53 protein-coding genes, 1 tRNA gene and 3 pseudogenes (1 of these 57 running past the window's edge) are annotated in these 57,671 nt (G+C 45.0%); 41 read left to right on the plus strand and 16 right to left on the minus strand.

Translation table 11 applies throughout. The features are described from left to right. The 15 genes from Q0438_RS06620 to Q0438_RS06690 all read left to right on the plus strand — a co-directional run. On the plus strand, positions 1–678 hold a 678-nt coding region (locus Q0438_RS06620; protein ID WP_299189111.1), incomplete at its 5' end, for a hypothetical protein. Continuing rightward, positions 679–1,659, plus strand: coding sequence for a peptidoglycan bridge formation glycyltransferase FemA/FemB family protein (locus Q0438_RS06625; RefSeq protein ID WP_297950371.1), 981 nt, complete (start codon positions 679–681; stop codon positions 1,657–1,659). Between the two features lie 1,509 nt (positions 1,660–3,168). Further along, positions 3,169–5,151 carry an alginate lyase family protein gene (locus tag Q0438_RS06630; protein ID WP_299189118.1) on the plus strand — a complete coding sequence of 661 codons (1,983 nt, stop codon included), beginning with the start codon at positions 3,169–3,171 and terminating at the stop codon, positions 5,149–5,151. Continuing rightward, the gene (locus Q0438_RS06635; RefSeq protein WP_299189121.1) at positions 5,144–6,181 is read left to right on the plus strand and encodes an acyltransferase; all 1,038 of its coding nucleotides are present in this window, start codon (positions 5,144–5,146) and stop codon (positions 6,179–6,181) included. The genes Q0438_RS06630 and Q0438_RS06635 overlap by 8 nt, the downstream gene beginning before the upstream one ends. After that, positions 6,174–7,298, plus strand: coding sequence for a glycosyltransferase (locus Q0438_RS06640; protein WP_299189123.1), 1,125 nt, complete (start codon positions 6,174–6,176; stop codon positions 7,296–7,298). The genes Q0438_RS06635 and Q0438_RS06640 overlap by 8 nt, the downstream gene beginning before the upstream one ends. Before the next feature lie 65 nt (positions 7,299–7,363). Further along, positions 7,364–8,455, plus strand: coding sequence for a glycosyltransferase family 1 protein (locus Q0438_RS06645; RefSeq protein WP_299189137.1), 1,092 nt, complete (start codon positions 7,364–7,366; stop codon positions 8,453–8,455). Continuing rightward, on the plus strand, positions 8,452–9,576 hold the full coding sequence (locus Q0438_RS06650; protein ID WP_299189146.1) for a glycosyltransferase family 4 protein: 1,125 nt from the start codon (positions 8,452–8,454) through the stop codon (positions 9,574–9,576). The genes Q0438_RS06645 and Q0438_RS06650 overlap by 4 nt, the downstream gene beginning before the upstream one ends. Beyond that, positions 9,569–10,933 carry a mannose-1-phosphate guanylyltransferase/mannose-6-phosphate isomerase gene (locus tag Q0438_RS06655; RefSeq protein ID WP_299189148.1) on the plus strand — a complete coding sequence of 455 codons (1,365 nt, stop codon included), beginning with the start codon at positions 9,569–9,571 and terminating at the stop codon, positions 10,931–10,933. Before Q0438_RS06650 ends, Q0438_RS06655 begins: the two co-directional genes overlap by 8 nt. Before the next feature lies 1 nt (position 10,934). Next, positions 10,935–12,245, plus strand: coding sequence for a sugar transferase (locus Q0438_RS06660; protein ID WP_299189151.1), 1,311 nt, complete (start codon positions 10,935–10,937; stop codon positions 12,243–12,245). A gap of 230 nt (positions 12,246–12,475) precedes the next feature. Then, entirely contained in the window at positions 12,476–12,871 is a 396-nt protein-coding gene (locus tag Q0438_RS06665) for a hypothetical protein (protein WP_299189154.1), read from the plus strand. Between the two features lie 200 nt (positions 12,872–13,071). Continuing rightward, entirely contained in the window at positions 13,072–13,434 is a 363-nt protein-coding gene (locus tag Q0438_RS06670) for a hypothetical protein (RefSeq protein WP_299189167.1), read from the plus strand. Positions 13,435–13,472: 38 nt separating this feature from the next. Further along, entirely contained in the window at positions 13,473–13,907 is a 435-nt protein-coding gene (locus Q0438_RS06675) for a hypothetical protein (protein ID WP_299189174.1), read from the plus strand. Positions 13,908–14,010: 103 nt separating this feature from the next. Further along, a complete protein-coding gene (locus Q0438_RS06680) occupies positions 14,011–14,745 on the plus strand; it encodes a hypothetical protein (RefSeq protein WP_299189176.1) in 735 nt (244 codons plus the stop codon). An 18-nt stretch (positions 14,746–14,763) separates the two neighbouring features. Further along, positions 14,764–14,904 carry a hypothetical protein gene (locus Q0438_RS06685; RefSeq protein WP_299189178.1) on the plus strand — a complete coding sequence of 47 codons (141 nt, stop codon included), beginning with the start codon at positions 14,764–14,766 and terminating at the stop codon, positions 14,902–14,904. 88 nt (positions 14,905–14,992) lie between these two features. Then, on the plus strand, positions 14,993–15,490 hold the full coding sequence (locus Q0438_RS06690; protein ID WP_299189180.1) for a hypothetical protein: 498 nt from the start codon (positions 14,993–14,995) through the stop codon (positions 15,488–15,490). A 172-nt stretch (positions 15,491–15,662) separates the two neighbouring features. On the opposite strand, the gene Q0438_RS06695 is transcribed toward Q0438_RS06690, so the two are convergent. Together Q0438_RS06695 and Q0438_RS06700 are read right to left on the minus strand one after the other, a co-directional pair. Further along, positions 15,663–15,738 (minus strand) — tRNA-Lys (locus Q0438_RS06695). Between the two features lie 107 nt (positions 15,739–15,845). Next, positions 15,846–16,658, minus strand: a complete 813-nt coding sequence (locus tag Q0438_RS06700) for a lipid-binding SYLF domain-containing protein (RefSeq protein ID WP_299189181.1) — start codon at positions 16,656–16,658, stop codon at positions 15,846–15,848. Between the two features lie 108 nt (positions 16,659–16,766). On the opposite strand from Q0438_RS06700, the gene Q0438_RS06705 reads away from it, so the two are divergent. Further along, positions 16,767–17,579 (plus strand): M23 family metallopeptidase, encoded by an 813-nt coding sequence (locus Q0438_RS06705; protein ID WP_299189193.1) that lies wholly within the window; start codon positions 16,767–16,769, stop codon positions 17,577–17,579. Beyond that, positions 17,566–19,512 carry a hypothetical protein gene (locus Q0438_RS06710; protein ID WP_299189201.1) on the plus strand — a complete coding sequence of 649 codons (1,947 nt, stop codon included), beginning with the start codon at positions 17,566–17,568 and terminating at the stop codon, positions 19,510–19,512. Before Q0438_RS06705 ends, Q0438_RS06710 begins: the two co-directional genes overlap by 14 nt. A gap of 473 nt (positions 19,513–19,985) precedes the next feature. Here Q0438_RS06710 and dapE read toward each other — a convergent pair whose 3' ends face one another. The 6 genes from dapE to mobB all read right to left on the minus strand — a co-directional run bounded on the left by dapE (position 19,986) and on the right by mobB (position 24,453). Beyond that, positions 19,986–21,188 (minus strand): succinyl-diaminopimelate desuccinylase, encoded by a 1,203-nt coding sequence (gene dapE, locus Q0438_RS06715; protein WP_299189204.1) that lies wholly within the window; start codon positions 21,186–21,188, stop codon positions 19,986–19,988. A 10-nt stretch (positions 21,189–21,198) separates the two neighbouring features. Next, positions 21,199–21,801: a LysE family translocator gene (locus Q0438_RS06720; protein ID WP_299189207.1), complete on the minus strand. Its 603-nt coding sequence runs from the start codon at positions 21,799–21,801 to the stop codon at positions 21,199–21,201. Between the two features lie 834 nt (positions 21,802–22,635). Further along, complete coding sequence (locus Q0438_RS06725) at positions 22,636–22,941, minus strand: hypothetical protein (RefSeq protein ID WP_299189210.1); 306 nt, start codon at positions 22,939–22,941, stop codon at positions 22,636–22,638. After that, positions 22,898–23,107, minus strand: a complete 210-nt coding sequence (locus Q0438_RS06730) for a hypothetical protein (RefSeq protein ID WP_005872202.1) — start codon at positions 23,105–23,107, stop codon at positions 22,898–22,900. Before Q0438_RS06730 ends, Q0438_RS06725 begins: the two co-directional genes overlap by 44 nt. Then, positions 23,107–23,955: a class 1 fructose-bisphosphatase gene (locus Q0438_RS06735; RefSeq protein WP_299189213.1), complete on the minus strand. Its 849-nt coding sequence runs from the start codon at positions 23,953–23,955 to the stop codon at positions 23,107–23,109. Before Q0438_RS06735 ends, Q0438_RS06730 begins: the two co-directional genes overlap by 1 nt. A 9-nt stretch (positions 23,956–23,964) precedes the next feature. Continuing rightward, a complete protein-coding gene (mobB, locus tag Q0438_RS06740) occupies positions 23,965–24,453 on the minus strand; it encodes a molybdopterin-guanine dinucleotide biosynthesis protein B (RefSeq protein WP_299189216.1) in 489 nt (162 codons plus the stop codon). 101 nt (positions 24,454–24,554) lie between these two features. Between mobB and Q0438_RS06745 the strand changes: the two genes are divergently transcribed. Further along, entirely contained in the window at positions 24,555–25,076 is a 522-nt protein-coding gene (locus tag Q0438_RS06745) for a hypothetical protein (protein ID WP_299189217.1), read from the plus strand. An 11-nt stretch (positions 25,077–25,087) separates the two neighbouring features. Next, positions 25,088–26,044 carry a hypothetical protein gene (locus tag Q0438_RS06750; protein WP_299189219.1) on the plus strand — a complete coding sequence of 319 codons (957 nt, stop codon included), beginning with the start codon at positions 25,088–25,090 and terminating at the stop codon, positions 26,042–26,044. Between the two features lie 280 nt (positions 26,045–26,324). Here the strand turns inward: Q0438_RS06750 and Q0438_RS06755 are convergent, their stop codons facing one another. The 4 genes from Q0438_RS06755 to gltX form a co-directional block, all read right to left on the minus strand. Beyond that, positions 26,325–28,373 (minus strand): hypothetical protein, encoded by a 2,049-nt coding sequence (locus Q0438_RS06755; RefSeq protein ID WP_299189221.1) that lies wholly within the window; start codon positions 28,371–28,373, stop codon positions 26,325–26,327. A gap of 302 nt (positions 28,374–28,675) precedes the next feature. Further along, the gene (locus tag Q0438_RS06760; RefSeq protein WP_299189223.1) at positions 28,676–30,340 is read right to left on the minus strand and encodes a lytic transglycosylase domain-containing protein; all 1,665 of its coding nucleotides are present in this window, start codon (positions 30,338–30,340) and stop codon (positions 28,676–28,678) included. Beyond that, the gene (locus tag Q0438_RS06765) at positions 30,337–30,633 is read right to left on the minus strand and encodes a YggT family protein (protein ID WP_177387724.1); all 297 of its coding nucleotides are present in this window, start codon (positions 30,631–30,633) and stop codon (positions 30,337–30,339) included. The genes Q0438_RS06760 and Q0438_RS06765 overlap by 4 nt, the downstream gene beginning before the upstream one ends. Further along, positions 30,627–31,934 (minus strand): glutamate--tRNA ligase, encoded by a 1,308-nt coding sequence (gltX, locus tag Q0438_RS06770; protein ID WP_299189233.1) that lies wholly within the window; start codon positions 31,932–31,934, stop codon positions 30,627–30,629. Before gltX ends, Q0438_RS06765 begins: the two co-directional genes overlap by 7 nt. A gap of 114 nt (positions 31,935–32,048) precedes the next feature. Here gltX and mscL point away from each other — a divergent pair, with 114 nt between their 5' ends. The 9 genes and pseudogenes from mscL to Q0438_RS06815 all read left to right on the plus strand — a co-directional run bounded on the left by mscL (position 32,049) and on the right by Q0438_RS06815 (position 40,846). Next, entirely contained in the window at positions 32,049–32,453 is a 405-nt protein-coding gene (gene mscL / locus Q0438_RS06775; protein WP_299189239.1) for a large-conductance mechanosensitive channel protein MscL, read from the plus strand. 9 nt (positions 32,454–32,462) lie between these two features. Then, on the plus strand, positions 32,463–33,101 hold the full coding sequence (locus Q0438_RS06780; RefSeq protein WP_299189241.1) for a Crp/Fnr family transcriptional regulator: 639 nt from the start codon (positions 32,463–32,465) through the stop codon (positions 33,099–33,101). Positions 33,102–33,104: 3 nt separating this feature from the next. Further along, complete coding sequence (locus Q0438_RS06785; protein ID WP_299189243.1) at positions 33,105–34,232, plus strand: metallophosphoesterase; 1,128 nt, start codon at positions 33,105–33,107, stop codon at positions 34,230–34,232. Then, complete coding sequence (asd, locus tag Q0438_RS06790; RefSeq protein WP_299189245.1) at positions 34,233–35,198, plus strand: archaetidylserine decarboxylase; 966 nt, start codon at positions 34,233–34,235, stop codon at positions 35,196–35,198. A gap of 98 nt (positions 35,199–35,296) precedes the next feature. Further along, on the plus strand, positions 35,297–35,779 hold the full coding sequence (locus Q0438_RS06795) for a type II secretion system protein (RefSeq protein WP_299189253.1): 483 nt from the start codon (positions 35,297–35,299) through the stop codon (positions 35,777–35,779). Between the two features lie 727 nt (positions 35,780–36,506). Next, positions 36,507–37,844: pseudogene (gene priA / locus Q0438_RS11140) on the plus strand (primosomal protein N'); the annotation flags it as partial. Positions 37,845–38,491: 647 nt separating this feature from the next. Beyond that, entirely contained in the window at positions 38,492–39,040 is a 549-nt protein-coding gene (locus Q0438_RS06805) for a hypothetical protein (protein WP_299189260.1), read from the plus strand. 186 nt (positions 39,041–39,226) lie between these two features. Continuing rightward, complete coding sequence (locus tag Q0438_RS06810; protein WP_299189263.1) at positions 39,227–40,027, plus strand: hypothetical protein; 801 nt, start codon at positions 39,227–39,229, stop codon at positions 40,025–40,027. A gap of 159 nt (positions 40,028–40,186) precedes the next feature. Next, positions 40,187–40,846 carry a hypothetical protein gene (locus Q0438_RS06815; protein ID WP_299189266.1) on the plus strand — a complete coding sequence of 220 codons (660 nt, stop codon included), beginning with the start codon at positions 40,187–40,189 and terminating at the stop codon, positions 40,844–40,846. 212 nt (positions 40,847–41,058) lie between these two features. Here Q0438_RS06815 and ybeY read toward each other — a convergent pair whose 3' ends face one another. Then, positions 41,059–41,679, minus strand: coding sequence for an rRNA maturation RNase YbeY (ybeY, locus tag Q0438_RS06820; RefSeq protein WP_299189277.1), 621 nt, complete (start codon positions 41,677–41,679; stop codon positions 41,059–41,061). Between the two features lie 54 nt (positions 41,680–41,733). On the opposite strand from ybeY, the pseudogene Q0438_RS06825 reads away from it, so the two are divergent. The 3 genes and pseudogenes from Q0438_RS06825 to Q0438_RS06835 form a co-directional block, all read left to right on the plus strand. Next, positions 41,734–42,000, plus strand: a pseudogene (locus tag Q0438_RS06825) (7-cyano-7-deazaguanine synthase); the annotation flags it as partial. A 534-nt stretch (positions 42,001–42,534) separates the two neighbouring features. Continuing rightward, positions 42,535–42,927 (plus strand): annotated as a pseudogene (locus Q0438_RS06830) (7-cyano-7-deazaguanine synthase); the annotation flags it as partial. A 324-nt stretch (positions 42,928–43,251) separates the two neighbouring features. Beyond that, a complete protein-coding gene (locus Q0438_RS06835; RefSeq protein ID WP_299189284.1) occupies positions 43,252–43,467 on the plus strand; it encodes a hypothetical protein in 216 nt (71 codons plus the stop codon). Between the two features lie 539 nt (positions 43,468–44,006). Here Q0438_RS06835 and tsaD read toward each other — a convergent pair. The 3 genes from tsaD to Q0438_RS06850 all read right to left on the minus strand — a co-directional run bounded on the left by tsaD (position 44,007) and on the right by Q0438_RS06850 (position 49,099). Continuing rightward, the gene (tsaD, locus tag Q0438_RS06840; RefSeq protein ID WP_299189286.1) at positions 44,007–45,014 is read right to left on the minus strand and encodes a tRNA (adenosine(37)-N6)-threonylcarbamoyltransferase complex transferase subunit TsaD; all 1,008 of its coding nucleotides are present in this window, start codon (positions 45,012–45,014) and stop codon (positions 44,007–44,009) included. A gap of 287 nt (positions 45,015–45,301) precedes the next feature. Continuing rightward, positions 45,302–46,696, minus strand: a complete 1,395-nt coding sequence (gene creD / locus Q0438_RS06845) for a cell envelope integrity protein CreD (protein WP_299189288.1) — start codon at positions 46,694–46,696, stop codon at positions 45,302–45,304. 213 nt (positions 46,697–46,909) lie between these two features. Continuing rightward, positions 46,910–49,099 carry a TonB-dependent receptor gene (locus Q0438_RS06850; RefSeq protein WP_299189291.1) on the minus strand — a complete coding sequence of 730 codons (2,190 nt, stop codon included), beginning with the start codon at positions 49,097–49,099 and terminating at the stop codon, positions 46,910–46,912. 311 nt (positions 49,100–49,410) lie between these two features. Here Q0438_RS06850 and exbB point away from each other — a divergent pair, with 311 nt between their 5' ends. The 10 genes from exbB to Q0438_RS06900 all read left to right on the plus strand — a co-directional run. Beyond that, entirely contained in the window at positions 49,411–49,830 is a 420-nt protein-coding gene (gene exbB / locus Q0438_RS06855; protein ID WP_299189379.1) for a TonB-system energizer ExbB, read from the plus strand. Continuing rightward, positions 49,831–50,214, plus strand: coding sequence for a TonB system transport protein ExbD (exbD, locus tag Q0438_RS06860; RefSeq protein ID WP_177389020.1), 384 nt, complete (start codon positions 49,831–49,833; stop codon positions 50,212–50,214). It begins immediately after the preceding gene. After that, positions 50,211–51,059 (plus strand): energy transducer TonB, encoded by an 849-nt coding sequence (locus Q0438_RS06865; RefSeq protein WP_299189310.1) that lies wholly within the window; start codon positions 50,211–50,213, stop codon positions 51,057–51,059. The genes exbD and Q0438_RS06865 overlap by 4 nt, the downstream gene beginning before the upstream one ends. A gap of 330 nt (positions 51,060–51,389) precedes the next feature. Further along, positions 51,390–52,337 carry an NAD(P)-binding domain-containing protein gene (locus Q0438_RS06870; RefSeq protein ID WP_299189313.1) on the plus strand — a complete coding sequence of 316 codons (948 nt, stop codon included), beginning with the start codon at positions 51,390–51,392 and terminating at the stop codon, positions 52,335–52,337. Continuing rightward, the gene (locus Q0438_RS06875; protein WP_299189315.1) at positions 52,334–53,134 is read left to right on the plus strand and encodes a methyltransferase; all 801 of its coding nucleotides are present in this window, start codon (positions 52,334–52,336) and stop codon (positions 53,132–53,134) included. Before Q0438_RS06870 ends, Q0438_RS06875 begins: the two co-directional genes overlap by 4 nt. Beyond that, positions 53,127–53,486, plus strand: coding sequence for a YkgJ family cysteine cluster protein (locus Q0438_RS06880; RefSeq protein ID WP_299189329.1), 360 nt, complete (start codon positions 53,127–53,129; stop codon positions 53,484–53,486). Before Q0438_RS06875 ends, Q0438_RS06880 begins: the two co-directional genes overlap by 8 nt. Beyond that, positions 53,465–55,210: a hypothetical protein gene (locus Q0438_RS06885; RefSeq protein ID WP_299189337.1), complete on the plus strand. Its 1,746-nt coding sequence runs from the start codon at positions 53,465–53,467 to the stop codon at positions 55,208–55,210. The genes Q0438_RS06880 and Q0438_RS06885 overlap by 22 nt, the downstream gene beginning before the upstream one ends. After that, positions 55,207–56,007, plus strand: coding sequence for an indole-3-glycerol phosphate synthase TrpC (trpC, locus tag Q0438_RS06890; protein ID WP_299189339.1), 801 nt, complete (start codon positions 55,207–55,209; stop codon positions 56,005–56,007). The genes Q0438_RS06885 and trpC overlap by 4 nt, the downstream gene beginning before the upstream one ends. A gap of 978 nt (positions 56,008–56,985) precedes the next feature. After that, a complete protein-coding gene (locus tag Q0438_RS06895) occupies positions 56,986–57,474 on the plus strand; it encodes an HIT domain-containing protein (RefSeq protein ID WP_299189341.1) in 489 nt (162 codons plus the stop codon). 14 nt (positions 57,475–57,488) lie between these two features. Beyond that, positions 57,489–57,671: the start of a WG repeat-containing protein gene (locus tag Q0438_RS06900; RefSeq protein WP_299189343.1), read on the plus strand. The gene runs 654 nt beyond the window's last position; 183 of the gene's 837 nt are visible here — the first part of the coding sequence; the start codon lies at positions 57,489–57,491; its stop codon lies off the right edge, out of view.

Below are 57,671 nucleotides of genomic sequence, written 5' to 3' on the forward strand. Positions count from 1 at the left end.
AAAAATGATTTAAATCTTTTCAAAAAAAGATTTGGCTACCAAATTTTAGGAGGAAGAACTCCGTGCTATAGTTTTAGAGAGGATTTGGTTGGAGGACTAATTGACTTAAAATTTCGTTGGTGGTCCTTTGACTTTAAGCCTTTTGCTAATAATATTTCTTTGAAGTATGGCGATGATAAAATTATAGCAATGCCGTCAAATATAAGTGGCGATGCTTTTATATATGGAGGAAATGCAATAAAAAGTAAAATTAAACACTTGCTAAATATCGTAAAGATAGAAAAAATGATGAAAAGTAGATATGTGATTAGTATAGCGGAGCATTTTATGAATGCTAGACCAGATGGAAAGAGGCAAACACCAAATGTTTATAATGATATAAATTCTTTAGATTTTCTCTTCGGCTATTTAAGGAATAAAGATGTTTGGTATGCTACTTTTAGTGAATGTGCTAATTATTACGAGAGCTATAATAATACCTATATTTTAGATATGGGCGATGGAGCGTTCGAAATAAAATATAAAGGTGACTGGAAAATGTTTCTAACATTTATCTCGGATAATAGATATTTACAAAACATACAAACTAAAGAAATTTATGAAGGCTTTATGAAAAATAATAGATGGCTTTTTAATGATTTAAAAATAGGAAAGTATAAAGTATATAAGGAAAGTTAAATGATAAGAATTTTGAAGGAATATAATAATAAAGATTTAAATTTGTTTTCTAGTAAAGAGTACTTGTCTGCTCAGTCAAATGACTATGGATGGTTTGTGGACGATAATTTTATTTTACCGTATTTTATTTGTAAAAAGTTATTTTTTAGATATATGATCTTTCCCTCTGAAACAATATATCTAAAAAATAATATAGCATTGGATGATGAAAAATTTTTTTTAAATAAAGTTATAGAAAAAATAGCGAAAGAATTAAAATATGTTGATTTTATATTAAGAGCGCCTAGTAATGTTGTTTTTAATACGGTTCCTGATGATGCTATATATTGTAAATTCGGTTCTTTGCCAGTAAATCTACTTCAGGATAAAGATGTTCTCTTTAAAAATATGCATCAAAAACATAGAAATGCCATAAACAAAGCCCAAAGAGATGGTGTGCAAATCAATAAAGGCATTCAATACAAAAACGATACTTTAAATATGATAGATTGTACTATGCTAAGGCGTGGTTTTGAGTCTGCATCAGAAAGTATAGATAATGAACTAAGAGGAGTGGGTGCTAATTTAGAATTTTATGTATCAGAATATGACGGAATAGCTCAAGGCGGCGCTATTATTGGATTGGATAATAAAAAAGCGTATTATTTGTATGGCGGTAGTATTGAAAAACCCCATCAGGGAGCCTTAACATTAATGCATTGGCAAATTATCAATGATATGAAAGCAAAAGGTCTTGATGAATATGTTTTTGTGGGAGCTAGAATTAATGTAAAAAAAGATAGCTCAATATTTGGAGTGCAAAGATTTAAAGAGAGATTTGGTTCGGTTATGAAAGTGGGTTATATGTGGAAATTCCCAATTAAGCCATTTAAATATAAACTATATATTTTGCTTAAATATATTAATAGCATAATGAAATTTAAAAGATATACAAAAGATTTAATTGAAGAAGATAAAAAATACAATACAGAGTCTGCATAGAGAAATGTTAAATAGATCTTTTAGAACAGTGTCGATATATATATTTTTTTTAATCCTCGAAAAAGGGACGAATGTAATATTCTTCTCATATTTGGCACATTATTTTAGTGTGAGCGAAATGGGAAGATATAATATGTATATAATAGTTTATACCTTTGCATCCTTTTTTTGCTCATTAGAGATAAAATCCGGATACACAAAGTATTATTATGAATATAATGATAATATAAAACAGGACGAGCTTTTCTTTAGCATTATAAATTTTACTTTTATATTGCATATCACGTTTGGCTTTATTTTTATCGCCATCTTAAAATATTTCTTAAATTTAGATTTTTTACTATTTTTCGCTTTTATATTGTTATCATTTTTTGATGTTATATTATATCTAATGCAATGTAAAAAAAGATTCTTAGAACAAGATTTCCATTATGGCATAATTGTTGCATTAAAAGTTATTTTTACTGTTTTTTACTTTTTCTTATTAAAAAGTATTTTTAATAATTCAATAGATTCAAAATATATTATATATTCTATGCTTTTTTCATATATTACAGTATGCATCTTAATTGTTAGGCGATGGAGGTTTTGTATAGATTTTAATATAATTCGAGAGATATCCACTTTTTCATTAAAAATATTGCCTGGAAATCTTTGTGTATATTTAACCTCTTTTGCGCCACAAATTGTCATGAATATTTTTTCATTTAATCAAAATTTGATTGGAACATTTTTTGTCTATCAAAAAATGGCGTCAATGTTATTTTTATTATTTGAGCCCTTTTATTTGTTTTTTTCACAAAAGTTTTTTAAGCATTATACCGATAATAATTTTTTCATATCTTACCAAAGAATGTTTTTTATAATAATATTATTATTTGGTTTTTTAATGTCCATTTTTATTATATTTTCTGAACAGATTATATCAATATTCGCCGGTGAAAAGTATATAGAATTTAAAAATTCTCTGTTAGCTTTTTTGATTAGTGGGTATTTTTATATTATTTCTAGAATATTGGCTTTAAATATAAATATTTCTAGCAAAAATCAGTATTGCTCTTATATAGAAATTTCTGTATGTGCTCTTTCTATAGCTACATTAACCATAAGCTCTTATTTTTCTAATTTTTTAATACTTATTTATTCTGTTGCATTTATTTCGTTCGTAAATTTTTTATCTTTTTTAATTGTTGCAAAAAAGATAAAGCCAAAATTTTTTATAGGCTACTTGCCTTTTTGCGTTCAACTAATTATCCCATGTATAATCTTTTTTTTAAAGAGTTTTTATGATTTTAGAATGTTGGATAAAATTTTTATATGTTTGTTGTTGTTTATATTATATGCGCTGAGGCTATCTTTCGTGCTTAAAAAGTCATTTATAGGTATAGCAAAATGATGTTATCATACTATTTTAAAAAGATAAAAGTTATTGGTTTTGGAGAGGTGATTAAAAAAATATTTTTTAAGGTATTTAAAAAGATTAATGATCGCATTCAAAAGTGGACATATATGAAAAAGGGTGCCCGCACAAATTTTAACATTCCGATCATAAAAGCTAGCTACATAAATATAAAAGAGCTCGACCTGTCAAATATCGATCCGGATGTCGCAAAATATCTATCTAAAATGTACACCGAGCATAAATTTGATCTACTCGGTAGCGGCTGGGTAAAAAATAGCTATGATAGCGCGGCGCTCGGGCTAGAGGGCTACAAATACGATATGAATGTCGCGGCGCCTGCGAGTGTGCCCGAAGGCTACGAACCGATCGATTGGCAGAAGGATTTCAAAAGTGGTTTTCGATGGAGCGAGAAAAAATGGTACAAAGATCAGCGCATAGCCCATAAGCTCGGCAGTGATATAAAGGTGCCGTGGGAGCTTGCGAGGTTTCAGCACTTGCCGCAGCTTGCTATTTTTGCGATGGCGGATCCAAATTTGCAAGAGCGAAATTTAAAGGAATTTAAAAACCAAATTTTAGATTTTATCAGCAATAATCCGCCTAGAATGGGCGTAAATTGGACCTGCACGATGGATGTTGGCATCAGGATTGCCAACATGCTGGTGGCTTACGATATGTTTTGCCAGATGGATGAGGGCGGAATTTTAGATCAAAATTTCAAGCAAACCTTTTCAAATAGCGTCTACGAGCATGCGCTTCATATCGTAAATAATCTGGAATATTCGCCGCATCTTACGTCAAATCACTATCTAAGCGACATCGCGGGCCTGCTGCAAGCTTGCGCGTATTTGGATGGCGGCCGCGAGACGGACGCGTGGCTAGCATTTGCCGCGCAAGAGATAATCTGCGAAATGAAAAAGGAATTTTACGAAGACGGCGGAAATTTTGAGAGCTCTACGAGTTACCACCGCCTAAGCGGCGAGCTAATGGCGTATTCCACAGCTCTGATACTGGGTCTAAAAAGCGAGAAAATTTCATCGTTAAAAAATTACGACGCAAAGCTTTGGCGCAAAAAACCGAAGCTCTTGCCGCCCGAGGAGCAGGAATTTAAAATTCTAAACGATCAAATAGCGCTGCCGCAGTGGTTTGTGGATAGACTGTATAAAATCGGCAGGTTTACTGCCGACATTACAAAGCCAAACGGCGAAGTACCGCAATTCGGCGATAACGACAGCGGTAGGTTTTTTAAATTTAGCCCAAACGGCGAGTTTTTGAGCAACGAACAGGCCGTACGAAAATATCTAAATTTGAGCGGCTTTGCGGACGATAACGAGCCGTTTTGGGATGAAAATATCTTAAATCACTCGGCGCTAATTAGCTGCATGGGCGGGATTTTTGACGACGAGATATTTAAAAACGATATGCGCTTTGAGAGGAGTTTTACGAGAGCTCTTGCGGGATGCACGCTGCAAGCGGGCGATAGAACATACAAAAGCCAGGTCGTCTCGGGCGTGAAATTCGGCGAACTGCCGCACCGAAAAAGCATGAAATTTAAAATTTCAAACTCGCAAGAGATCAAAAATCTATTTTATCCGGACAGCGGAATTTTTATCTTTAAGTCCAATAAATTTTACCTCGCCATATGCGCTACGCCGCTTGGGCAAAGGGGTCACGGTGGGCATACGCACAATGATAAGCTGGGCTACGAGCTGTGGATAGACGGGCTGGATATAGCAAGAGATCCAGGTTCATATCTTTATACGCCGCTCCCCGGCAGAAGAAATGAATTTAGAAGTGTCAAGGCACACAACGTGCCGATTATAGGCGATTTGGAGCAAAATAGTTGGGGCGAGGGAGCGATAGGATTATTTGGGATGTTTGCAGAGTGTAGATGCGAAGTGGCAGATTTTGGAGAAAAATTTATAAGCCTCGCCGCAGAATACAAGGGCGTAAAAATTATTAGAAAATTTGAGGTAAAAGAGGGCAGCCTAGAGATTATCGATATAGCAAATAGGGAATTTTATTATAGTAAATTTGAGTTTTATTCAAATGGATATGGAAAGTTGGTTAAAATCGGTGTAGCCAATGGATAGTAGTATTATAGTAAATAATAATTTTAATTTATTAAGATTGATAGCCGCGCTCCAAGTTATGTTTGTTCATGCAAATGGTTATTTAGCAGATAAAAGCGATTTGTCTCAGAATATAACTAGTATACTAAATTTTAGCGGCGTAACTGTATTTTTTCTGATTAGCGGTTTTTTAATAAGTATGTCTTATGCAAAAAATCAAGATTTAAAAACTTATATTAAAAATAGAATTTTAAGAATTTATCCAGGGCTTTATATTAATATTTTTATCGGTATAGTAATTTTATCTATTTTTATAGATTTAAATTTTGACTTTAATTTTTTTAAATGGCTTCTTACTCAAATCAGCTTTTTACAATTTTATAATTTTGAAGCCAGTAAGGCTTTTGGTACGGGTGAGATAAATGCGCCGCTTTGGACGATCTCGATTGAGCTAGTATTTTATGCTATCTTGCCCATCGTTTTTCTTATAAATAAAAAGACTAAGAAAATACTACCTTGCATTTTTCTGATCTCAATACTATTTTTTATATATAATTCTAGTAGCGATAGAAATTTATTTATCAATAAACTTATTAATGTATCTCTGGCGCCATATTTATTTGTATTTTTAATTGGCTTTTATTTTTATATCTATTTTGATTTATTTCATAAATATATAAAGAATAAATTCTTTATATATTTTGCTACTTATGTTATCGGTAGAATTTGCATCCATTATTTTAATAATATTTTTTTAGATATATTTGTAAATTATTTTATATTCTCATTTCTGGTTTTTTCTTTTGCTTTCAGTTTCGAAGGTCTCGATAAATTTTTGCGAGGAAATGATTTTACATATGGTATTTACATATACCATATGTTTTTTGTAAATATTTTTGTCCAAATAGGTAGTGGGGCGGGCAGCATTTATGTAGTATATGTCGCTATTTTGTCTATATGTTGCGCTATAATCAGCTGGTTTTTTGTAGAGAAACCGTGTTTAAACTTAAAAAGTAAAAGCTTATATCGCAGTAGGATGAAAAATGTCTAAAAAAATACTATGGTGCGGAAATTCTTATTATGGATCTCCATTTAAGGTAGGTTGTAATTATTATAGTGAATTATTGGCAAAGCATGGAAATAAAGTTTTATTTGTCGCGCCGCCCATTTCCCCCTTTCATAATAAGATCAACGAAGCCACTAGGTTGGCTCAGTCAAAAAAAGGTGTGCATGAAATTTGTAAAAACTATTTTATATATACCCCATTTGCACTTATTCCGCCGTTTAAAAAGCTGCCGTCCCAATTTTATTGGATTATAAAAATATGGCATATTTTTACCTTACCGAATTTTAAAATTATGCTTAAAAATTATGATTTCTTAAATGTAGATATTTTAGTGATAGATAATTTCGTATTTCTGCCTTTAATAAACATTATAAAATATAAGAAGTTGATCGTTAGGGTTACTGATAGGCTTGAAGGTTTTGGCGTAGGAGCGGCAGCTATCAAGGCAGAGGAGCATCTAATAAAAAAAGCAGATAAAGTAATATATACATCATCTAATCTCAAAAACTATATAGAAAAATTTAATAAAAATTGTCTCTATCTGCCAAACGGAGTTGATTTTAATAAATTTCAAAAAGAATACGATAAACCGGATTTTTTTTACACAATTACAAAACCAGTTGCTGTTTATGTGGGCGCTATAGAAAGCTGGTTTGACTTCGGTCTATTAGATTATATCGCCGAAGAGCTAAAAGATGTGCATTTTTTAGTAATTGGAGCTATAAAATTTAAACCCGACAATTTTGATCAAATACGATCTAGAGAAAATATTACGTTTTACGGCAAGGTCGATAATGATTTGATTGCCTCTTTTTTGCAATTTTCAGATGTCGGTATAATCCCGTTTAGACTGGATATGGATTTGGTTCATTCTATAAGCCCTCTAAAACTATATGAGTATTCTGCGGCTGGACTTCATACGGTAGCAACTAAATGGCAAGAGTTAGAGCAGCTTAACAGTCCTACTTTATTGGCAAGTTCAAAAGAGGACTTTGTAAGATATATAAAAAAATCTCTAGATTTAAGTAAAAGCGACAAGACTGAAATTTTAAATTTTGCCAAGGATAATGATTGGAGAGAAAAGATACGACATATCATTTAAAATTAGATATAATTTCATTTATAATATTTTTAAATTTAAACGATGAGGCAAAACGAAAGTAATAAATGCAGTATAAAAAGTTAGTAATTGATTTTCGTATGCATAAAGCATCCGGTATAGGTACATATATCAAATCACTACTGCCTTTTTTGGTGGAAAAATTTGAAGTTATTCTGCTTGGTAGTAGAGCCGAGATGCAGGACTATGCGTGGAGTAAAAGTGTTCAAATTTTAGAATGCGAATGCAAAATTTATTCTGTAAAAGAGCAGCTTGAACTGCCTTTAACAATTCCTGAATGTGATATTTTTTGGTCTCCACATTTTAATATCCCAATCCTGCCGATAAGAGCAAAATTTAGAGTGGTTACTATCCACGACGTATTCCATTTAGCCTTCTACGATACGCTAAATTTTATGCAGAAAATATATGCAAAAACGCTTTTTAATCAAGCACTAAGTCGAAGCGATATAGTTCTTAGCGTTTCAAATTTTTCGCGGAGTGAAATATTAAAATACACTAAAACCAGCAAAAATATTTTGGTTGTGCCAAATGCAATAGATGAGAAGCATTTTAATCGCTATTACGATTCAAATGCCTTAGAAGAAGTGGCAAAGGACTATGGTCTTCCTGATGATTTCGTTCTATTTGTGGGAAATGTTAAACCGCATAAGAATTTAAAGAATTTATTATTTGCATTAGAAAAGACGAATCTAAATTTGGTTATAGTAGGTAAAAAGGATGGCTTCATAACGGGCGATAGCACTATTTCTGAGATTATTCGGACAAAAAATCTAAGTGATCGCATATTTTTTACGGGCTATGTTAAAGACGCGGATATCGCCGCTATTTATAATTTGGCGAAATTATTCGTATTTCCATCGCTATACGAGGGTTTTGGTATTCCGCCGCTTGAGGCACAAGCGTGCAGTTGTCCGGTCGTTTGCTCAAATGCTGCGAGTTTGCCTGAAGTGTGCGACGATAGCGTTGTTTATTTTGATCCGCATGACGTAGAAGATATGAGAAATAATATTCAAACCGTTTTAAACGATAAAAATTTACAAAACGAGCTTCGTATTAAAGGCCTTGAGAATATAAAAAGATTCGGCTGGGAACGCTCTGCAAAACAGATTATCGAAATAATGGAGAGTTTGGGATGAAAAAAGCCCTTATCCACGACTGGTTTAGCGCCTATGCGGGTGCGGAGAAATGCGTTGAGAGTTTTACTAATATATGGGATGATTTTGAAATTTACAGCCTCATTGACTTTTTAAGCAATGCCGACCGAGATAAAATTTTAAAAGGCAAGCGCGCCCATACGAGCTTTATCCAAAAGCTACCATTCGCAAAGGACAAATACCGCAACTACCTGCCGCTATTTCCGCTTGCGATCGAGCAGTTTGATCTGAGCGGATACGACGTCGTGCTATCTAGCTCGCATGCCGTCGCAAAGGGGGTGCTGACGCACTCAAATCAACTTCATATCGCATATGTGCACACGCCGATCCGCTACGCGTGGGATCTGTATCATCAGTACTTGCGCGAAAGCGGGCTAGATCGCGGTCTAAAGGGCATGCTGGCGAAGTATTTTTTACATAAAATTAGGCTTTGGGACGCAAGCACCGCAAACCGCGTGGATCACTACGTCGCAAACAGCCGCTACATCGCGCGCCGTATCAAAAAAACCTACGGCAAGCCCAGCGATGTCATCTATCCGCCTGTGGACGTGGATAAATTTACTCTGTGCGAAGCCAAAGAGGAGTTTTACCTCACCGCCTCGCGCATGGTTCCGTATAAAAAGATCGATCTCATCGTAGAGGCGTTTTCGCAGACGGATAAGAAGCTGCTCGTCATCGGCGGCGGCCCCGATATGGCGAAAATCAAGTCAAAGGCGGGCAAAAATGTCGAGCTTTTGGGCTTTGCGAGCGATGAAATAATGGCGGATCTCATGGGGCGGGCTAAGGCGTTTGTTTTTGCCGCCGAGGAGGACTTCGGCATTACGCCGGTGGAGGCGCAGGCATGCGGTACGCCGGTGATCTGCTTCGGGCGCGGCGGCGCCCGCGAGACGGTGCGCGATGGCGAGAGCGGGCTGTATTTTATGGAGCAAAATACAAAGGAGCTACTCGCCGCCGTAGCTAAATTTGAGCAAAATTATGATAAATTTGAGCCTACAAAAATCAGAGAAAATTCTTTAAAATTTTCGCGCGCGCGCTTTGAGGCCGAGATCAAAAGCTACGTCGAGAAAAAATATGAGGAATTTAAGGACGGCCTAAATGACTAATATAATCCTGAGCGGCGGCAGCGGCACGAGGCTGTGGCCCATCAGCCGCACGCTTATGCCAAAGCAGTTTGTGCGCCTCTTCAGCGACCGCTCGCTTTTTATGATGAGCTACGAGCGAAACTCCCCTCTATGCGAGCGCACGCTCGTCGTCTCGAACGAGCAGCAGTATTTTTTGGCGCTCGATCAGCTTGAGGCCCTGGGCGCGCGCGGCGTGAAATTTCTACTCGAGCCCGTCGGCAGAAATACGGCTCCTGCGATCGCACTTGCATGTTTGAGCCTAAAAGCCGAGGAGATCGTTTTCGTAACGCCGAGCGATCATCTAATTAGAAATGAGGTGGCGTATAAAAACAGCGTTTTGCGCGCGCATGAGCTTGCAAAACAGGGGTTTTTGGTAACGTTTGGTATCAAGCCCACGGAGGCAAATACGGGCTACGGCTATATCGAAGCAAGCGGCGAGGACGTGTTAAAATTTCACGAAAAGCCAGAGCTTGCGGCAGCGCAAAGCTACATAGCGGCGGGTAATTTTTACTGGAACAGCGGCATGTTTATGTTCAAAGCGGACGTATTTTTAAGCGAACTAAAGGCGCACAGCCCTGAAATTTACGAAGCCTGCGTCCGTGCGCACGAAAATTCTAACGCTGAAAATCCGATTAGAATTAAACTAGGCGATATGCAAGAGATCCCTGCAGATAGCATCGACTACGCGGTTATGGAGCACACGAGCCTCGCTAAGGTCGTGCCCGCAGACATCGGCTGGAGCGATCTGGGAAGCTTCGATAGTTTAGACGCCGAACTGCCTAAAGACGCGAACGGCAACACCGCTGGCGAGCAAAATATCACTCTAAATTCCAAAAACAATCTCATCATCGGCTCGGGCCGTACGATAGCCGCCGTAGATGTCGAGGATCTCGCTATAGTAGATACCAAGGACGCTCTGCTCGTATGCAAAAAAGGCTCTACCCAAAAGGTAAAGCAGGTGGTGGAGCGGCTGAAGGATAGCGATTTGGCGCGCGTGCATGTAACGACGCACCGCCCGTGGGGCAGCTACACGGTGCTCGAAGATGAGCGCGGCTACAAGATCAAGCGCATCGTCGTTAAGCCCGGCAAGCGGCTATCGCTGCAGAAGCACTACCATCGCAACGAGCACTGGATCGTCGTTAGCGGCACTGCGACTGTGACCGTGGGCGAGCGAAATTTCTTGCTGCGCGAGAATGAATCTACGTTCATTAGAATGGGCGAGGTTCACCGCCTCGCAAACGAAGGCAAAATCCCCGTCGTGCTAATCGAAGCTCAAGTCGGCAGCTATACCGGCGAGGACGATATAGTGCGCCTGCAAGATGATTTTAATAGGAGTTAGGATGAAAAAGCAACTCTGCGTTTTGATAATCTTGGCGGTCGATATTTTCGGCATCTGGCTTTGCTTCGGGCTTGCCGTGGTGCTTAAAAATTTGCTTTACGGCGATAATGTGCTGCTGGACGTCGGCAGGTATCAAGGCTTTGCGCCGTCCTACGTCATAATGATATTTCTATTTTTCTATCAGGGGATCTATTCGAGGCGGTATGATTTTTGGCACGAGAGTAGAATTTTAGTAAAAAGCTGTTTTTTGGGGCTTTTGCTAAGCCTCGCGCTGCTTGCTTTAATCAAAGTCAATTATGAATTTTCGCGCGCCAGTTTTATTTTGAGCTTTGCCTTTATGGCGGTGGTTTTGCCGATTTTTAAGCTCGTAACGAAAAAGAGGCTTTTTAAATTTGGCCTATGGCAGAAGAGGGCGAAAATTTTAGGTGAGGGCGAGGAGTTTGAAAGCGCTGTTTTAGGAAGCACATATCTTGGGTATGTAAGAGCGCTAGGCAGGGATTACGACGTACTATTTATCGGCGGAAGCAGGCTCGAAGCGAGCGCTTTAAACGAGCTCATCGAGAGCAACATCAGGGAAAATAAAGAAATTTTATTTACCCCGGTGCTGCGTTCGTACGACTTCACGCAGACCTATATTTACAGCGTCTTTGCCTCGCGCACAAGCCTCTTTGCGATACGAAATTCTTTGAAAAGCCCTTTAAATTTAGCTCTTAAACGCGGGCTTGATTTGGCGCTTATCATTTTGGCGCTTCCTTTACTGGTGCCGATTTTCGGCGTAATCGCGCTGATGATGAAGCTAAAAGAACCGGAGGGACGCATATTTTTTTCGCATCAAAGAATGGGATTTGGCGGCAAGCCGTTTGGATGCCTGAAATTTCGCTCGATGAAAGAGAACGGGGACGAAATTTTAGCTCAGTATCTAAAGCAAAATCCGCAAGAGGTGGAGTATTTTGAAAAATATCACAAATACGAGCACGATCCGCGTATCACAAAGCTGGGCGATTTTTTGCGCAGAAGCTCGCTAGATGAGCTTCCGCAGCTGATCAACGTCCTAAAGGGCGAAATGAGCATCGTAGGTCCTCGCCCGTGCGCGCAATACGAGCGCAAAGATATGGGCGAATATGCCGATCTCATACTCGCCGTCAAGCCCGGCATTACGGGGCTTTGGCAGGTGAGCGGGCGCAGCGACGTGGATTTTGCGACCAGGGCGGACATGGATACGTGGTATATGAAAAACTGGTCGATCTGGAACGACATCGTTATTATCTTAAAAACCTTCAAAGTCGTTTTGGCGCGCGAAGGGGCGAGTTGATCGTTATGTAGCCTTGAATATATGGGCTCTTTATTTTTAGATAAATTTTACTTGATTTCTGCTTTCGTACGAATACTGCAATGTAAAATTTAAGCAAGACAGATAAATTTTACTCTTGCTTTCTTTGCGCCGACGTATTTTAAAATTTTAAAATTCCTATCTCACAAAAGCCGCAGCTATTTTAAAATTTAGAGACTCTACGGATAAAATTTTGATCTGTTTGAGGGATGGTGCCCGGTAAAATAGATAATGGAAATGAACTATTCGGAAATCACACTATTTCAAATACCATCTACGGATACACAGACAAAAAAGCGACCAACGGCTATGAGGCCCTAAAAGCCTATGATCTAAATGGCGACAACGCAATAGACGAAAAGGACGAGATATTCGATAAGCTTAAAATTTGGAAGGATAAGAATTCTAACGGCATTACCGACAAAGGAGAGTTAGGCTCGCTTTCGGATAATAATATCAAAAGTATCGATCTAAACTATAAAGAGATAACGATAGACGAGAATTCTAATACCATAAAGCAAAGCTCTAAGGTTGCTCTTATCGATGAGCTGATCTATAAATGGGCGGAAGTGAGCAAAGCGGCTAAAGACTCACGGGGGAATATATAGATGCTAGAAATTTTAGTGTCGCATAAGAGGCTAAGGAATTTATAACTGCTTAAGTAAGGTGGATATAGAATTCGCAAAAGCAACCAAATCAAGGTGAGAAAAGGATTGAGATTTTTATAACATTCACTGCCCACAGATTGCTTCGCTTGCAAAGTTCGCCTGCAATGACGAGAAAAGCAAAGAAAACGGAAGGATAAAATTTGGAAAATTTTGAAAACTGGAATAAAAATGTTAAAAAACGGGATTTAAACTCAAACGAAAACGCAAATTTAAACGATTTCAATCAAAGAGACTACGATAAAGAACCGATCGTTATTAAAAATCCTTATGAATTTTTTCTAGCGAATTTGTTCTTTTTTTCGCATACTGGAACATTTTTTATTTTAGGAACTTATGCAGGTTATGCAGGTTATGTGCAATTTTCTGAAATTAAAAATGTTAATATAGGGTTTTTTGGTTTTTTAGGGTTTTTTTGGTTTTTTGGGGTTTGCATATTGTTGCTACATTTTATTATTATATTATCAAAAACAAATGTGAGACAAAATTTACAAATAAAACGATAGAATTTATCATAAATGGGGAAGTTAAAAGGGTTAAAAATTTGAGTGATTTAATTCCATTTGAAAGAACATTTAATCTTAGAGTTTATATACCAATTGCTACAATTTTTATGCATTTAATAATTATTTTTGCAGTTATAATGGGCGAAATTATGGGTGCAAAAATATTTTGGTTTTTTATAGCATATCATATTATTTGCTTTTGTTTAAATTTTTTATTTAAACTTATTTTTCATTTGATTTTAGGCGGTAATTTAAAAGAATTTTCATTATTTCCTGCTTTTACTATTTATCATTATGAAGTTTTGGCTTCTGCATTTAGCAGAGCTGGTTCCTCCAAATGGAACGATATGCGAGGTAAATTTCACATGATTTATATTATTAAACACCAAGACTATTTAGAATTACAAAAATATTTTTCTAATAAGAAACATATTAATTTGAATTCGGTTAAAAAGAGCTTTTTAGCTATTTAACCAAACAAAGGAGACACAACGAGCAGAGAAAGTGTTGCTAAAATCGAGCTAGATACAGCTTATGATACTACAGTTACTAATCTCAAATTTACAAAGGATTATCGTGCAAGAATATAATACCAATACAACAAGCAATCAAAACAAGCAACAAAGAGATTATGATAAATATCCAATTGTTATAAAAAACCCCTATGAGTTTTTTCTTTCAAATTTATTCTTTTTTTCTCATTGCGGAACAGTGCTTGTTTTATTGGTTTATGCCGATTATATGGGGATTGCAAATATTAGCAATATTTTTCTATGGGCTTTTTTTGGAGTTGGCGTTTTGCATATCGTCGCTACATTTTATTATTACATTATTAAAAACAAATGCGAAACTAAATTTACAAATAAAACGATAGAATTTATCATAAATGGCGAAACAAAAAGGGTTAAGAATTTGGTTGATTTAGAACCTGTAGTAAGGACATTTAGATTGCTTACGCCATCATCGCTAATTGGAATTATTGTTTTTAATCTACTTATATTTTTTATGGTTGCATTAGTAAAAATGGTTCATTATCTTATCGCCTATTATGTCATTTATTTACTTTTAAATTGTTTGTTTAAACTTATTTTTCATTTGATTTTAGGCGGAAATTTGAAAGATTTTACATTATTTCCTGCTTTTATATTTGATTATGGAGAACTCATATGCAAAGGAAGGTCTAGTTTAGATATTCTTAAAGATAAATTTCATATGGTTTATATAATTCATAAACAAGATTATTCAGATTTACAAAAATATTTTTCTGATAAGAAACATATAAATTTAAACTTGGTTGAAAAGAAATTTTAACCTAAAAAGGAGAAAAATATGAGTAGAGAATTAGTTGCTAAACAAGAATTAGACAAAGCAGAAGTAAGACTTAGAAAAAATAGTGATTTGGTTAGACAATTAACTGAATTCCTTAAAGATGCACTTTCTGGTGCTGATATGTCGCTAAATGGCTTATAAAGATATACAGAAATAAATGGCAAAAATATACAAAAGAACAATTAGACGAATTGAGTAAAAACCAGGATATGCAGGAATTGGTAAGGCTTTGGCTGGTATAGCCGACGATTATGCTGACGGTCAAAGTTTTGGTCATACCGTCGTGGGTGCAGCTGTGGATTTCGGACTTATTGCAATTACAAAATTTATCCCTGTTGTAGGTTGGATAACACTATGGTATGACATAGGAAATTTATTAGATAAGTTGGACGGAAAAGATAGCGGCATATTTGATTTACGTAAACAAGCACAAAATTTATGGGACAAAATAACGGGCGACGGGCTATCAGATATAGATAAAAACGCTCTAAATAAAGGAATTTTACGCATAACAATGCCCGACAAAACAGTCTATGCAAGACCTTTATCGTCGTCATTTTTCCCTTATGGCGTAACCCCAAGCGGACTTTTAACGGGCGACTACAAAGACGATGTTTTATTTGGCGGATATGGCGATGATACGCTAATGGGTAAAGGCAGCGGCGATTTACTAATAGGTGGATATGGAAATGATAGGACAAATTATAAAAGTTTCCAAAGAGTTTAACAAGCTTAAGAGCTACTATACATTTTTTAATATATAGTAGTTTCCCTTAAATTACCTGTATAATCTAGCGTTTTTAGTATTTGAAATTTTTTTGAAAAAATTTGAAAAACCCGTAATGTAGGGCTTCCAAAAAAAATCAAAAAAACTAAAAATAGGGGTAAAATTTGATAGATGGTGTCCCGTGTAGGATTCGAACCTACGGCCGCCTGATTAAGAGTCAGATGCTCTACCAACTGAGCTAACGAGACAAGAAACATAATTGTAGTGATAAAAATATAAAAAACTCATTAAATTCAGCGAAATTTCATAAAATTTCAACGAAAAAGCCCCAAAGCGGGGCTTTAAATTCATTGGATTATTTTGATGCTTTAGCTCTTCTGGCTTTCGCTTTGCCATTCGTCCTAGGAGAGCGGTTTGAGATGATCGGCTTGCCGTCCGGATATTTTTTCTGCACTTGATTAACAGGCATTGCGGCGTTGCTGCTAGCGTTGTACTTCTCGCCGTTGGTGAAGTATTTACGCATAGTCTCTTTCCATCTTTTTGCGTATTTGTTGGCGCGAGGAGAGTCGTTTAGGATGTCCTCGTAGTCATAAATTCTCTCGTAAAAGTCGTTAGTTAGCTGATCGTCGATAGTGATTCTGCCGTTATCGATCGAGAGGCCGATGTAAAGACCTGTCTGCTCGCCCGGGCTTACCATCCACGCAGAGATATCAGGCAGATCGGTCGCGCGACCGGTTCTTGTACCTACGCCGCCTGCTGCAGCGCCTACGTTGATCTCAAGGGTGTCTGTCCCGGTAAAAATGTCTTGATAGGACTTCGTAGTATGGAAAATCATAACGATATCGCTAGTCTCGTAGCCTGCCTGCAAGCCTACGCCGAAGCCTTTGTATTTGATAAAAATCGGTGAGCTCCACTCGCCGTCTTCGCCTTTGACACTGAAAATTCCATCGCCGTACTGCAGCGATGCGCCCGCAGCAAGGCGTTTTACGTCGGTTAGGATGGCGACCGCTTTAGCGCTGGTTAGGTATCTTGGATCGATACCGAAATTATTATCGGCCACGAAAGATCTAACGACGTTAGTCGCTGCCGTAACCTCTTGATTTGCCACGACGTCCGCGTGCAAAAAACTGCAAAGTGCAAAAGATGCTAGAAGCAAAAACTTTTTCATCATTTAATCCTTTTAAAATTGAATTTTCGTTATTATAACAGCAATTTCATTCTTTTTAGCTAATTTTTAACAAAAAATTGATGAAAAATAACGAATTTTGGAAAATTTATGAAAATTTTGGCTGTTTTTGCACTTTTGGCGATTAGAATTTTCGCTTTAGACATAGTAAACGGTGACGTCGTAGTCTTAAAATTAGATAAAAGCACGAGCGAATTAAGCTTCGGCTCAAAACAAATTCCGCTCATCGCGGCTCCAAATTCCGGCGATAAGATCGCTGTTTTGGCGGCAAATTACCGCGCCAAGGGGGATTTTACGCTGCGGATAGTAGATCAAAGCGGCAGCCGCGAGCAGATCGTCGCTTTGAAAAAGGGCGAATATAAACAAGAGACACTAAGCGTCGCGCCGGGCAAGATCAAACCTCCAAAAGAGGCTCTTGCGCGCATAAAAAGAGAGCTTGACGAAGCCAATGCGGTTTATGCAAAAACTACGCCGCGCTATCTTTTCGTCCGTCCTTTCGCGCAACCTTCGGATTCCAAGATCACCTCGGCATTCGGCAACGCTCGCACCTTCAACGGCGAAGTAAAAAGCTACCACTCAGGCGTCGATTATCGCGCCGCGGTAGGCACATCCGTGCACGCCGTAAATGACGGCGTCGTAGTCATCGCCAAAGACCGCTACTACGCAGGCGGCTCGGTCGTGATCGATCACGGCGGCGGCATCTACTCGCAGTACTATCATCTAAGTGAGATCAAAGTATCGCTTGGAGATCGCGTTGGCAGGGGCGATCTGATCGCGCTTTCGGGCGAGAGCGGCAGAGTTAGCGGCCCGCATCTGCACTTCGGCATCGCGATAAACGGCGTAAGCGTGAACCCGCTAAGCTTCATCGCTAAATTTAACGAAACGGTCTTTGGCGAGCGCTAGTATGCCGTATAATCCAAAAGAGCTGATGAAAAAAATTTTAGCCGGCAGCGAGTACCGCCTAAAGGGCTCCGTCAAGGGGCGAGTGCGCGTCGCAGGTAGGGACGGAGCGATCGTAAATTTTACCGCCGCGGACTTCGGCGTGCAGAGCCTAAGCGATAAGATCGCGCTTAGCGGCGAGCAGTTCGAGCGATTTCGGGCTAGAATTTTTGGGATTTTAAACGCTGGCGGCGATGAAATTTCAAATAGAATTACTATCGGCCTTACCCCTAAAAAGCGCTACCGCGGTGCAGCCGATATGGCGCAGCGCGTTTATGCAGGAAGCGACTGCGCGGAAGAGCTAAATTTAAAAACTCGCGCCGATTATTTGAACGAGGGCGATCATGCGGGCGAGCTTGCTCTAAATTTAGAGGCTCGCGGCGCAGCGACCGGTCGCTACGACAGCGGCTGGATCACGCAGGAGTATGCGGCTTCGTGGAGCGATGAGCGCGCGAGCGGCGAAGAAGATCGCGCTTTTTTAGGAGAGGATGCCGCGGATTTTAATAATCGCGGTGGGGATCTTTTGGGCGCGGAGCAGTTAAATTTTAACGGGCGCGGCGAGGATATTTTTGCCGCAAACGACGCGGCGCAGGCAAAATTTAGCGCGGCGCAGCTAGACAAGGCGGCGAATTTTAATGGCGCGCAGGCGCATATTGACGCCGCTTGGACGGAGCTTTATTGCGTCGCCGAAATGGACGAGGCGGAGGATTTCACGCCTGGGGGTGCGCAGAATTTCGTTCCCGCGCGCAACGTGCAAAACTCCGCCGATATGAGCTCGGGGCTGGCTCAAAGCTTTGAGCAAAACTCTAAAGAGGGCGCTTTTGCGCAGCCCCAAATAGTGCTCGGCAGTTGCGGTGCGGCACACGAGCTAAGTATGGACGGCGTGCGGGGCGAGCGAAATTTTAACGGCGCGCAAGAGGGCGGCGAGCAAGGTTTTTTTGACGATGAGCCGATGCCCGTGCCGCGGATTAAAATCTCGCAAATTCCGCTAAGAGAACAAAACTCCGCCTCAAAAATCAAGGCTCCGCAGGTAATTTCAAGCGGCGAAAACAGCGAAAAAACGATCGAGCCGTGCGTTCAAAACAGACTCTTTAAAGAAGAAGAGGGCAAGTGCCTGTTTGGGGCTGCTCATGAAAAAAGCGGCTCAAATTTCTCGGCGGAAAAGCATTTCGCGGAGTTTCGGCGCGCAAGCTCAAAGCTCGCAGAGCAAGAGCTTGAAAATTTACAATCTGAGAATACAGAGTTTGATGATTTGCGCGGCTCCTTAAATTTACAGTCTGAAATTTTGCCGCCGCGCCCCGCAGATCGTCAACACGCGGATAGGTCCTACAAAAATTCCGCGCAAACTAAACAGGCTTTAAACCTGCCGTCCGCCGCAGGGATGCCCGGTCTGCCGTCTGCAAGGCAGATCGCGCGCTTGCCAAAGCGAGCGGAAGCTCCCGATGCCGCAAAGATCGCCGGTTTTAGACCGCGGCTGTTCGGTATCGCGCATAAGATCAAAATTTCGTTTTTGAAAAAGAGTGCGAGTGAGCCGGGCGAGGGAGTTTTGGCGCGCGTTCGTATTCCGCTTCTGATGGAGAATTTCGGCCTTAATGACATCCTTTCGTCCAAGTCGAACCATCAAATGGCGAAAAAGATGGTGCGCACGATCGCCGATCTTTACATAGCCAAGGACCTGCGCGGCGTACATATTGACGTGCCGGTGCGCCTTGAAATGGGCTTTAAAAGCGGTATTTCCGACGTCAGCAACCACGCCTTTATTTTCAAGCTCGTCGAGGACAGCCTCGTAAATAACGGCGTCATCGACGACGACAACGCAGATATCGTGCGCGAGATCAAGCTCTTTAAGCAGGACGTTTTCGACGGGGTTTTGGTAAACATCGTGCGCTCCGAGTAGCCGCGATTTTAAAATTTCGCAGCCGCGTTTTTAGAATTTTAAATTTAGCCCCTCCGCTTCTTAAATTTGATTTTATGCTTTTCAAATTTAATCTCACGTTTTTTAAATTTAGCCCGTATTTCGGCTCGCTGTGGCTCTTTTATCTACTGCTTTGGCGGAAATTTTAAGTTTAATGTGGCGGCGTTTGTTTTTGCAGATACTGCGTCGCACCCGTATTATCGCAGATGTCGTGTATAAAACGTGCGCTAAAATTTCAGATCCCCGTTTACAGCCGAATACTGCGCAAGTGCCGCGCATTTAACGCGCCCGTTTTGAAATTTAAAATTTCAATCCATTCGCTAGCCGTCCGCATCTTAAAATTTCAAAATTTTAAAATCTCCGTTCGCCTGCGCGATGAAATTTTAAAATTTAACTCGCGCGCTACGTGCGGCGCATCGATTTAGAATTTAAAATTCTCGCCGGCGCCGTGAAATTTACCGACCGACCTCTCCATCTGTAGAGTTAAAATTTGCGATCAGATCGCTAAAAATTTTAGCCAAATTTTCCACGTCGCCGGTCTCGACGCGCTCGTTTATCTGATGAACTCTGTCGTTTCGCACGCCAAACTCCGCCGTCTCCACGCCGAGTTCGGCAAAATATCTCGCGTCGCTCGTGCCGCCCGCGGTGTTTAGCTCGGGCGGCACGCCGCAGATTTTCTGCACGCTCGCGCTCAGTCTCTGCACGATTTTGGAGTTTTTGTCGGTCAAAAACGGCTTTGAGGCGCTCTTTAGTGTTAGGCTCAGCGATGCACCCTCCTTTAGCTGCGCGGTGCAGCTCATCTCGCGCTTGCCGAATGATTCACTTTCGCTGCATAGCGCGTTTTCCGCGCTCACGCCGAAAAGCTCTAGCACGTAGTCTCTGATCTCATCCAGCTTTAAATTTATCCCGCCGCGGACGTTAAACATCACCCGCACGTCCTTGGGTGTTATGTTTGCGACTTCCGTGCCGCCGCGGATATCGGTGATCACGATCTTGCTGGGCGCAAAGCTCTCGTCTCCGTCGTCCAGATCGTGTCCCGCAAGACGGGCAAGCGCAGGCGCCAAAATATGCGCGGGATTGATGCATTTAGCGGGATATGCGGCGTGTCCATGGGCACCGGTAATCGTTAGCGCGGCGTTGATCGAGCCGCGGCGGCCGATCTTTATCGTATCGCCGAAGCGCACCTCGCAGCTGGGTTCCGCAACGATCGCAAAATCGGGCAGCAGCCCCTCTTCGCGCAGTTTGGCAAGCATCTCTTTGGTGCCGTAGATACCCTCGCCCTCCTCGTCGCTGGTAAGAAGCAGGCTAAGCGTGCCGTCAAAGCTCTGCGCGGACGCAAGCGCGCAGATCGCCGCTGCGATGCCGCTTTTCATATCCTGCGCGCCGCGACCGTAGATGAAACCATCCGATTCTACCGGCACAAAGGGATCGCTCGCCCAGCCCTCGCCCGGCGGGACTACGTCGATGTGCCCCGCGAAACACAGATGCGGGCCGTCTGAGAAACGCTTTGAGAAAAGCACGTTCGTAACGCCGTTTAGCTCGAATCTGCTTTCGTTAAAATCTCCGAGCAGCATCGAGATGTAGTTGAATGCGCCGTCCTCGTGCGGGGTGAGCGATCGGAATTTTATCAGCTCTTTTAAAATTTCTACCGGTTTCATGTATCGTCCTTTAGTTTAAAATTTCGCCGAAAATCACGGCGTAGATGAGTTTAAGCGCGAAAAACAGCAAAATCAGCGCCGAGATATACGCAAACGCTCGCGCCGCGCGGTCCGAAATTTTGGCTCTGCTTTTATAAACCGCCAGCGCAAAGAGCGTGATCCAGCTCAAAATCCCGCAGACAAGCCCCGTAAGAGCGAGCCCGAAGCGCTCGCGCCCGATGCTCACGGACACGCTTAGCCAAAACATAATCACGTAGGGGTTGAAAATATTTAGCAAAAAACCCTTGCCGAATACCGCTACGTGCGAGCCGCGCTCTACGCTTTGAAGCCGCACGGACCTTTTGGCATCGCGGTAGATGCCTAGCGCTATGTATAGCAAAAAAGCGGCGCCAAATACCGATATGCAGGCAAAAACGATCGGGATTTTGGCTAACTGCGATATGCCGAACGCCGATAGCGCCAGATAGAGCATATCCGCACTCATGGCGCCGAGGCCCAGGCACAGCGCCTTGGTGTAGCTTCGCAGCGCGTAGGACATTATCAGCACGTTTATCGGGCCGATCGGCACGCTAACGCCCAGCCCCATCAAAATTCCTTGTATGAACGACTGCATTCCTCTGCTTATACTCCCCAAATCTGCTCTAAAATTTCGGCGCACAGCGCTGCGAAAAAATCTATGGGCGCGGCTTTGCGAATAGATCGATGGCGCACAGCTTCGCGAATAGATCAATCCTAAAATTCCGCGCGACCGCCGATCGGTTTTAAATTTAACGCAAACGTCGCCGCAATGCGCCTTGGCTTTAAAATTTTAACGCAAGCGTCATAGCGCGCTCGGCTTTGAAATTTTAGCATGCACGGCTCGCGACACACCTGCTTACCGAGCCTTGGCTGGCTCTGAAATTCTAATGCCGAACATTGCGTGCGCTAGGGCATTTAAATTTAACGCGTGCGGTCGCATGCGCCTCGGCTTTGAAATTTTGGCGAGCGCTTCGCGCGGCACGCGTGCTCGACGAGCTTTAAATTTAGCTCTTAAATTTAAACACGCAATCGCGGTTTAAATTTGCAGCTTAAATTTACGGCTCGAATTTCGCGAAGCAAAATCCGCCGTCTCGCCGCGTCGCTAAGTTTGCGAGCTAAATTTCGCAAGGCAAAATTTAAACCGGCAAAAGATTGGCGACGAACGGCGGCTTGCGCAAGTCGGTAAGTTTTAGTCGCGTAAATTTAAAGATCGCGGCGGCAAAATTTAGCTCGCCGAAATTTTACTTTGCGTAATTTCGCGTATCCGCACCCATAAACGGCTCATGATCGCAGATAAAATTTGCGAAGTAAAATTTCGCGCCTTAAAATTTATCCGTAAATTTTAAAAACCCAGCCGCGCCGTCTGAAATTTAACCGATCGCCCGCTTTAAATTTAGCCACGCGCCCGCAATTTGGCTACGTCCGCATTTTAAATTTTATCGTCCGCCGCAAAATCCGCACGCAAAACAGACGCGCTGCAAAATAGACCCTGCCGCGAGGCTAACGCGCCGTAAATTTTATCGTTTCGCAGTGGAGCAAATTTTTTACACTGCAAAGCAAGAACCTGCGCGCCGCCGGATTGAATCCGCACCGCAGAGCAATTCCACGCCGCAGCATCTTCGTGAAAATCCTGCGCCGCGAGAGCTTTAAGTAGCCTGCTTCGTAAAATTCCGCGATCGCAATAGCTAAATTTAAAACGAAAAATCCCCCGTCGCGCCGTGCGACATACTCTCATAAACCGCCTTGACGTATTTATCGCGCACCGCGCAATCTAGCAGCTTCTCGCACTCCAGGCAGCTGGTGAGGTTGTGCTCTGCCTGGCACGCCTGCAGCGCGGCTAAGCTTTTATCCAAAATTTCGTCATAAACGTCGCGCGGCGCGGCAACCTCGGTATCCGCCATCAGTTTTTCCCGCCGTAAATTTCATGCATCTTCGCGATCTCGTACTTCGAGCCGAAAAAGCAAGGGCTGCTTTGGTGGATTTTCTCGATTTTAAGCTGCAAAAGCGAGCCGTTTTCTCCGTCGCTGGTGGCGCCTCCGGCGCGCTCGAAGATGAACGCAAACGGCAGAACCTCGAAGGTTGCGCGAAGCTTGCCGAACGGATGATCGCTGGTAGCGGGGTAGCTGAAAAGCCCGCCGCCTTTTAATAAAATTTGATGCAGGTCGCTTACCATCGCGCCGCTGTATCGCAGGCGGTAGCCTTCGTCAAACAGCGTGCGCAAGAGCTTTCGGTGCGGTTCGCTCCAGCCCTTTTGCGTCGCACCCGTGGCGTTTAGTTTGCCTTTTTGCTGTAGGCGCAGATCTTTTACGAAGCTAAATTTACCCTCGCGATTTAGGCGGTAGAGCTTCGGCGCGTCCTCGCAAACGACCATCTCAAGGCGCGGTCCGTAGATGCAATAGATCGCCGCTTTTAAGTTTGCGGGCGAAATTTCATCCTCATAGATGCCAAATATCGAGCCCACGGCGAAATTTACGTCCACTAAGCTCGAGCCGTCGAGCGGATCGTAGGCGACGATGAGGCGCGCATCTTTTCTAAGCTCCAGCGTCTCCTCTTTCTCCTCGCTGATTAGGGCGCGCACGAGCGGATTTTTGCGAAATTCCGCCTCGATTATGGCGTCGCTTTTTACGTCGAGTTTGAGCTGCGTATCGCCCGTGCTGTTGTGATGATCGGTGTAGCCGAAGTCCGCGTATTTCAGCTCCTCGGCGATTTGTAGCGCGATATTTTGGATTGATTTTACGATCTCTTGCATTTTATTCCTTTACATTTTTTTGGCGTTTTTTAAGATCCATTCGCTGATACCCGCAGCGTCGTTGATGTCGAAATTTACCAGGCAAAATTTATCCATCTGCTCGCCGCTTAAATTTGAAGCGATCGCATCCGAAAATGGCAGATACGCCTCATCGATCCTGTCGCGAAACAGGCTTATGCGCGGCAGCGGCAGCGTCTTTAGCCCCTCTACAAGCAGGATGTCAAATTCTCCGAGCATCCGCACGACTTCTTCGATTTGCATACAGCGCTGCGAAAAATAGCTCGTCCGCGTCGGGCTCATCACGACGGTCTCGGCGCCGAGCTCACTAAATTTGGCGCTGTCCTTGCCCTCTACGTCAAAGCGCGCCTTATCTCCCGGATCGTGCTTTACGATCGCAGTCCGTAGCCCGCTAGCGATAAAAATTTTAGCGATCTTGCAAATTAGCGTCGTTTTGCCGCTATTGGAAGGGCCTGAAAATGCGATAGCAAGTCTTTTCATTTTTAAAATCCGGCTTTTTAAGATGAGCAGATTGTAGCGAATTTAGCCTTTTAAAAAGCAAAATTCGTTAAAATGCGCCTAAAATTTCAAAGGAAAGATCGATGAAGAAATTTGATTTTAGCGGCGCGCTAAACGGCCTGCTAAAGGGCTCACTCCTAGCCGCGCTAGCGCTATTTTTAAACTCCTGCTCCGCAAACGATCCCCGTCACGATCCGCTTAAAAACGAGTTTTTGGCTTACACGCAAAAATTTGAATCGGTGCGCGCGGGCGATCGCTATTTGGGAGTGGCGACCTATCTAAATCCCGTCGCGCCCGAGCTTAGAAACGCCGCGGAGGACGAGGTGTTTTTGCTCACCTCCTATCCTAAAGAGATTCATATCGGCGCGGTGCAGATCAACGGCGTAAACGCAAACGTAGTGCCGCTGCACGACGGCGATCCGCTCTTGCAAAAGGAGCTTTTTAAGATCGCGTGGGCGAGCCGCTACAAGATCACCGCGCCTAGGAGCGATAAGGACGAGTTGGTGCTTAGCTACCGCACCTCAAATGGTCTGGATGCCACGATGAAATTTCGTAAAATTTCAAAGTCGCTGTATTGGCAGCCGCAGATCGATCTAAAAGATTAAAAGGAGAGAGGGTGGGCTACGACATAAGCTATCACGCGATCGGCAAAGATGAAATTTCGCAGTGGTATTTTGAGCCGCTAAAGCTCGCGCAAAAGGGAGATTTTGAGGCTATCGCTAAAATCGCGCGCGAAGCGGGTATGGATGAATTTTATGTAGAAAAATACGCGGACGGCTTCCGCTCGGCGCTGCAGTACGGCAGGCAGGGGATTTTTAATAAAACGCACGGATTTCATATAGCCGTGGCGCAGGGCTATTTTAGAGAGTATTTTTACACGCGCGGCACGGCGTTTAGCTTTTTGGCGGAGCAAAGCTCTAAATTTAAATCCTACATAAGCGATTGGCGCGAGGTTTTGCCGGCGGAATTTCTAGCGGAATTTAGCGGTGAAATTCACAACGAGATCATCGAAAACTACTGTTGCGGCGCGTATCTTGGCGCCGATAACGTACAGAAACTGCTGCGCGATTATGAGGCGGGCGGCGAGGTTAAATCCGCCGTAGATGAGTTTTACGCGCAGAATTTACCCGTGTTTTTAAAGGCGCTAAATTTGGCGCGCGAGCTTGAAGTGGGGCTACTTGAGGCTACCGAGGTGGTTGAGCCCAATCCGATCGATCTGAATAGGTCCGAGTCGTTTTCAAATCTTTTTAATTGCGATCCGCAGGGCGCGCTGATCTATGCGGAAATCGCCGCGCAGCAGATCGGCGAGGCGATAGAGCGAGATAAGGCAGGCGGAGGCGGTACTGCGGGCGGAGAGAATTCTGCCTTGCGCAGCGCCAATGCGACGGGCGGCGGCAGTGCAATGGAAGCGGATGGCGGCGCAATTAAGGCAGGCGGCGAGAATTCCGTCCAGTGCAGCGGCGATACGATAGAAGACGGCGGCAAGAATTCCGCCGCTGAAGATCATAAAGATGAAACCTCCGCAGGCGGCGAAAAGTCGCTTTTTGACAAGATCAAAGGGCTTTTCAAATAGCAAATGATCGCTAAATTTTAAAGCGGCTTGCGGGGTCGCACGATTAAATCACGATTAAATCACGATTAAATCATCTCGTGCTTGCAGGCTCTGCGCCGCGCCGTTAAATTTAACTAAAACGGCGCAGGCGAGGGCGTAAATTTAAAATTTAAAACTTGCCGAAATTAAACGACGGCTTACGTATCCGAAGTTACGAAATTTTAAATCACCGCAAGCAGGCTGCAAAAGAGGCTAAATTTAAACCTGCCGCAGCCTTTGCGGTGGGATAATCTACGATAATTTATTTGTTTAAATTTTTGATCTTTTGTTGATCCAGCGGCAGGTCGGAGCGGATTTTTATTATGACCGTATCGTCGCCGTGAGCGCCACCGCCTATTAAAACGCCTCCGTCATCCGTGCTTACGGCGCTTTTGAGCCAAAAATCTTGCAATTTCGCTTTGTTTTCGCGCAATATATTGCCGTCCAGATCAAGCTCTAAAAATATCGTCTGATCCTCCGAAACGTCGTTTGCGCCGATTAGAAGTAGCCCCTCTTTGTAGTTTGCTAATTTATAGGTCGCGTTTAGCGTGTCGGGCAGATCGCAGACGCCGCGATCTCTTCCGCAAATCTGCTTTCTCCAAATTTTATTGCCTAAGGCATCAAATTTTGCGATATTTGCGCCGAATTTTGCCAGTAGAAATATCGATCCATCCTTTGCTTTTAACAGCTGCGCTTTCTGATCGATTACAAGCTCGTCAGAGGCGCCGCTCTCCTTCGTGCGGGCGAAATTTACGCTCTTATGCCAAAGCTCCTCGCCCTTAGCGTTAAATTTTAAAAATCCATCTTTTTCGATGATGAGCAGGATCTCGCTTTCGGATATTTTGGCTATCCTTGTCATGGTGCCGTCAAACGGCCTTTTGCTCTTTGCGATATTTAGCTTTTTCTTCCATAGCAGTTTTTCTCTCTCGTAAAAGCGCAGATCGTCGTTTTCGTCTATCGCGGCAAATTTATCGCTGAAGCTCGCTAATTCTTTAAATTTAAGCGGAAATTCGTAGATTATCTTTTTCGTTTTGGCGTCTAAAATTTGATTATCCAAAAGCGCGTACGAGTCCATCGCCGCTACCGGCATATTGGCTGCGGACACCATATTTAATTTTTTGCGCCAAAGCTCCGCTCCCTGCTCGCTTAACGCAACTAGCGAGACTCGGTATTCGTCGTTTGCGCTTGCAAGAAGCAGATATCCTTGCGGAGATTTTATTATGTTATCGACGGTTCTAAAGCCGTTTTTAGCGTAAGGAAGTTCCCAGATCGCGCCTTTTTCTTCAGGGCTTTTTTCGGCTAAAATTTCATTTTGCATCTGCGCAGATTGAACGGATTTCTCGGCGGAGCTTAACGAAGCGCGATCAAGCCCGCTTATGAACGCTCCGTTTCTCGTAAAGTAGGAAAAGAAAAGATATTTGCCGCGAGACTCGACGCTTACGCCCTTTAGGCTCTGCGGAAAGAGATATCTTTTTATCGGAGCGGGGTCGAGTTTGTTGCTAAAATCGATCAGATCCACGCTTGGAAACTTCCCCTTTTCGGATATTTTTTTGCCTAAGTAGGCTAAATTTAGATCCTCTATGACTTTAAAATTATTTAAATGTGCGCCGCTGTAATATGCGCTTGATTGGGCCGTGTCGTTTTCGCCTAAATCATATAGCCCAAATTCGTTCCAATTGGATGAAAATACCCGCTTGCCGTCTTTGGATAGCGCCATTTTATCGATTTCTAAATACGGATGAGCGATATAGCGGATCTGCTTTAAGATATTAGAGCTTTGCGCGGCATTTGCGCGGTACCTATCCATATCCGATATATCTAAAATATAAAACCCCGTCCAGCTTGCCAGCAAGAGTTCGTTTTTAGATAGTAGTTTCAGATCGCCGAGCTCCTTTATTTCGGATAATCTATGCGGTGCGCAAGCGTAATCGTATTCCTGCTTAGTGACTTTGGAAGGGGCGATAAAATAAGCAAGCTGCGTAAATTTATCATCTTTTACGTCATAGGCGGTAAGGGTGCTAAAAAAATCCTTCGCAAAAAGGGTGCGCCCGTCGGCTGAAAGCTCTATTTTATTTACAAATCGCGCCTCAAGCCGAGCCGAAATTTTAATATCCCTTCGGTCGCTAAGATCCAGCTTATAAATTCCGAAATTTGGATCTGCGACGAATAGACTTTTGCCGTCTTTGCTCTGCGCGATATCTATGTAAGCGGGATCAAGCTCGTGTTGCGGAAAAGAAAATATGCCCGCAAGCCTTAGAGTGTGCGGCTCGGTAACATCGATCAGGACGATACCGCCCTTGTCGTCGCCCAAACCGAAGAGCGTATTTTGATCTTCAGAAAGGCGCAGCTCGTAAATTTCAAACGGAAGCTTAAGCGCGTTTTTTGCAAGCTCTCTTTCCTCTAAATTTAGCTCTTGCAGCGCGCCGCCACGCTTTTTGGCAGCGGCAAGATCGCTTTTAATGATTAAAATTTCATCCTCTTTAAGCGATTTTGCGGTCTCTTTGGCAGCCGAAAAATTTTGAGTCGCCGCGCAAATTTATCAGATAAAAACAGAAGCGGCTAAAATTTTAACTATAAAATTTCGCTTTACTTTCATTTCGCCGCCTCGTAAATTTATCTAAAATCGTCGCTTCTGCTCGGTATCAGCAGATCTTGCAACTCCTGCTGCACCGAGATTTTCGCGCGCGGATCGAGGATCTGCGAGTAGATGATGAAGTTTGCAAGCACCTTTTTGCCGTAGTCCCTGCTCTCGGCATACGGCACGAGCTCCATGCTAAGCCACGGCTCGAATTTGCCCTTATTAAACATATCGCCGCGCTGAAGCATCTTTTTGACGAGCCCGAGCCCGCCGTTGTAAGCGTATGCGATGAAAACCGGGCTGTAAATTTTGCGCTCTAACCAGTCGATGTGGATGTTGGCGAAGCGGTAAGCGACTTCCGGGCGGAACATATCGTCTTGATCGAAGCCGTCGATTTTGAGTTGTTTTTTGCCGATTTCGTTAGCCAAAAACGGCATAAATTGCATCATCCCAAGCGCATACGACGTAGATACCGATGCGGGCACGAAGCGGCTCTCTTGGCGAGCGAGCGCTAAAATAAGCGCTTTGCGGCGGTTATCGCCGTCGCCGATATACTCCATAAACGGCGTCGGATAAAAGTTGTCCTTACCGCCGCTTGCTTTATTCATGATGTATGAGTACTCGCCGATGCTTTGCTTAGTATCGAATTTTTTGGCAAATTCCAAAAGCTGCTCGCGAGACATCCTATCGGCGCTATTTTTCGTGCGAACCCAAGCGAAAGGATCGGTTATGTCGTAGCCCTCGATGGAATTTTTAGCGGGGTTTGGGATGATGATGTTTAAATTTTTATTTCCCGAAATCTCTTTGGCATAAAGCGCATAGAGGCTGTAGTATTCGCTTGCAGCCAGCTCCTTTACGATATTTTGATCTCCGCTTAGCAGATATACCCAAAATTTCGCATTGTGCACGTCGTGAGGCTTCTCAAAGCTCGCAGCCGCGCGGCTAAAAAACGCAAGCGCAGCCCCTTCATCATTCTGCATGACGGCGTTTACGCCGAGCATAAACGCTACGTCTTTATCCACGGCCAGCGGATCGACGCCGATAAGCGAGCGGCGCAGGCGCGGGTATTTGCGGTTGATTAGCGCGTCGTTAAGAACCGCCTTAAAGCTTGGCTGAGCGCTTAGGCCTGTAACGAAGGTCGCGTCCGCGTCGATGTCGATCAGGGCGTCCTTGCCGGAGCTTTTTAGATAATTGTAATATAAAAAGTAGTTTTGCGCGTTGCGGCTCTGCATAAAATACTCGCTCGGATTTTCGTCGTTAAATCCGCGCAGTAAATTTACGGCGTTTCGCGAAGCCGCGTCTTGGTGACTCTCTAGCTGCGAAGCGAGCGTCTCGCGCACGGACGGGCTTAGCTTGGCGATGAAATTTGGATATGAGCGCGCCTTTTTGCAGGTTAAATTTGCGTCTAAAATATTGGAGGGGGTAACGCCTGCACATCGATCCGGACGTTTAGGGGCTTTGGCGATGCCGAAAATTCTATCGAGCTTATCTTTTAGCTTGCCTTTGTAGCGAAAGATACTCTGTTTTAAAATTTTAATCTCCGCTTTGTTGTATTTCGTCTCGTCGATCAAGCGATAGATGTAATAATCCTTAGCTAGGGATTTGGGCTCGTTTTTGATCTCCTCGTAGCTTAAAATTTTACCGCTACTTGCGGCGTACAGCAGTCCCAAAACAAGGCTAAATTTCAGAAATATTTTCAAATGACCGTCCTATTGATGATATAGATTATCGCGCTGTCAAAGAAGTTAAGCACGAGTAGGATAAGAAGCGGCGAAAGATCAAACCCGCCGAAAGTCGTAGGCAGATAGCGACGCACCAGCGCAAACGCGGGCTCGGTAAGCGCAGAGATGACGCGGAAGATTTTATAAAATTTACCGAACGGATTTGGGCGGATGAAGCTCAAAACGCAGGCGATAAAGATCACGATCATATAGGCTTGCAGCGCGTAGTGTAGGGTGATGAGCGCGCCGTAGATCAGGCTGTTTGCTAGCATACGATCTCCTTTAAATCGGCGCGGATCAGCGGATACAGCTCGCTAAGCTCCGGTCCGTGCGGCGCGCCGGTTATCAAAAACCTAAGCGGCATAAACAAACTCTTGCCTTTTAAATTTGTAGCCTGCGAAAGCGCCGCTTTGAAATCATTAAATTCCATTGGAGCGCCGTTTGAGCTTAATAAATTTAAGATCGCCTCTCGCAGCGCCTGCGCCTGCGCCGCCCACTCCTGCGGGATATCTTTCGCGCCGTAGATCGCTGCGATCTTTTCTTTGATCTGTGGGATAAGGCTAGTTTCTTGAGTGTAAAATTTTATCAAAGGCGCAAATTTCGGCTCAAGCTCAAAAAGCTCCGCCAGGCGCTGTTCGCTCGCTCTTTTGATATGCTCGCGGTTTATAAAGGCGAGTTTGTCCTCGTCAAATTTTGCCGGGCTTTTTGAAATTTTGGCGATGTCGAAAAACTCCACCGCCTCATCCATGCTAAAGACCTCGCGCGGCGTTTTGTTGCCCAGCAGGATCAGATAGTTCGCGATCGCCTCGGGCAGGTAGCCGCTTTGAAGCAGCCATTTTACCGACGAGCTATCCTCGCGCTTGCTCATCTTTTTGCCTTCGGAATTTAATATGATCGGCAGGTGGGCGTATCTGATCTCGCCGTCGTAGCCGAGGCTTTGGCGGATCCAGTTTTGCTTTGGGGTGTTTGAGACGTGATCCTCGCCGCGGATTACGAAGCTCACGCCCTGCATCATATCGTCGCAGGCGCAGGCGAAGTTATACGTAGGCGTCTTGTCCGCGCGCATTATGACAAAGCTGTCGATATTCTGCGGCTCAAATGCGATACGGCCCTTGATCGCGTCGGTAAATTCCAGCGCGTGATCCGGCTTTTTAAGGCGGATAGTAAAGGGCTTCTCGCAGTTTAGCACCTCCTCGTCGCTTAAATGCTCGCAGTGCCCGTCGTAGCGATAAGCCTCGCCAGCGTCCTTGGCGGCTTGCTTTTTCGCTTCCAGCTCCTCCTCGCTGCAAAAACAACAAAACGCCTTTTTCTCGGAGAGTAACTTAGCTGCGAATTGCTGATGAAATTTTAAATTTTTGCTTTGATAATACAGGCTCTGCCACGAGATGCCGAAGCGCTTTAAAATTTCGATTATCTCTTGATCTTTGCCTTCGATATTGCGCGCGGTGTCGGTATCTTCGATACGCAAAATAAAGCCGCTTTTATCCTGCAGTGAGCAGATGTAGTTAAAAATAGCCGCGCGTAAATTTCCGATATGCATATCGCCGGTGGGCGACGGAGCGAAGCGATACAATTTAGGTCCTTTGGGTTTAAATTTAAGCTCGGATTATACTTTTTACTTCCTAATAAAAAGCAAAAACAAAGCAAAAATAGGCTAATATCGGCGCATCTTATTCAAGGAGACAATATGGGTTTCATTCAGGAATTCAAAGAATTCGCGATGAAAGGCAACGTCATCGATATGGCGGTGGGCGTCGTCATCGGCGGGGCTTTCGGCAAGATCGTAACCTCGCTCGTAAGCGACATCATGATGCCGGTTTTAGGACTTCTTACGGGAGGAATGAATTTTACCGACCTTAAGATCGTGCTAAAAGAAGCGGTGGGACAGACCCCGGCCGTTACGATAAACTACGGCTCGTTTATCCAGGTAACGGTTGATTTCATCATCATCGCGTTTTGTATATTCTGCGCGATCAAGGCGATTAATAAGCTTAAAAAGCCCGCCGAGCCCGCGCCTGAGCCGGCAGCACCTGCCGAGCCTAGCGAAGAGATCAAGCTTCTTAGCGAGATAAGAGATCTGCTAAAAAAATAGGTCGCGGCGATGATCGAAAAAATTCCTTATTTCAAAGCTCTAAATGCGGCGCAGATCAAGCGTTTGGAGCAGATTAGCATCCACAAAAGCTACAAAAAGGGCGAAATTTTATTTTTCGAGGGCGAGCGCTCGCAGTATCTACTGGTCCTGCTAAAAGGAATTTTAAAAATCTATAAAACCTCCGCGAAGGGGCGAGAGATCCATATGCACGAGATCCGCCCCATCTCGCTTGTCGCCGAGATGGTAAATTTCGAAGAGACGAGCTATCCTGCTAGCGGCGTGTTTTCTACAAACGGCGAGGTGCTAAAGATCGATTATGAGAAATTTAAAAACGAGTTTATGAGCGATCCAAAAATTTGCCTAGAGCTTTTAAAATCGATGTCCGAGAAGATCCGCGCGCTAAATGCGGTCGTCGATAATCAGGTCGTGCTAAACTGCGACGGCAAAATCGCTAAGTTTATCAGCGAAAATTTCGACATCTTTACGAGCACGAAATATACGAAGCTGGCTAAAATTTTAAACGTCACCCCCGAGACTTTTTCGCGCACCATCACTAAATTTAAAAAGAGCGGGGCTCTCATTTTGGACGAGGAGCACAATATCGCGAGCTTCGATCAACATAAGCTGGACGAATATATCCAAGGCTAGAGTTTGAAAAGCGCCTATATTTTCCCGATCGTCGGCACGATTTTATTTCTGTTTTTTAATCTTTACGTTTACAAATCGCTCAGTGCACGCTTTGCGTCATATAAAAATTTTGGGGCGTTTCGCCCCGCTTTGATCTTGCTTTGCGTAGTTTTAGCGATCTTTGACGCGATCTTTTTTGCGGGATTCACCCCCGGCGTGAGCTTTAAAAACGAGCTGCTTTATAAGGTCTGCGTATTTTGCGCGGCGGTGACTTTATCTCTTTTTTTCCTCTGCCTTGCTTACGATGTGCTAAGCGCCGCCACGCACGTGGCTAAATTTAGCGAAAATAGGCGAAAATTTTTAAAGACCTCTATCGACGTAACCTTCGTAATAATGACGTTTAGCTACCTATTTAAAGGCTTTTTCAATGCGCTTAAGCAGCCCAAGATCACCGAGTGCGAAATAAAAATCAGAAATTTAGCTCGCGAGCTAAATTTCGCCGTCATCTCGGACGTGCATCTGGGCGAGTTTTTGAAAAAGGAGTTTTTGCAAGGCGTCGTAGCGCGGATAAACTCGCTAAGCTTCGACGCGCTGCTGATCGTGGGCGATATGTTTGATCTGCGCTCGGATGAGCTCAGGGATATTTTGCAGCCTCTTGAGGCGATCAAAAAGCCTATCTTTTTCGTCGCGGGCAACCACGAGTATTACCGCGGCGATGCGAGCGGGCTTATAAAAGCGATGCAAGCTCTCGGAGTGCGAGTGCTGCAAAACGAAAGCGTGGAATTTGAGGGGCTAAATTTAATGGGCGTGCACGATCTTAGCGGCTTTCGCTTCGGATATATGCAGCCTGATCTAAGCGCTGCGCTAGCGCAGGCAGACCCCGATAAACCAAAAATTTTACTCGCTCATCAGCCCAAATACGTCGTGGATTTCGTGCGCGACGAGGTCGATCTGTGTATCTGCGGGCACACGCACGCGGGGCAAATTTTCCCGTGGACGCTTTTGGTGCTGCTTAGCCAGAAGTATCTTTACGGGCTGTATAACGACGGACTGAAGCAAATCTACGTAAGCAGCGGCGTAGGGTTTTGGGGCCCGCCGATAAGGGTTTTTGCGGATGCCGAGATCGCGCTGCTTAAGCTTAGAAAGGCATAGATGAGAAGTTTTATTTCGAGGATTTTCGGGATTATCGCCGCGGTGGAATTCCCTAAATTTATACAAAATTTTATCAACCGCAAATATGTGGAATTTTTCAAAATCGATATGAGCGAATTTGATCCGCCGCAAAGCTACGCGAGCCTAAATGCGCTTTTTACTCGCCGCTTGCTGCGCCCGCGCGAGATAGCGGCAGACGAGCTAGCCTTCATAAGCCCTAGCGACGGCGTGGTCTTTGAGAGCGGATGCTGCGCCGATCTGCGGGCTTTTAGCGTAAAGGGCTGCGAATACAGCCTTAGCGAGCTGTTGGGGCGGACGTTTACGGCGAGCGAAAGCGGCGGAGCGGTTAAAAATTTAGATGACGCCGCGGACGCCGCGCAAGCAAAAATCATAGGCGGCGGCGCAACTTATGCTGCGAGCGGCGTGCAGGCTGAAATTTATAGCGATGAAAGCGGTGCGAGCCGCGAAACGAGTGCAATCGGCACCCAAGGCGGCGTAAATTTAAGCTACGCAAACATCTATCTAAGCCCGCGCGATTATCATCATTATCACGCGCCTTGCGATCTGAGCGTGCTGCAGGCGCTTTATATACCCGCCGATCTTTACAGCGTGGCGAAGAAATTTTTACTTAAAATTCCAAACCTCTACGTCAAAAACGAGCGCGTGATTTTAAAGTGCAAGATGCGTAACGGCGGGATTTTATGGATGGTTTTCGTGGGCGCCTTAAACGTCGGCAAGATGAGATTTGATTTCGATACGCGAATACAAACGAATGCGTGCGCGAATAGAGCTGAGGCGCTTTACGAATATGAAAATTTAAGCTTTAAAAAGGGCGAGCATCTGGGAAATTTCGAACTGGGATCTACGATCGTGCTCGTAGCGCAAAGCGAGTTTTTAAAATTTAGCGTTTCGTCTGAAACTGCCGTCAAATTTTCACAAAAAATCGGCGAACTAGGCAAATTTTAGTAAATTTTTATCTAAAATTTAGATATTTTCCGTTTAACTAAAATTAATTTTATTTAAATTTGGCTATAATCATCCCACTTTAAATCAAAGGATTTAACATGAAAAATTTAAAAGCTTTTACGATGATCGAGCTTGTTTTCGTCATCGTCGTTTTAGGTATTTTGGCGGGCATCGCGGTGCCTAGATTGGCCGCTACGCGCGATGATGCCACGATCGCTAAGATGCGTGGGGATATCGCCGCCATTAGAAGCGGACTTTCGCTAGTTAGAAGCGAGAATATGATGAGGGGCGTGACTAGCTGGCCAGGTCTTGAAGGCGATCCCGATGTGGCTGGCACGCTTTTTGAAGGTGTGTTACAGCAGCCTATCTATCCTATGAGAGCTGGCGGAAGAAACGGCTGGATTTTAGTTGCGGACGGCGGCAATAATGCCGCATCTACATATACAGCTACCGTTGCCGGTCAAACGACTACTTTTAACTACTATCCGACTGCGGCTTCTAGACCTGCAGGCTCAACGGTTAATGTAGGTTCATTCGACTGCAATCATCAACAGCCTCTTTGTCAATCCTTAGCTCAATAGCTAAATGCTCTATTATGAAGTTGCGGTTTTGGGCGCCAGCCTAAAGCCGCTTACTTATAGTTTAAATTTTAAAATCCCATCCTATCAAATCGTATCAGTTCCCGTAAAATCGAGCGTCAAATCCGCCGTGATTCTGTGCGAGGTTGCAAAACCGACCTTCAAAACCAAGGAAATTTTAGAGATTTCGCAGCTTAAATTTACCTCATTTCAGATCGCACTTGCAAATTTTATCGCGTACTACTATGTCTGCGAAAAGAGCGTTGCATTTGGGATTTTCGAGCCTGCGAGCGAGACCGAGCGAGATTTTGCAAATCCTGCTATCAAGCAGGATTGTACTTCAGAACAAACTCCCGCAGGTGAGCAAAATTTAGCACTTAGCATAGATTCTAGCGCCATACAAAATTCCGCCACTGCACCGAATTCCGCACAAAAGCAAAATTTAAAGCAGGCGCAAAATATTATCTCGCAAAATTTGGCGTTCAATTCTACCGCCAATTCTATCCAAGTGTTTAGGGGCGGGCAAAATTCCGCTTCAGTGCAAAATTTCACATCAGATCAAAATTCCGCCACTACGCAAAATTCTATCCAAGAGCGGGATTTTGCCGAGGGAGAGAATTACGTTTCGATTCAGAATTCCGCTTCAGCGCAAAATTCCGTCCTAATTCAAAATTTAGACACTACCGCGCAAAACCCCGCTTCAACGCCGCTATCTCCGCTTCAAATAGGTAAAATTCCAAACCTCACCCCCTCGCAGGAGCAAGCACGTAAATTCGCCGAAGCTAATGAGACGTCGCTGATTTTCGGCGATACGGGCAGCGGCAAGAGCGAAATTTATATCGCGCTGATCGCGCAGGCGCTCGCTGCTGGCAAGCAGGCGCTGTTTTTGATGCCCGAGATTTCGCTAACGCCGCAGATGACGAAGCGGCTACAGAGCTATTTCGGCGAGCGACTCGGCGTCTGGCACTCCAAAATTTCGCCGAAAAAAAAGCACGAAATTTTAGCGAAATTTAACGCAGGCGAAATTCGGCTCATCGCGGGCGCCCGCTCGGCGCTATTTTTGCCCTTTAGCGATCTAGGCCTCATCGTCGTGGATGAGGAGCACGACGACAGCTATAAATCGGCCGCCGCGCCGCGCCTAAATGCCCGCGACGCCGCGATTTTCGTCGGCAAAAAGCTCGGCATCCGCGTGGTTTTGGGCTCCGCGACGCCTGCGCTTAGCACCTACGCGAAGCAGCCGCACTTCCGCCTGTGCGGCACCTATTTTAGCAGCGCCAAGCGCTTTATTTTCGATGAGAGCGAGACGGGGTTGAGCCTTAAAATTTTAACCGAGATCGGGCATAGCCTCGAAGCCGGCAAGCAAGCGGTCGTGTTTTTGCCGACGCGCGCGAACTACAAATATATGGTCTGCGAAAACTGCGGGCAGATCGTGCGCTGTCCGTTTTGCGCCGTCGGGATGAGCTATCACGCGGACGCTGCGGCGCTAAAGTGCCATTACTGCGGCTTTAGCACGTTTTACAGGGCGTCTTGCGAAAACTGCGGCGGCGAGGTGATGCAGGCGCGCAAGATCGGCACGGGCGAGCTTGCGGCACAGCTTGCGGCGCGTTTTCCAAGTGCTCGCATTGCGAAATTTGATCGCGACGAGATCACCACGCAGCGTAAGCTTGAGGCGCTGCTCAATAACTTTAACGCCCATAAAATCGACATTCTGGTAGGCACGCAGATGCTTAGCAAGGGGCACGATTACCACGGCGTGGATCTTGCGGTGATAATGGGGATCGACGAGCACCTGAGCTATCCCGATTTTAGGGCGCGCGAAAAGACGCTAGCGCTTGCGATGCAGGTGGCAGGCCGCGCGGGTCGCTCGGGGCAGGGCAGGGTCGTCATACAGACGCGCCAGAGCGGCTTTTTTAGGGATTATATCGAAAACTACGACGATTTTTTGCGCGACGAGGCGGAGTTTCGCGAGGGGCTCTATCCGCCGTATATGCGGCTTTTGCGCGTGCTGATCTCGCATAAAAACGAAAAGGCGGCGAGCGAGATAATGAACGTGGCGCTTGAGCTTTTGTGCCGTAAACAGGCGGAAAGTAGCGCGTTTGCACCGCGTGACGGGCTGGACGCGAGGCAGGCAAATTTAAGCGCTTTAAATTTAGAAAATTCTGCGCAGCAGAGCGATAAGCAAATATCAAATTTTAAATTTCAAAGCTCGGATCTGTGCGCGGGCGATGTAAATTTAAACCGCCAAAACGCTTCAAATTTAAAAAATACCGCGCAAATTTCAGCTTGCGACGGGGACGCGGATAGCGCAAATTTAAAGCTTGAAAGAAACGGTGCCGCGCAAAATTTTATAAATTTAGCGGCCGAAAATACTGCCGAAAATTCCGCGCAGTATTTGAAAGAGAAAGCGAGCGAGAGCTTTGAGATCATCGGCTACGGCAAGGCGGGTATCGCCTATATCGCGTCGAAATTTCGCTTTGAAATTCTACTGCGCGCTAGCTCGCACGTGCCGCTGATTAACGCCGCGCGCGCGCTCGAGCATCTGCCCGTCGAGATCGATATGGATCCCGTAAACTTCGGCTAAGCGCGATTTGGTAAATTTTATTCTATAAATTTGACCCGTAGAATTTTACGCGATACGCCGATGAATTGAGGTAAAACAATAGATTTTGGCGGCGGTAGGTCTTGCTACTTTGTATAATCTAAAAAGGCAACGATTTGAAAAAACTACTTAGAAATTTTATGATTTTTGCAGGTTTTATCTTTATACTATACACCTCTTATTTCCTATATTTTTATTCTAAAAGAGCCGAATATGCGGCTATTTTATTGCAAAAGGCGCTTGGGTATGAAGAGAAATTTTTTACTGAGAAAACACAAAATTTAGACCCGTCTGAGCAAACCAAGCTACGGCATGAGTTTGAAAAAGAGAAATTAAAGCTAGAAAAATATTGCAGCGATGCCATAATAAACGGCGAAAATGGTCATTGCAAGGTTTTTTACAACCTCGATTTCGACTATATCCATTTTTACGACGGGCGAAATCAAGATATCGCGCTGGGTTACGACTTTGATAACGAAAGCATTGAATTTTATAAAAAGCTCGCAGATCACTATGATTACAAAGGCAAAAAATGCAGATCACGCAGGGTATACAGCGAGCACCATGCGACATTTGCCATTGATAATTTTAAGCATGCAAAATTTTGGTTGGGAAATTACGGTGAATTTACCCTAAAAGATCCATACATTCATGAATGTGAATAAAATTGATCGGTAATTGAAACACTGAAAGCCTGCCGTATAGATCGGCGGTATATGCATAAATTCATATTTGTGCGGATATGATAATATATTTTATACTTTGATTAAGTAATTATGTTGTATAAGCTTATACGACCGATAACAAAAAACGCTTTTAGGATTCCAAAAGCCTATTTTAAGGAGCAAGGGATGCAAATTCGTGCTTTTATTTTAGCGATCTTGTTTGCCGTATCGTTCGCAAAAGCGGATGATATAAAGCACCCATCGATGCCATGGCAACTGGAACCTATTTTATGGAAAATTCAAGATAAAAAAGTTGTAAGAAAAGCTCTTCACGAACCTATGATCCGGGGTGCAACTACCTTTAACGGCAAGAGTTTTTATTTTTTTACGATAGAAGATAATGCAACGCTCAAAAAAGAATATGAAGAGCATTTATCAAAAGAAAGAGACTTCTGCAACGACTTTTACGATGATCTGTTCGAGTGGAAAAATATAAATATAATAAACCCACTGGTTTTTGATACGACGGATTACAATAACCCAGTTTTAAAGAAAAATATGGGCGATTGCTGGTATATGGATATGAATAAAACGATTAAAGACGGCTTTAGCGGGCGCGGATTTACATTATATAAATTTGATAATAAGCTTTTGTATATTATGATTTACAAAACCACTCCTTATATATATCAGACGGATGATTTCGCAAATCTTGCTTACATTTTAGATCCCAAAGAGTGTAGTAAAATCACAAAAGATCCTCGTAGCAGGGTAAATTTGGAGATTCCAGGCAATATCATATATAAACGGCGTCTGTTTTATGCCGAACCGATACGTTATAAAGATATAGACTATCTACTTTTCATAGATTTTGACAATACGCATAGCGGTCAATTACTCAATGTCGCAATCAGGAAATTTAAAGACGGTATTTTACAAATGCCTGTTTGTAGTAATTCGTATTTAAACACGAAGCTTTATCAATAGGAGCAGTTAGTTATGCGGATTCATATTTTTATCTTAATGATCGTATTCGCACTATTTGCGAATGCAAACGATGTAAGCGATACGGAAATTCCTTTTGATTTAAAAATAGCTTTATGGAAAGCTAATGATAGGAAAGTAGTAAGAAACAATCCTTCCGGTATGGTAGAAGGAGAAACCACTTTCAACGGAAAAACCGTTAGCTTTTGGCAAATAGATAGAAATGCAACGCTCAAAAAAGAGTATGAAGAGCATTTATCAAAAGAAAGAGACTTCTGCAACGACTTTTACGATGATCTGTTCGAGTGGAAAAATATAAATATAATAAACCCACTGGTTTTTGATACGACGGATTACAATAACCCAGTTTTAAAGAAAAATATGGGCGATTGCTGGTATATGGATATGAATACAACGATTAGAGACGGCTTTACGGGGAGAGGATTTACGTTATATAAATTTGATAATAAGCTTTTGTATATTATGACGTATAGAGATTTTCGGCAATACGAGATGTCTTTTGCAAATTTTATGTATATTCTAGATCCGCAAGAGTGCAGTAAAATTATAAAAGACCCCTCATACGATTCATATTATAGCAGGGCAGATTTTGAGGATTATCGAAACAAGATCGCAGGAGATACCCTGATTTATTTCGGACCGATAAAATATAAGAGCGAAGATTATCTACTTTTTATCGATTCCGTAAATTTAATAAACGGTCTTAAAGCGATTTCTATTAAAATTAGTAAATTTAAAGACGGAGTTTCGCAAACATCCGTTTGTAGAAATTTGTATTTAAATACGAAAATTTACCATTAACGAGTAAAACATGCAATGCATTCAGTTGCCGTTGATAACTTTGAGCACGCGAAATTTTGGTTGGGAAATCATGGCGAATTTACCCTAAAAGATCCTTTTATCGCCGCGGTTTTGGGCTTGCAGTTTTTGCTCCTCAATCTGCGTTTTTAAAATTTGATTAGAATTTTACGTCGCCACACATGCCTTGCTCGCCCCTTTTCGATATACAGCGCTTACTCCTCGCTTTCATCCGTTCGCACGATCAGGCTTTTTGGAAGGCAAAATTTCTCGATGATCTCGCACTCCTTGGCGCGCATCTGCCCGCTGTCGCTTTCGTGGTCGAAGCCCAGCACGTGCAGCAGGCCGTGCGTAAAAAGCAGCGCCGTCTCGTCATCCGCGCCGTGCCCCAGCTGCGCGGCTTTGAGTTCCACGAGGTCTAAATTTATCACGATCGAGCCGAGCAGCGCGGGGACAAAATTCCCGTCGTCAAAATTTTCATTTTTTAAATTTTCATCGTTAGAACTTTCGCTCTCGGAATTTTCGGTATTAAAATTTTTGCTGGTAGAATTCCCGGCGACTGTATTTTCACTGGCGGAATTCGCAGTATTTAAAATTTTAGCGCCGCTGTTTTCATGCGCGGAATTTTCCTTGCTCAAATCTCCGCCGAAGCCCGCAAACGCCGCAGGATCGAGCGGGAAGCTCAGCACGTCGGTCGCCTTGTCGATGCCGCGCGTTTGCGCATTTAGCTGCCGCATCTCCTCGCCGCGCACGAAAATTAGCTCGACGCTCCCGCCGCCAAGCTCCGCCGCGATAGCGTCCAAAATTTCGGGATATGGCTGCTCGCAAAGTATCATTTTTACCCCTCTTTTATAAAATTTTCGTATAATTTTAGCAAAAAAAGGACGAAAATGAGAGCTTTATGCGTGATCAGCGGCGGCATGGACAGCGCGACCTGCGCATACATCGCGAGGCGCGAAGGTTACGAGATCGTGGCGCTGCATTTCGATTATAATCAGCGCACGATGGCCAAGGAGCGTGAGTGCTTCAGTAAAATTTGCGACGATTTAGGGGTCGCAAAGAGGTTGATTTTAGACGCTCGCTTCATCGCGCAGATCGGCGGCAGCGCCCTTACGGACGGTACCTTGCCGATCAGAAAGGGCGCGGCGGAGCTTTGCGGTGCGGTAAATACTACCGGCGCTAAGATTGATAGTGCGGCAAATTCCAAGAGCACCTGCCTAGAAGGGCAAAATTCTATTGCGGCAAATTCTACTAATGCCGAGATTGGCAGGCAAAATTTCATCGCATCAAATTTCTCGGAGGGCTCCGCGGACGCTACGCTCGGTGCAGATTTGGCGCGAAATAGCGGCGGTTGTGCGCAGAAAGACGAAATTTTAACCCAAAACGATGAAGCTTCACTTAGGGACGATGAAATTTCACCGCAAGGCAGTAAAAATCCGGCTCAAGGCGGCAAAATTTTAGCTAGCGATGACAAAATTTCACCGCAAGACGGCGAAATTTTACCTCAAAGCGAAGCCGAGCCGCAGCAGGGCGATAAAATTCCACCCAAGCACGCAGGCGATAAAATTCCACTTAAGCAGGCGGGGGGTAAAATTTTACCACAAAGCCAAAACAATCAAATTTCATCGCCAAGTCGAAGCGATAAAATTTCACCACCAAGCGGTGAGGGCGTGTTTTTGGATCTGCCGAGCACCTACGTGCCGTTTCGCAACGGCGTGTTTTTGAGCATCGCCGCCGCGCTCGCAGAGAAGGAGCGCTGCGACGCGATTTTCATCGGCGTGGTGCAGGAGGATAGCAGCGGCTACCCCGATTGCGGCGCGGAGTTCATCGGCGCGTTTGAGCGAGCGCTCGATCTGGGCACGAGCCGCGACTTTCATCCGCGCATCAAAACCCCGCTCGTGCACCTTAGCAAGGCGCAGATCGTCTCGCTGGCGCTTGAAATCGGCGTGCCGTTAGAGCTTACGTGGAGCTGCTACGAGCGCGAGGACGCTGCGTGCGGGCTTTGCGACAGCTGCCTGCTGCGACTTAAGGGCTTTGCGGGCGCCGGCGCGAAAGATAAAATCCCCTACGCGATAGAAGCTTAGGCGCGACGCGACGAAATTTAATCGCGACGCGCCGAAATTTACCGAGCCCGCGTAGCGTGTAATCCGCATAGCGTTTAAATTTGAAACACCGCATGATTTGCGGCTAGATTTAAACGCGCGGCGGCTTGCACTTTAGCGCGCGCCGAGCCGCGGCTGTAAATTTAAACTGCGCTTCGGAATTTGAAAAATTTTAACGCGAGCGTTGCATGTGGTTTGAGGCGAAAATCCATTATAAATTTACCTCCTACGCTATATTTATGAGCGCATAGGCGAATATAAACATAGCGTAGTATAATCTGAGAATTAAATTTTAAGGAGTGGAGAATGGCATTTGTTGCGGAATATATTTCGAAAGAGGATATTGAGAAATATGGCGTTATTGACATAGTAAATAGCTCCAGAGCAAATTTTGGTGAACTTCCATTGGGCGATCAACGTATAGAGCAGCTTGATTGGGTCATCGATAGGCAGAGGGATATTTGGTTTATCTTTGCTTGCGATCCGCACTTACCGGATCCGCGAGATGGATTTACGGGTTAGGAGATTTATATTTTATGCTATAAGGGTAATGTTATCGAGCTTGATATAAGGCGAATTTATGACGAGACTACAAGTAAAATGCTCGCAGATAATCCGTTTTTTATAAAATATAAGCTGGAAAATATCAATTCTAGTCTTGACGGAATTTCGTTAGACGAGCTTTATAAAATTTTAAAAAAAGCTCTAACGGAATATGGTAATCGCGGTATTGACGGTAGAGAAAATTTACCAAAAGAACACGAAGTCGTAACTTTTCTACACGATTAAGAAAACGTAAAAACGACAAGCTAACAAAAAGCCGATCAAATTTTAGTAGATATTGCAAGCGACAAGGACGTGCAACGTTAGCGGCACCGACGGCGGTGCGAGAACGAAAGGAATTTAGCAAAACATGGCGCGAGCCCGAAACGCGATGTGTAAATTCAAAGCGAATTTTATCCAAAATCTAACCGTGAGCGAGTGCGAGATAAAATTTTACTCAAACGTCCAGCGCGTGAGAATCCGCTAGCGGACGCAGATTATTTGTAAATTTTAAAATTTCACTCAAACGCCGAGCGCAGATTTAGATGCGGAATGATTTCAAGCTCTGCGGGCGCCGTAAATTCCTTTTTACGTAGCTTTTCTATCGCCGCGCGCGCGATCATAGCGGCATTGTCGGAGCAAAATTTCATCGGCGCAAAAAGCATCTCGCAGCTCGCCCGCCCGCACAAATCCGTCAAAAGCCCGCGCAGATGCAGGTTCGCGCTCGCTCCGCCCACGACGCCGAAGCGCTCAAAGCGGCGCAGCTCAAAGATCCGCTGTAATTTATCCAGTATGTGCGCGCACGCCGCGTCCTCAAAGCAGCGCGCCAGATCGCGCATCGCCCGCTCATCCAGCTCGCCCGCCTCTTTTAGCTTTTCGATCTGCACGCGCACGGCGTTTTTAAGCCCCGAAAAGCTATACTCCAGCCGCTTATCGCCCTTCAGCGGCACGGGCAGCTCAAACCGCGGCTCGCCCCCTTTTGCAAGCTCCTCGATGAGCGCGCCGCCCGGATAGCCGAGGCCTAGCATTTTGGCGATCTTATCGAAGCTCTCGCCGAAGCTGTCGTCGCCGGTGGTCGCTAAAATTTCGATACCCCCCGCAGCGCCGATATCCAAAACCATCGTATGCCCGCCGCTAACGAGTAAAACGCCCATCGGAAATCGCGCCTCGCCGCCTAAAAACAGCGAGTAAACGTGGCCTATGAGATGATTTACGCCGATGAGCGGCAAATTTAGCGCGAGCGCGAGCGCTTTTGCCATATTCACGCCGCCGATCAGGCTCACGCTAAGCCCTGGGGTATTGGTCGCTGCGACGGCGCTAAGCTCGCTAAAATAGGGCTTTGCGCGCTGCAAAATCCGCGGCAGCGCCTCCGTATGCAGCCTCGCGGCAAGCTCGGGCACGACGCCGCCGTATTTGGAGTGATCGGCCTCCTGGCTTATTTTTTCGTAAAATTTCAGCTCGAAACTGCGCTCATCCATCACCGCGACCGAGCTGTCGTCGCAGCTGCTTTCAATAGCAAGTATCACACAAAATCCTTAAAATTTTTCGCTCATTATACTCAAAAATCGGCGCTATGGAATAGATGAAATTTTAAAATTTAAAGCGGCGTGCCCTAGATTTGGTCGCGACTTGCTCGCGGGGCTAAATTTTAAAATGTGCCGTTCGGCTCGGTCGCGGTTTGTATGCCGCGTCGGGTAAAATTTCAGATAGATGAAATTTTAGCAGTTTAAATTTAGCGAGCAAATTTAAAAAGGCCTTTGGATTTTAAAGCTCCAAAGGCCGTTGTGATTAAATTTAGCGGCAAATTTAAAGGCTAAATTTCGGGCTCTTGCTCCTGCTTTTTCTCGCCGCTTGGGATTGCCGTGTCGTACCAGTCGAGCTTGCGCGTAAAATACATCACCAACGAGATCACCGCGAATATCATTAGACTTCCCATTAATAGGGCGTAGTCTTCGGAATTTAAGATGACGTAGAGGATCAGATATGAGACGAGCTGAACGCAGGTGATGAAAACGCCCCAGCGCACGCCTTTAAATATCGCGCTTGCGTAGAAAAACACTATCGCGCTGACCGCGATCGCCGAGATGGCGTAGCTAATCGCAAAGCCCATATGCTCGGAAAGCGAAAGCACCAACAGGTAGAAAACGACGTCTTCAAGACCGATGAGAAGGTACTGTATCGGGTGGATGCGCTCGCGGGTATATACTTCGCAAAGAAAGATCGCTAAAAACGGCACCGCTAAGAACAGCAGCGCGTAATTCGTGCAGCGCATAATTAGCGAGTAGTTGTTCACGGGCTCGATGAAGCTAATGCTTACGGCATCGTTTCTATCGTCGTCCCTGCGCCAGTTCGTCATAGCGACGCGGTCGTTTTGATCGGCAAGCCACGCAGGCGATATGCCCGCAGCAGGCCCAGTTACTTCCCAAGAGGCTTTAAAACCCTGCGCGCTTACTTCGCGCGATTTGGCGATGAAACCGCCGCCGAAGCTAGGCGATGCCCAGGTAGAGCTAACGTCGAAGCGGCTATTCTGCGCGATAGGAGCAAGATGCAAAGCCTTGCCGCCTTGAATTTTAAGCGTACCGGAGATATTGAAATCTGATGAGAGCACCGAAGACGGGAGTTTGTAGATTAAATTTCGCTCAAAGATCTTCGCTTCGACGTTGCCGTGATACTGTTTGAGCTCCGTGCCGTTTAAATTTAGACTAGGAAAGGCCGTGAAGGATTTTTGATCGCCGACTCCAAGCACCAGCACGGTTTCGTCGAAATTTAGCTTTGAGGGATCAACGCCGAGCTCCGCGTAGTTTATCGCCTCGAAGTCCGCCTTAAGCGCGAAGTCGCCGTTATATATCGGGACGCGAAAAATTCCGCGCTTTAGATAGATCGGATCGATCTCCGCCACGAGGGAGTAGTTTTTAGGCACGATGATAAAATTTTTGTTTATCTGCCTTTTTACGATATTTCCGCTGCTATCGTCCACCGCTCCGATTATCTCTTTATATGGCACCACGATCGCAAGTCCTTGGATTTGCAGCTCGCCGCCGACGGGATTGAGTATCGATTCCTCGGCGCGCATTTTGGTATCCGAGCGCGAATAGGTGATATTGTCGATGAAGGTAAGCGGGATCAGCAGCAATAAAAGCAGCACTAAAACGATGAACGGCTTCGTCCAAAACGCTCCTCGGATGGCATTTTTGGTGGAATTTAACATAGGCTCTCCTTTATATAAATTTAAAACGGAATTTTAACGATGAAGAGTAAACGGACGGCGCTTGAAGCGGGAGGAATTTTATAAATTCTAAAGGAACTTCGGATGTGAAGCGCTGCGAATATCGCTTTGAATTTTGGGAATTTCTCCGCAAGCTAGAATTTCATTGCGAATGAGAATTTTGCTATTCGCAAGAATTTTACGAGAAAATTTATGTTAGTAGAATTTAAAAGCTTGAAATTCTAAGTCTAAGAATTTCAAATTTATAAAGCCCTTAGAATTTTGAAATTCCAAGGGCTTTGAATTTTTAAAATTTCGCCGCTTTAGCGTGCAAAATTTCGTGCCGTCATCTCGCGTAAGCTTTAAAAATTTATACGCCACGCTTAGCTTGAAATTCCGTCCCGGCTCCCAGTCGATAGCGTTTGAATCACCGGTGAAATCGGCGCTGCGCTGCGAGTGCGACGCGTAGGCTTTATCAAAGAGATTATAAACACCCGCGTTGATCTCTAGCCCCTTAAATCGCCCGCTATCCGGAGCGTAGGTCGCATATAGATCGTGAACCGCGTAGCTAGGCACTTTTGTTTTTTCGTCGCTATTTGCGGAGGCTACGTTTTTGGAGTCGAAAAAGAGCAAGTTATAGCCCAGCAGTAGATCCGCCGCAGAGATTGCGTATTCGGCATTGAAGGTGTATTTATCGCCATAGTCGCGGTAGCCGATAATGTTTGAGCTTAGATAGCCCGAGCCGCTGCGCACGCGGTCTTTATATTCTACGTGCTGGTGTGTGTAACCCGCAGCAAGGCTCAAATCATCTAATATCAATCTTGCGAAAAGCTCGACGCCGTCAATGTCCGCACCGCCTGCATTAGCCCTGCATAAGGTGCCCTGCGCGCCTCCCGGGCAGCCGACGATTCCGCCCGCCGCATTGTTATCTACGATGAGATTTTTATATTCCGTCCTGAAATATTTTGCGGTTAGGCTTACCGAGGAATTCTCTCCTAGCTCGCTTTTGTAGCGACCGCCTATTTCGTAGGCGTTACCCGTAGTGGCTTTTAAATTTTCGTTAGCCATCCAGCTTAGTGGTCTGCCGCGGCTAGTGCCCGCAGCCATCATGCTCTCCATTACGTCAGGTCCTCTAAATACCCGCGCATAGCTCGCAAACGCTCCAAATCCCGCGCCAATCTCGTAATCAAGCGCTAAAGCAGGGCTTACTTCGTTGAATTTATATTTGTAGCTAGAGATATTAGCGCCTCTACCGTTGTAAGTCTTTAGCTCGTGCCTTTCGTAGCGCACGCCAGGAGTTACCGTAAGCCCGCCGTATCGCATAGCATCCTCGATATAAAAGCTATAATTATCGACCTTCTCGGGGCGTAGATTGCCGGGCTTGACGTAGTTTTCGGAGCGGTAGTAATCAAAGCCGTAACGCAATGTATGAGCAAGATCGCCCGTTTCAAATTTACTCTTAGCGCCGATTTTGCCACCCTTGGTCTCGACGCCCCATTTTGAGCCCGACGAAGTAGAGCCAATGCGTTGATGCTTTGTGTAGTATCCAGTGATGTCGAGTTCTAGCAGGTCGCTTGGATTATACGTGTATTTGATCGTGTGTGTATCGCGCTCGTATTTGCGGTTATCCAGCTGCCCGTTTAGCCATGAGCCGAATTCCGGTCGCAGCGGATAGAGACCTTTATACTGCATATGCTCGGTAGAGAGCGAAATTTTATGAAAATCCAAAAAGCTATAGCCCGCTTTTAATAAATAATTTATATCGTTGCCGTCGCCGCCCGTAGGCTTGCCGTTGCCCGATTCGCCGAAGCCGTATCCGTAGTGCTTAAACGCAGCAAGCATATCTAGGCTATCAAACGCTCTGCCGTAGAGCATCGCGCTTTGCGAATAGCCTTCGTTATTGCTCGTATAGCCCACTTTGAGCTTGGCGCCGATATCCCGACCGTCCTCCTCAAGCAGATCAGAAGCATCCACCGTCTTAAAAGCTACCGAGCCACCCAAGGCGCCCGAGCCGTTCACGACCGAGCGCGCGCCTACATCGACCTCTACGGCTTTGATAAGATCAGGATCGATTAGTAAATCGGCGTTGTGATGAAAAGTATTGCCGTTTTGCTTCGCGCCGTCAATCGTGATATTTAGACCGCGATCGCTCACGTCGCGCATATAAATTTTTTGATTCATGCCGTTGGTGCCGCCCACATAAACGCCTGGGATGTCGCGAAATACGTCTTTGACGAGCGTAGCGTTGCGAGTATTGATTTTGACATCATCCACGGTGCTAGGCGTGCTAGAATCGCTAGTAACTTCGATTACGCCCAGGCTTTGCGTATTTGAATCCTTGCTTTTGGATGCGTCCGTAGCGCTTGATTTCTCGTCTGCTTGCGCGCTTAAGCAAAGAACTGCCACAAGGACAAAGCCAGATGAAATTTTTTCATACGAAACTCCTAAATGATAATAAGATTAAAAAACGGCAAATAATATAAAATCAATCCTTTATTTTATATTAATTATCAAGACGTTTTAAAATCATTAGAATTTTATCTCCGAATGCTTTGTTATCATTAAATAAAGCTAAATGATAAAATATAATTTAAATATCGCTCATCAAAATTTTAGTAAAAATTAAATCTACTTTTGATAAAATCGCTCATTTTTAGCAAACCGATCTGCTAAATTTATAAAATTTTTAAAATTCTTAAGGAGAGCTTATGGGCATTATGGAATTTTTGGCGCGTTACGTGGATTACATTATCTTTGCAATCCTCGGATTTATGAGCTTTTTGGTCGTGTGGTTCAGTATCGAAAGGCTGCTTTTTTATTCGAAGGTTAAAGCTAGCAATTACAAAAGCAAGGCGCTATATGAAGAGGCTCTGACAAAAAATTTAACGACGCTTTATATTGTTTATTCAAATGCTCCGTACATCGGTCTTTTAGGTACTGTCATCGGCATTATGATCACATTTTTTGATATGAGTACTGCAAGCGGTATCGATACCAAGGCTATCATGCAAGGTCTCTCGCTTGCCCTTAAAGCTACGGCTACGGGTCTAGTAGTCGCCGTGCCTACGCTTATCATCTACAATGGCTTTGTTCGCAAGGTAGATGTGCTTCTAAACCGCTACGATGAGGTTAAATAAATGAGCATTCCTAGACGAGACGGGCTAAATATCGTCCCGTTCATTGACATTATGCTGGTGCTGTTAGCGATCGTGCTTAGTGTCTCGACTTTCATTGCGCAGGGGCATATCAAGGTAAATCTTCCATCTTCTTCAAGCTCGCAAAATCCGCAAGAGGATAAAAAAGTTACCATCAAAGTGGATAGCGAATCTAAAATTTATCTAGACGATATTGCAATAAGCGAGGATGAGCTTGAGAAAAAAATTGCCGCACTCGATAAAAACGATCTTGTCGTATTGAAAAACGATAAAGACTCGAAATTTTCCTCTTTCATTTCTATCATGGATGTCCTAAAAAAGGCGGGCCATGAAAAATTTGCGATCGTGACCGAAAAAGAGCAATGAATAAAGATAGCGCAATAGGCTTCATTGTATCTTTGGTGCTGCATTGCATCATCGCTGTGGGTGTTTTTGCTCTTTTATCGTCGGCACCGAAGCCGCCTAGCATGCCCGATATGATAGCCTTTTCCATCGATAGCATAATGGATGATGCCAAGCAGGGCGATATCTCCGATGAGCCCAATATCCCGCCTCCTTCCGATCAGTCCGAACCGGATCCTGAGCCCGAGCCCATTCCGCCGGAGCCCGAGCCCGAACCGGAACCAACTCCGCCTGAGTCAGAGCCAATACCGGAGCCCGAGCCGATTCCTGAACCGGAGCCTATACCAGAGCCTGTAGTTGAAAAACCAAAACCGGTCGAAAAGCCTAAGCCAAAGCCGGTAGAAAAACCAAAACCGATCGAAAAACCTAAGCCGAAAAAAGAGCATAAAGTTCAAAGCAGCGATAGGAATTTAACGGCTAAATTTGACCCGACAAAGCCTATTTCGCTGGGTAGCGGCGGGGGCGGCGGCTCTAGTAGTGCAGGTGGTGGTAGCGACGCTATAACAAGCCGCGGAGATCCTAGCAATAGCGATGTCGGCAAGAAAATTTTCGCCATCATTTCTCGCTACGCGCAGTCGCACTACCCTAAAAATGCGCAACGTATGCGTAAAATCGGCGTCGTAGGCGTGCACTTTACCTATACGACAAGCGGCGATGTTAAGGGTCTTCGCGTTACGTCCTCCTCGAATGTCGATTCGCTTGATGAGGGCGCGTTAAGCGCGGTCGAGCGCACAAAAGGTAGCTTTCCAAAGGTCGAGAAAGATATGGAATTTAACTTTAGCATAAAATATACGCTAAATTTTAACTAGCCTTAAAGATTCTACTAAAAACCCCTGCCTGGGCGGTGAAATTTTAAAATTTGCCGCCCTTACCGCTTTATCTTAGCTCACAAAATTCCATCTTGGCGAAGTAAAATTTTAAATTCGCCGCTTTTGCCGCATGAGCTTTTATAAACGGATTGGAGCCTTGAAATTTAAAATTTAAACGGAGAAAATTATGTCTTTTCAAATTTAGCCAAGCAAGCATCTTAAAGCGTTAAAATTTTAAATTTAAGCTGCGAAATTGCTAGGAAATTCCACTGATTTTAATGGAATTTTTACTATAATTTCGTATGAAATTTAAAAGATTAAAGGAAATTTATGATAGACGTTTACGACTTGGCGGTGATCGGCGGCGGTCCTTGCGGCATCGCTTCCGTAGTAGAAGCCAAAAGAAACGGGCTTGCGCACGTGCTTCTGCTTGAAAAAGGCGACAACCACTCTCAAACGATTAGGCAGTTTTACAAAGATAAAAAGCGCGTAGATAAAGAATATAAAGGTTTTGACAGCGAGACGCGCGGCTCTATTTCGTTTGAAACCGGCACAAAAGAGAGCGTGCTAAATTATTTCGACGAGCTCTTAGATAGCGACGAAATTGATACGAATTTCAAAAGTGAGGTCGAAAAGATCGAAAAGCACGCAGATGAGTTTTATATTACAACTAGCTCGGCTGGATACCGCGCGCGCAACGTCATCGTCGCAATTGGCAGGATGGGCAAGCCCAATAAGCCTGCTTATAAAATTCCGCCTTCGATCACGCAACGAGTAAATTTCAATCTTGATAAATGCACGATCAATGAAAAAATTCTAGTCGTCGGAGGCGGTAACTCAGCCGCGGAATACGCTATAGCGCTATGCAAGACCAATGTCGTGACGCTTTGCTATCGCAAGGCTAAATTTACCCGCCTAAACGAGACGAACGAAAGCGACGTAATGCGCGAGACCAAATACGGCAACATCATCTTGCGTTTAGGCATCGATATAGAGGCTCTTGAGAATGAAAACGGCAAGGTGCTGGTAAAATTTGATAATGGCACCGAGCTCGTATTTGACCGAGTGATCTACGCGATCGGCGGCACGAGCCCGATCGATTTTCTTAAAAAATGCGGCATCGCTTACGATGAAAACGGCGTACCGATCGTGGATGAAAATCTTCAAACCGCTACTAGCGGGCTTTACGTCGGCGGAGATCTCATCAGCAGAAGTGGTGGATCGATCGTGGTGGCGATAAATCACGCCCATACCATCATCAAAAACATCCGCAAATGAGGCTTTATCAGCCGAAAAAGGGCTACCGCTACACGAGCGATACGATTTTTTTGTGGAATTTCATTAGAACGAGAAATTTTAAAAACGGGCGGAATTCTGCGGTAAAAGAGGGCGCAAGCGACGTTTCAAAGGCGGAAAGAGGCGAAAGCTCCGCTTGCTGCGCGGTGGAGTTTAATCCGCGAGCGATCTGCGGCGACGTGCTTGACGTGGGAGCCGGGTGCGGGATTTTAGGGCTTTTGTTAAAGCGGGATTTTGAGAGCATTAATCTAAGCTTGTTAGAAATTCAAGAGCGAAATTTAGAAATCCTAAGGCTAAATTCTTTGCAAAACGATTTGCCTGCCGAGATTTTGCACGCGGATTTCGCGGAGTTTAAAAGCGAAAAGCGCTTCGATTTCATCGTCTCAAATCCGCCATTTTACCGCGAGCGCATTTCGCTTAGCAAAGAGCCTCACACGGCGCTTAGCAAAAGCGCTTCGAGCCTTAGTTTGCAAAGCTTTATAAGATCGGCGAACTCGCATCTTAAGCCTGACGGCGCGCTGATTTTTTGCTACGATGCGGGCAAGATCGGTAAAATTTGCGAAATTCTGGCTAAGCTTAAGCTAAATTTAGTGCGGCTCGGCTTTGTTTATCCAAGCTATGATAAAGCCGCCAAGCTAGCACTCGTCGAGGCTCGCAAAAACTCGCGCGCGCAGTGCGAAATCATCGCGCCGCTTTATGCCAGCGCGCAGGGCGAGCGCACCGAGCAAGCCCACGCGATCTACAAAAGCGCGGATCTGACGAGCGTGGATTATGAGTGAGTTCGGCTTTAGCTTCGATGCAAGCGCGTGCGAGCGCTGCGGCGGCAAGTGCTGCACGGGAGAGAGCGGCTATATCTGGATAGATGAGAGCGAGATCGCGGCACTTGCGGTAAAATTTGAAATTTCGCCCGCGGAGCTTAAAAGGGCGTATTTGGACAGGATAGGCGCTAGATTTAGCGTAAAAGAAAAGCCCTTTGAAGGCGGTTTGGCGTGCGTGTTTTTTGACGAGGCGCAGCGCAACTGCGGGATTTACGAGCTGCGCCCGAAGCAGTGTCGCAGCTTTCCGTTTTGGGAATATTTTAAAACGCATACTAAAGAATTGGAGGAAGAATGCATCGGGGTAAAATTCTAAATAAATTTTTGATCATTTCGGCGCTCTTTGCGGCGCTTAACCTAAGCGCGGCGGATGGCGCTATTAAATTTAACGGATCAAGTGGCGCCGTAAACGGCGATAATAACCTGATTTTAGATGAGAAAACAGCGGATCTAAATTTAAACCGCAGCATAGCGGACGCGGGATATGAGCAAAAACAGCGTCGCTCTAAGCCAAAGCGCGGCGTAAAAGGCGGCGCTAAAGATGCTGCAAAAATAGACGCTGCGAGACAGGACGCTTTAGATCACGGCGTGAGCGAGAAAGATATCACGCAAGAAAGACTTAAGCGCGCGCTGAAGGCGCAGGCAAACGCGGAGCTAAATTTCGACCTTTTAACGGCGATGGAGCTAGCCTACAAAGACCCGCTCGCATCTATGCTTTTATACGAAAAGGCGTATCAGAAAACGGGCTCGTCCGTCTATCTTTTAGAGGCGCTAAAGATGGCGTTTGCGATCAAAGATCGAAAAAATACCGAGCGCTATTTGAAGCTCGGAGAGAAGAGCTTGGCGGATGATTCCGAATATCTGCGCGTAAAGATCGGCTACTATCTAGGCAAAAAGGCGAACATAGACGCAAATACCGTGGCGCTTAAGCTCGTCACCGTCGATCCTAGCGCGCGCAGCTACGCGATCTTGGCGGCGACATATTACGCGATGGAAAATTACGAGCTCGCGAGGCAATATTTTGAAAAGGCCTACGGCTTAGACAAAACGGATGAAAATTTGATCCGCCTTTGCGACGTGCTGCTAAATAAACTAAACGATTCCGATTCCGCCATCCGCATCATTGAGACGCACAGGCGCATTTACGGCTGCGGAAGCGGCATGGCGTGCGAAGTGCTAGCCGACGTCTACCGCGCGGATAAGCGCTATTTGGATGTCGCCAAGATCGATGAGGCGCTTTACGAGGCGAAGGGCGATACGAAATTTTTAGACGATATGATCGCGATATATTATTATTCAAACGACTTTGACAAGATCATCGAACTGCTTAAAAAATATGACTACAAACCAGAGCTTTTGATTGACGCCTATGCGCGCAAGAAGGACTACAAAACCGCGATCAAAATGGCTCGCGACGAGTTTATAAAGACGAAAAATTATGATTTTTTAGCGATCGAGGCGATATACGAATATGAAAGCGTCGGCAAAAATGTGGACGCCAAGACCCTATCCAGCGTCGTGGAGAAGTTTGAAAATATCGCGCCGCAGCTTAAAGACCCTGTACATCTAAACTACTACGGCTACATTTTGATCGATCACGATCTGGACGTGAAAAAGGGGATAGACTACGTCCAAAAGGCGCTTAAGATCGAGCCCGATTCGCCATACTACATCGACTCGCTCGCTTGGGGATACTATAAGCTTGGCGAATGCGACAAAGCAAAGCAGCAGATGGATAGGATCAAAGACACGGAATTTTTCGAATCCCCCGAAGGCAAGGAGCATATAATGGCGATCGATGCGTGTATGCACGGCGGTAAAAGCTCCACTCCGCAAAGTCCGGCAGCTCAAAATTCTACTCCGCAGAGCTCGGCAGCTCAAAATTCTACTCCGCAGAGCTCGGCAGCAAATTCTATAAATTCCGCCGCGCAAACTCCCGGTAAAAATCCCGGAAATCTTGCGCCGATAGATTCCGCAAAGCAGGAGCCGCCCTCGTCAAATTTACCCGAAACGCACCCTACGAATAGGGGAGAGCAGTGATTTTAGACGAAATTTTAAAGCGCACCCGCGAGGATCTGGTGCTTCGTAAAGAAAGGCTGCCCGAGGATCTGCTCGGCCGCTCGCTAAGCGCCAATCCCTACGAGCCGCGCGACGTCATAAGAGCGCTTAGAAGCGATGAGAAGGATCCGCTTCGCATTATCGCCGAGATTAAAAAGGCAAGCCCGAGCAAGGGGATCATCCGCGAGGATTTTGAGCCGCTAAGCCTTGCGGTGGAGTACGAAAATGCAGGCGCCAGCGCCTTTTCGGTGCTTACCGAGCCGCATTATTTCAGGGGCGATTTGGAGTTCATCCCGCAGATCCGCCGCTACACTCGCACGCCCATTTTGCGCAAGGATTTCATCGTCGATCGTTATCAGGTCCTCGAGGCGCTGGTTTACGGCGCGGATTTTATCCTGCTGATCGCCAAAGCCCTGGAAGGCAAACAGCTAAGAGAGCTGCTCGAGTTTGCCCGCAGGCTGGGACTTGAGGCGCTGTGCGAGATCCATGATAAGGACGATCTGAAAAAAGTGGTCTTCGCAGGTGCGGGTATTATCGGCATCAACCATCGAAATTTAGAGACTTTCGAGGTCGATACGAGCCTGAGCGAGCGGTTGATCCCGCTGATTCCAAACGGCAAGATCATCGTTGCCGAAAGCGGCCTGCACTCGCACGAGCAGCTTAAAAGCCTGCACGAGGCGGGCGTAGATGCGTTTTTGATCGGCGAGCATTTTATGCGCCAAAATGACGTCGACGCGGCACTGCGCGAGATAAAGCTCGGCGCGGGCGGCAAAATTTAAATTTGGCTCGTTTGATCGCGCAAGCTTAACCCGAAGCGAGCGGTTAAATTTAGCGAACGGAGCGAAATTTTAAGACAGTAAATTTTAAAATTTGTAAAATTCGGCGGACTTTAAAATTTAACGTCTCTTTAAATTTAGCGCCGTGGCGCAATTTGATACCGCATGCCGCAATTTAATATCGCACATCGCGCGAGAATTCACGCTGCGCTTTGGCATAGTGAGTTTATTATTGCGCGCCGCGCGAGCGGTTGCGGAGTGAGGTTTAAATTTACGCTTTGCGTAGCTTCGCGCAGACCGAGGTTGCGCTTGTGGAATTTGACTGCTTAGGATTGCGCGTTTGCCGTAATGCCCCGCATGTCGTACGCTTACGCAAGCCTATTATTGGCGATTATATACGGCGCCGTAAATTTAATCGCAGCTCGCGATCTAAGCCGCCTTGGCTGCGATACGCCGCGATTAAACTTCGGCTGTATTACAGCTGTGCCGTGACCGCGCCGCGTTAAATTTTACCGCGTGTTGCGATGGTGATTGCAGCGCAGGTTTGGCACCGCGTACCGTGCCTGTGAGTGCGTCAAAGTTTTGTTATAATGCGCCGCGCAAACGACCGTGTAGATTCGATATCGCAGCCGTGTAGGCGTACGTGCGCTTTGGCATCGCGAGCTTGTTATCGCACGCCGCGCAAACGGCTACGGTGCGGATTAGACGCTATGTTTGCCGCGCGATAAGTGTTCGCCAAATGCGCACCAACGTCCGCCGCGGGCTTTGATCCGCAGAGTGCGTATTGCGCCGAAGTGCCTCGCGATTGCAAAGCGCGTCCCGTCCCGCCACGTGCATAGCTCCGCATCATGCGAGCAAACGCAAGTCGCGTAAATAAAATTCTATGAAATTTAGAAGTTTTAAATTCCAAATTTCATAGAATTTTGCGAAACGCAAATTTTAAAATTCCATAGAATTTTGGAATTTCGGAAAGGAAAAGAGATGGATTATCTTTGCGCCCCTTGGCGAAGCGAGTATTTTACCGAAAAAAGAAGCGGCTGTCCCTTCTGCGACGCGGCGGCGGATGCGGCGTTTGATGATCGCAACGGCGTGCTTTTTCGCGCGCGGCACTGCTTTGGGGTGATGAACCTCTACCCCTACAGCCCGGGCGCGTTTATGGTCATACCCTACGAGCATGTCGATAATATCGAGTGCCTTAGTGACGATACGTGGGCGGAGATGAGTCGCTACGTGCGCGCCGGAGTGGGGATTTTAAAGCACACTCTGGGCGCAAACGGCGTGAATATCGGCATGAACCTCGGCGCCGCCGCGGGTGCTGGTATCGCCGAGCACGTGCACTATCATCTCGTGCCACGGTGGCAGCGCGATACGAATTTTATCACTACTATCGCAAACGTCCGCGTAAACGGCGTTTCGTTCGCCCCGCTTTTTGAGAAGCTAAAAGCGGCTTACGCGGAGATTAAAATTTAAAACAGAGGATTGAGATGATTGCGTTTCAGGTAAAAAAAGATGGAAAATGGGGTTTTATCGATAAAACGGGAAAGGAAATAGCTTCTTGCATCTATGATGACGTTTCGTATTTTAGCGAAGGCCTAGCATGCGTTAGAAAGAACGATAAATTCGGCTTCGTCGATAAAACGGGCAAAGAAGTTATTCCCTGCATATAT

Source organism: uncultured Campylobacter sp. (genome assembly GCF_938030785.1).
GTDB lineage: Bacteria > Campylobacterota > Campylobacteria > Campylobacterales > Campylobacteraceae > Campylobacter_B.

Coding starts and splice junctions, on each gene's coding strand:
- Q0438_RS06625 (WP_297950371.1), top strand. CDS start 679: ATGATAAGAATTTTGAAGGAATATAATAATAAAGATTTAAATTTGTTT.
- Q0438_RS06630 (WP_299189118.1), top strand. CDS start 3,169: ATGAAAAAGGGTGCCCGCACAAATTTTAACATTCCGATCATAAAAGCT.
- Q0438_RS06635 (WP_299189121.1), top strand. CDS start 5,144: ATGGATAGTAGTATTATAGTAAATAATAATTTTAATTTATTAAGATTG.
- Q0438_RS06640 (WP_299189123.1), top strand. CDS start 6,174: ATGTCTAAAAAAATACTATGGTGCGGAAATTCTTATTATGGATCTCCA.
- Q0438_RS06645 (WP_299189137.1), top strand. CDS start 7,364: ATGCAGTATAAAAAGTTAGTAATTGATTTTCGTATGCATAAAGCATCC.
- Q0438_RS06650 (WP_299189146.1), top strand. CDS start 8,452: ATGAAAAAAGCCCTTATCCACGACTGGTTTAGCGCCTATGCGGGTGCG.
- Q0438_RS06655 (WP_299189148.1), top strand. CDS start 9,569: ATGACTAATATAATCCTGAGCGGCGGCAGCGGCACGAGGCTGTGGCCC.
- Q0438_RS06660 (WP_299189151.1), top strand. CDS start 10,935: ATGAAAAAGCAACTCTGCGTTTTGATAATCTTGGCGGTCGATATTTTC.
- Q0438_RS06685 (WP_299189178.1), top strand. CDS start 14,764: ATGAGTAGAGAATTAGTTGCTAAACAAGAATTAGACAAAGCAGAAGTA.
- Q0438_RS06700 (WP_299189181.1), bottom strand. CDS start 16,658: ATGAAAAAGTTTTTGCTTCTAGCATCTTTTGCACTTTGCAGTTTTTTG.
- Q0438_RS06705 (WP_299189193.1), top strand. CDS start 16,767: ATGAAAATTTTGGCTGTTTTTGCACTTTTGGCGATTAGAATTTTCGCT.
- dapE (WP_299189204.1), bottom strand. CDS start 21,188: ATGAAACCGGTAGAAATTTTAAAAGAGCTGATAAAATTCCGATCGCTC.
- Q0438_RS06720 (WP_299189207.1), bottom strand. CDS start 21,801: ATGCAGTCGTTCATACAAGGAATTTTGATGGGGCTGGGCGTTAGCGTG.
- Q0438_RS06725 (WP_299189210.1), bottom strand. CDS start 22,941: ATGAGAGTATGTCGCACGGCGCGACGGGGGATTTTTCGTTTTAAATTT.
- Q0438_RS06730 (WP_005872202.1), bottom strand. CDS start 23,107: ATGGCGGATACCGAGGTTGCCGCGCCGCGCGACGTTTATGACGAAATT.
- Q0438_RS06735 (WP_299189213.1), bottom strand. CDS start 23,955: ATGCAAGAGATCGTAAAATCAATCCAAAATATCGCGCTACAAATCGCC.
- mobB (WP_299189216.1), bottom strand. CDS start 24,453: ATGAAAAGACTTGCTATCGCATTTTCAGGCCCTTCCAATAGCGGCAAA.
- Q0438_RS06745 (WP_299189217.1), top strand. CDS start 24,555: ATGAAGAAATTTGATTTTAGCGGCGCGCTAAACGGCCTGCTAAAGGGC.
- Q0438_RS06765 (WP_177387724.1), bottom strand. CDS start 30,633: ATGCTAGCAAACAGCCTGATCTACGGCGCGCTCATCACCCTACACTAC.
- mscL (WP_299189239.1), top strand. CDS start 32,049: ATGGGTTTCATTCAGGAATTCAAAGAATTCGCGATGAAAGGCAACGTC.
- Q0438_RS06780 (WP_299189241.1), top strand. CDS start 32,463: ATGATCGAAAAAATTCCTTATTTCAAAGCTCTAAATGCGGCGCAGATC.
- asd (WP_299189245.1), top strand. CDS start 34,233: ATGAGAAGTTTTATTTCGAGGATTTTCGGGATTATCGCCGCGGTGGAA.
- Q0438_RS06795 (WP_299189253.1), top strand. CDS start 35,297: ATGAAAAATTTAAAAGCTTTTACGATGATCGAGCTTGTTTTCGTCATC.
- Q0438_RS06810 (WP_299189263.1), top strand. CDS start 39,227: ATGCAAATTCGTGCTTTTATTTTAGCGATCTTGTTTGCCGTATCGTTC.
- Q0438_RS06815 (WP_299189266.1), top strand. CDS start 40,187: ATGGTAGAAGGAGAAACCACTTTCAACGGAAAAACCGTTAGCTTTTGG.
- ybeY (WP_299189277.1), bottom strand. CDS start 41,679: ATGATACTTTGCGAGCAGCCATATCCCGAAATTTTGGACGCTATCGCG.
- Q0438_RS06835 (WP_299189284.1), top strand. CDS start 43,252: ATGGCATTTGTTGCGGAATATATTTCGAAAGAGGATATTGAGAAATAT.
- creD (WP_299189288.1), bottom strand. CDS start 46,696: ATGTTAAATTCCACCAAAAATGCCATCCGAGGAGCGTTTTGGACGAAG.
- exbB (WP_299189379.1), top strand. CDS start 49,411: ATGGAATTTTTGGCGCGTTACGTGGATTACATTATCTTTGCAATCCTC.
- exbD (WP_177389020.1), top strand. CDS start 49,831: ATGAGCATTCCTAGACGAGACGGGCTAAATATCGTCCCGTTCATTGAC.
- Q0438_RS06865 (WP_299189310.1), top strand. CDS start 50,211: ATGAATAAAGATAGCGCAATAGGCTTCATTGTATCTTTGGTGCTGCAT.
- Q0438_RS06870 (WP_299189313.1), top strand. CDS start 51,390: ATGATAGACGTTTACGACTTGGCGGTGATCGGCGGCGGTCCTTGCGGC.
- Q0438_RS06875 (WP_299189315.1), top strand. CDS start 52,334: ATGAGGCTTTATCAGCCGAAAAAGGGCTACCGCTACACGAGCGATACG.
- Q0438_RS06880 (WP_299189329.1), top strand. CDS start 53,127: ATGAGTGAGTTCGGCTTTAGCTTCGATGCAAGCGCGTGCGAGCGCTGC.
- Q0438_RS06885 (WP_299189337.1), top strand. CDS start 53,465: ATGCATCGGGGTAAAATTCTAAATAAATTTTTGATCATTTCGGCGCTC.
- Q0438_RS06895 (WP_299189341.1), top strand. CDS start 56,986: ATGGATTATCTTTGCGCCCCTTGGCGAAGCGAGTATTTTACCGAAAAA.